Raw genomic sequence first — 52348 nt, forward strand, 5'->3', positions numbered from 1 at the left:
CCGGAGATCGCGGCCGCCCTCGACAAGCTGACCAAGGTCCTCACGACCGCCGACCTCGTCGAGTTGAACAAGCAGGTGGACGCCCAGCGCGAGAAGCCGGCCGATGCCGCGAAGGCCTATCTGAAGGCGAAGGGCCTCACGAAGTAGGAGTAGTTACGGGTTTGGTGGAGAAATGACGGGTAACTGCCCGGCCACAGATTGCCGGGCAGTTACCCCACTGGACCTCCACGCCCTGTAAATTTCAGGCCATGCCCCGTGGACGCCACCGCAATCCCGAACCCCTGCACCGGCTGCTCACGCCGACGACCGTGGCCGGAGTCTCCGTCGCCAGTGCGGCCGCGGCCTGGCTGCTCGCGGAACCCCTGCCCTTGCGCCTGCTCGTGGCCCTCTCGGCGGCGGCGGGCGTGTCCGGCGCCGTCGTCATGCGCGCCTGGGACCGTGCGGCCGGGCGCCGCGTGGCCGAACTCGCGCGCGAGCGGGTCAAGGACGAGTGGAAGACCGAGGAGCGGATAGCCGAGCTCGAGTCCGACCTCGAAGAGGCCCGGGCGCTGCGGGCCAAGCTGGACGCGAAGCTGCGGGCCAAGCGTGTCGAACTCGCCGGGCTGCGCGGCGAGCACGCGGCGCTGCTGCGGCGGTACGCGACCGCCGAGACCGAGCGGGCCAGCGCCCTGGAGGGCCGCCGGCTGCTCGCCATCGAGGCCTCGGCCGCCCCGGAGTCCCCGGCGCCGAAGGAGCTCCCGCCGGTGACCGAGGAGCGGACGTCGAGCGGTGCGCCCACCAGCGTCGGCTACGCCCGGGCCCATGCCGCCATGGCGGCCCTCGCGCGCAAGGCGGAGGCGAAGCCGGCCCAGCCGGAGACGCCGCGGTCCAAGGGCGCCGAGCCGATGGCGCTGGATACCGGGCACGCCCGTACGGGCGCGGTCCCGGCGCGCCGTCCGGCCGCGGCGGTGGCCCCGTACTCGGCCGCGCGCCGCTCGGCCTCCCGGGTCGAGGGCGGCTTCGACTTCTTCGGCACCAAGACCGCGGCCCAGGCCCGCGCGGTGATCGAATCGGTCCAGAACGAGGACCTGGCCGACGTGGTCGGCGCGGAGGCCCTCGCGGTCCACAAGGCGGAGTCGGCCCAGGCGGATCCGGCCGCCGCCGAGCAGCCGGCCAAGGAGCAGGGCTTCAAGCAGCCCACCCCCGAACAGCGGGCGGTGGGCCAGGTCATCGACCTGACGGCCCACGACGAGACGGAGCCGATCGACGTGGTTCGCCTCCGCACCGCGATCTCGTAGCCGGCCGGCAGGACGGCCCGCCGGGCCCGCGCTCCCCTTCTCAGAACAGCGGGAGTTGGCCCGGGAGGGGCGGGAGGGCGAAGCCGTCCAGGGTGGGGGCCGACGCGCCGAGCACCACGCGCGCCCGGGAGCCCGGGCAGGAGATCAGGTCGGCGCGGGCGCGGCCGGCCGGCGGGTCGTGGCGGGCGATCCGTCCGGCGGTCACGGCGCAGTCGCGTCCGCATACGGGGCAGGCCCGTCGGGGGGAGTGGGACATGCCCCCAGTCTGCACCCGCCTGCCGACATCAGCCCCGGGCGGCCAGCCACGTCTCGTGGGACGCGCAGACGCGGTCCCACAGCGCCGTCCGGTCCGCGGGGGTCAGGTCGTCGAGCCCGCGCTCGAAGAGGCCGCCCACCACCGCCCAGAACTCGCCCGGGGTGTCCAGGATCCGCTCGGTCGGCCTCTTCCCCGGTTCGGTCCGGCTCAGCACCCGGCCCCGCAGCGCGTCGACGCCGTGGGCGTCGCGCCGCAGCAGCGCGAGGGTCCGTACGAAGCCCGAGTCCGGCGTGGTCGACAGCCGGACGTGCGTGGCCTCGAAGTCGGCGGTCGTCGCCGGCGCCGAGTACATGTTGACCACGGGGAAGGGGCCCGCGTCGTAGACGTACCTCCAGCCGGGCCGGTCCCCGTCGAGCGGGTCCAGCCGGTACGTGAACTCCCCCTGCCGGTGCGTTCCCGCGCGCAGCGGCAGCGGCTCGTACGGGCCGTCGCCGAGGCCGGTGTCGACGAAGTACTCCTCGCCGTCGACCCGGACCGTCAGGGCGAGGTGGTCGCCGTTGACGTCGCGGCGCTCGCGGTCGGCCGGGCCGAGGACGCCCGCCAAGTGCCGGGTCACCGCGAAGCCGAGGCCCTCCAGGAGCAGCGCGAAGGCGCCGTTGAGGTGGAAGCAGTACCCGCCGTGCCCGGCCGCGATGCGGCGTACGGACAGCTCGGGGTCGATGCCGGGCGGCCGGCCGAGCTGGATGCCGAGGTTCTCGTACGGGATGCGCTCGACGTGGGCGCGCTGGAGCGCGAACAGCGTCTGCGCCGTGGGCCGCGGCGGCCGCGCGAAGCCGAGCCGCCGCAGATAGCCGTCGAACAGGCCAGGGGTCATGGCCGCACCCTAAGCAGGAAACGCCCGCGCAGTCGCGGGAGTTCCCGCGACTTATCACTTGTCGATGTCTCCCACGACGAAGAACAGCGAGCCCAGGATCGCCACCATGTCCGCGACCAGCTGTCCGGGCAGCAGCACCGACAGGGCCTGGATGTTGTTGTACGAGGCGGAGCGCAGCTTCAGCCGGTACGGCGTCTTCTCGCCCTTCGAGACGAGGTAGTAGCCGTTGATGCCGAGGGGGTTCTCGGTCCAGGCGTACGTGGCCCCCTCGGGTGCCTTCAGCACCTTCGGGAGGCGCTGGTTGATCGGCCCGGGCGGCAGCTCGGCCATCCGGTCCAGGCAGGCCACGGCCAGGTCGAGCGCGTTGTGCGTCTGGTCCAGCAGGCACTCGAAGCGGGCCAGGCAGTCGCCCTCGGTGCGGGTGACCACCTTCAGGACGTCCTGGAGCTCCCCGTACGCCAGGTACGGCTCGTCGCGGCGCAGGTCGAAGTCGACGCCGGAGGCGCGGGCGATCGGGCCGGAGACCCCGTACGCGTGCACCGCCTCGGCGGACAGCACGCCCACCCCGCGCGTGCGGCCGCGGAAGATCTCGTTGCCGTGGACCAGCTTGTCGTACACGTCCATGCGGGTGCGGACGTCGGCGATCGCGGCGCGCGCCCGGCCGAGCCAGCCGGCCGGGAGGTCCTCCTTGAGGCCTCCGACGCGGTTGAACATGTAGTGCATGCGGCCGCCGGAGATCTCCTCCATGACGGCCTGGAGCTCCTCGCGCTCGCGGAACGCGTGGAAGATCGGGGTGATTCCGCCCAGTTCGAGGGGGTACGACCCGAGGAACATCAGGTGGTTCAGCACCCGGTTCAGCTCGGCGAGCAGGGTCCGCATCCACACGGCCCGCTCGGGGACCTCCATGCCGAGCATCCGCTCGACGGCCATCACGACGCCGAGTTCGTTGGAGAACGCGGACAGCCAGTCGTGGCGGTTCGCGAGCATCACGATCTGCCGGTAGTCGCGCGCCTCGAAGAGTTTCTCGGCGCCGCGGTGCATATATCCGACGACCGGCTCGGCGCTGACGATCCGCTCGCCGTCCAGGACGAGGCGCAGGCGCAGCACGCCGTGCGTGGAAGGGTGCTGGGGTCCGATGTTGAGCACCATGTCGGTGCTCTCCGCCGCTCCGCCGATGCCGACCGTGGTCTCCGTCATGGGCGCATTCTCGCAGCCCTACGCTGAGCGCATGGAAACGGGGACGACGGGTGAGACGAGCCGGCCCGATTGGGTGGGGCTACCGGGCGGGCTGCTCAGGCTGCGCCGGCTGCTGCTGGTGGCATGGGCGGTGCCGCTCGCCGCGGGGACCGCGGTGCTGCTGGGGTTGACGGCCGGTCCGGCGTGGGCGGCCCTGGGGGCGGTGTGGCTGGTCGCCCTGGTCTGGGGCTGGGTGCTGCTCGGCCGCAACTGGCGGTCCTGGCGGTACGCCGAGCGCGCCGACGACCTGCTGATCACCCGCGGGGTGCTGTGGCGGGCGCAGACCGTGGTCCCGTACGGGCGCATGCAGCTGGTCGAGGTGACCTCGGGGCCGCTGGAGCGGCGCTTCGGGCTGGCCTCCGTACAGCTGCACACGGCGGCCGCGGCCACGGACGCCAAGATTCCGGGACTGGTCCCGGCCGAGGCGCAGCGGCTGCGGGACCGGCTGACGGAGCTCGGCGAGGCAAGGTCGGCGGGCCTGTGACCGCCGAACCGGCCGCCGAACCGGCCCCCGCGCCCGAAGCCGCGTCCGCATCCGGGGCCGCGTCCGCCGCTGAGCGCCGGCTGCACCTGCTCACACCGCTGCGCCGGGCGTGGGTGCCGATCGCCGCGACCGTCGGCGTCGTCGCCCAGCAGGCCGACCAGGTCGAGCGGTGGGCGAGCGGGCTCTCCGTGACCCTGCGCGCCCTCTCCCTGGCCGGCCTGGTCGTGGTGTTCGGCGTGTACGGGTTCCTGAGCTGGTGGTTCACCCACTACGCGGTCACCGACACCGAGCTGCGCATCCGCAGCGGACTGTTCTTCCGGCGCACCGCGCACATCCGCCTCGACCGCATCCAGGCGATCGACGTGACCCGGCCGCTGCTGGCCCGGGTCGCCGGCGTCGCCAAGCTGCGCCTCGACGTGATCGGCACCGAGGACAAGGACGAGCTCGCCTTCCTCGACGAGCGCGAGGCCGTCGCGCTGCGCGCCGAGCTGCTGGCCCGGGCGGCCGGCTTCGCACCCGCGGAGGCGGCCCTGCTCGGGGAGGCCCCGCAGCAGGAGCTGCTGCGCGTCCGCCCCCGGGACCTGGTGGTGTCGCTGCTGCTCACGCTCTCGGTGTGGGGGGCGCTGGCCGCCGGGCTGGGCGTGCCCGTCGCCGTGTGGTGGTTCAGCGGGAACCCCTGGGCGACGATCGGGACCATGCTGCCCGTGCTGGGCGGGCTCTGGTCGGGTACGGCAGGCCGTTTCCTCACCGAGTTCGACTGGCGGGTCGCCGAGTCCCCCGACGGGCTGCGCCTCGACCACGGGCTGCTGGACCGGGCCCACGAGACCGTGCCGCCGGGGCGGGTGCAGACCGTACGGATCGTGGAGCCGCTGCTGTGGCGGCGCCGGGACTGGGTGCGGGTGGAGCTGGCGGTGGCCGGCTCGAAGAACGGGGTCCTGGTCCCGGTGGCCTCGCGGGCCGCCGCCCAGGCGGTCGTCGCGCGGGTGCTGCCGGGTGTGGACCTGGCCGCCCTGGCCTTCGGCCGGTCCCCGAAGGCCGGGTCGCGGTGGGTGGTCCCGGTGTGGTGGCGGGGGTACGCCCTGGCCGTCTCCGCGGACGTGTTCGCCGCCCGCAAGGGGCTGCTGTGCCGCCGCACGGAGATCGTCCCGCACGCCAAGGTGCAGAGCGTCCGGCTCACCCAGGGCCCGTGGGCGCGGGTCCAAGGTCTCGCCGACGTCCATGTGGACACCGGCGCCAACGGCACGGTCACGGCCCGGCTGCGCCCGGCGGCCGAGGCCGCCGGGCTGCTGGACGCCCAGGCGGCCCGCTCCCGCACCTCCCGCGCGGATGCCCGCCCCGACCGCTGGATGACCTGACCGGCGGCCCGGAAGCGGGGCGGGGGCTAGGCGCCGCCGGCGCGGACCAGCCCCGTCTCGTACGCGAGGACGACCACCTGCACGCGGTCGCGCAGGTTCAACTTGGTCAGGATGCGGCCCACGTGCGTCTTGACCGTGGCCTCGGAGAGGACCAGGCGGGCGGCGATCTCGCCGTTCGACAGGCCCTGGGCCACCAGCAGCATGACCTCGCGCTCGCGCTCCGTCAGCCGCCCGATCTCCTTGTTCTGCGGCTCCTGCGTGCTCGTCGGCAGCATCGGCGCGAAGCGGTCCAGCAGGCGCCGGGTCGTGGACGGGGCCACCACCGCGTCACCGCTGTGCACGGAGCGGATCGCGGCCAGCAGCTCCGCCGGCGGCACGTCCTTCAGCATGAACCCGCTGGCGCCCGCCTTCAGCCCCGAGAAGGCGTACTCGTCCAGGTCGAAGGTGGTCAGGATGATCACATCGGGGTGTTCGTCCCGCTCGCAGATCCGGCGCGTGGCCTCGACCCCGTCGAGCTTCGGCATCCGGACGTCCATCAGCACCACGTCCACCTTCGTGGACCGCAGCACCTCCAGCGCCTCCAGGCCGTCGCCGGCCTCGGCGACGACCTCCATGTCCGGCTGGGCGGCGAGCACCATGCGGAAGCCCGTGCGCAGCAGTACCTGGTCGTCGACCAGCATCACTCGGATGGACATCAGTTACCTCGACCTCGTCATTTCTTCTTGAGCGGGAGAAGCGCGCTGATCCGGAAGCCGCCGCCGGGACGCGGGCCCGCGTCCAGGGTGCCTCCGACCATGCCGATCCGTTCGCGCATGCCGATCAGCCCGTGCCCGGCGCCGTCTGCGCCGCCGTCCTCGTACAGCTCGTGGGCCGCCCCCCGGCCGTCGTCCTCGACCAGCAGGCCGAGCCCGTCGTCGAAGTAGACCAGCCGGACGCTCGCCTTGGCATCGGGGCCGCCGTGCTTGCGGGTGTTCGTCAGGGCCTCCTGGACGATCCGGTAGGCGGTGAGCTCGACGCCCGTGGGCAGGCGGCGCGGCGCGCCCTCGACCTCGAAGTCCACCGTGAGCCCGGCCGCCCGTACCTGCTCGACGAGGACCTCGATCTGCTCCACGTCGGGCTGGGGCACGTAGTCCTCGGACTCCTGGGGCTCCCCGGTGCGCAGCACGCCGAGCAGCCGGCGCATCTCGGCCAGGGCCTGGCGGCCGGTGCCGGAGATGGTCTGGAGGGCCTCCTTGGCCTGCTCCGGGGCCGCGTCCATGACGTACGCGGCGCCGTCTGCCTGGACCACCATCACCGAGACGTTGTGCGCGACGACGTCGTGCAGCTCGCGGGCGATCCGGGCGCGCTCGGCGGCGACGGCCACCTTCGCCTGGGCTTCCCGCTCCTTCTCCAGGCGCTGGTTCCGCTCGACGAGCTGGGCGTAGTAGGCCCGGCGGGTGCGCAGGGAGTCCCCGAGCACCCAGGCGAGGACGAACGGCACGATGGCGAACAGGGTGAAGAAGACGTTGCTGGAGGTGTCGCCCTTGTCCACGTGGAACCGCAGGGCGTAGAGCGGGGCGGCGGTGAATCCGATGGCGAGCGCGGTACGGGACATCCGGCGCGAGATCTCGGCCGAGGCGGCGACCGTGTACAGGATGATCAGCATCCCGAAGTCGGCCGTGTTCGTGTCGGTGTGGGTGAGGAGCTTGTACACACCGGCGCCGACGGCCAGCCAGAACATCGGCAGGGTCCACCTGCGGCGCAGGGCCACGACGAGGCCCATCGCGATCACGGAAGGGACGGCGATCAGCTTCGTGGTGGCGCTGTCGGCGCCGTTGTCGGCGACTTGCAGCATCGCGATCCCGAACAGGAGGACAGCCCAGAAGCTGTCGACGCCCGTCGGGTGTCTGCGGAGGAAGTCGTAGAGGCGCTGCACGTAACCCAGAGTAGGCAAAGGAGATAGGTGCTGGAGTCAACCACAGGTGCGATCCGTGTGACAGAGGCGTACTCCCCAAGGTGGAGGCCGAGCTTAACCTTTCGGGGATGAGGACTCAGGGAGAAGCCGCGGACGCCGTTCCGGTTCCGGTTCGGTGGCGGACCGCGATGGAGGCAGCGCTGTACGGGCCGGGCGGGTTCTACGTGCGGCCGGGCGGACCGGGGCCGGCCGGCCACTTCCGTACGTCCGTGCACGCCTCGCCGCTGTACGCGGGGGCCGTGGCGCGGCTGCTCGGGTGGGTGGATTCGGAGCTCGGGCACCCGCGGGAGCTGGACCTGGTCGACGTCGGGGCCGGGCGGGGGGAGCTGGTCAGCGGAGTGCTGGGGGCGCTGCCGGCGGAGCTCGCGGGACGGGTGCGGGCGTGGGCGGTGGAGCGGGCGGAGCGGCCGGCCGCGCTCGATCCGCGGATCCGGTGGGTGCCCCGGCCGCCGGAGGGCGCGTGCGGGCTGCTGTTCGCGAACGAGTGGCTGGACAACGTGCCGCTGGACGTGGCGGAGGACGGGCACTACGTACTGGTCGACCGGGAGGGTGCGCAGACCCGCGGGCCGGCGGTGGACGGCGCGGACCGGGCATGGCTGGAGCAGTGGTGGCCGGGGCCGGGCCGGGTCGAGATCGGGCGGGGGCGGGACGAGGCGTGGGCCGCTGCCGTGCGCTCGGTGTCGCGCGGCCTGGCGGTGGCGGTGGACTACGCCCACACCCGGGACGCCCGCCCCCCGTACGGCACCCTGACGGGCTTCCGCGGGGGGCGGGAGGTCGCGCCGGTGCCGGACGGGAGCTGCGATGTGACGGCTCACGTGGCGCTGGACGCGTGCGCGGGGCCGGGGGCGGTGCTGGTTTCGCAGCGCGAGGCGCTGGGCCTTCTCGGGGTCTCGGGGGCCCGCCCCCCGCTGGCGATGGCCTCCGCGGACCCCGCCGGGTACGTCCGCGCCCTCGCCTCCGCCGGCGAGGCGGCGGAACTCACCGCCCGGGGCGGCCTGGGGGACTTCGCCTGGCTGGTCCAGCCGGTCGGCGTGCGTTCCTGGCCGGCCTGACCTGGTCCGCCGCGCGGGGCTTCCTCCCCGCGCAGCGGACCCGCGGACTACTCGGCGGCCTCGTGGTCGTGGCCGGGGCGGAGGCCGCCGCCGGCGGAGCCGCCCGTGGTCGGGGCCGAGGGGACCGGCTTCGACAGCGGCGCCAGGTCGAACGCGTAGTGGCCGACCGCGTTCGCGATCACGTCCACGTTGATGTCCAGCGCCTTCTGGTCGATGTTCGTGATGTCGTCGCCCTTGCCGTGGTAGTTCACGTCGTACGCGACCCCGGCCAGGCCCCCGAACTTCGCCGCCTGCGCCGCCGTCTTGATGCCCTCGGCGCCGGTGTCCGTACCGCCGGACGGGATGCCCGCCTCGATGAACGGGCCGTAGTCCGAACGGCCGGTGAAGTCGGAACCCTCGTGCGGGATCTTCTGCGCGTCGAGGAAGTCGGTGATGCCCTTCTCCAGCTGCGCCGAACCCTCCGGCCCCGGGCCCGAGCCGACCTTGTCGGAGTCGTCGCCGTCGTAGACGAAGTACGCCGCGTTCGGCGAGGCGATCATGTCGAAGTTCAGGTACAGCCTGATCTGCTTCTTCTGTGCGTCGCTCAGCCCGCCGACGTACGCCTCGGAGCCCAGCAGGCCGAACTCCTCCGCCGACCACCACGCGAACTTGACCTTGTTCTTGATCTTGTTCTGGCTGCTCGCGAGGCGCTGCGCGACCTGGAGGATGCCGGCCGACCCCGACCCGTTGTCGTTGATGCCCGGGCCCGCCGCGACCGAGTCAAGGTGCGCGCCGAGGAAGACCGTGTTGTCCTCGTCGCCGCCCCGCGTCTCCGCGATCACGTTGTACGTCTTGCGGTTCTCCCGGAACTCGCGGATGTCGAGGGTCACCTCCACCGGCCCGGCCGCCGCCTCGGCGGCCAGCCGCTCGCCCTCCGCCCGGGAGAGGCCGCCGGTCGGGACCTTGCCCGCGTTCGCGTCGCCCAGGGTGCCGTTGAGCGCGCCCTCGGTGTTGTTGTAGATGACCGCGCCGACCGCCCCGGCCGCCGCGGCGTTCGCCTGCTTGACCGCGAAGGTGCAGCCGCCGCGCTTGATCAGCGCGATCTTGCCGGTGAAGGCGCCCGCGGCGAAGTCGCCGGGCTCGCAGCCGTTCGTACCGTCCGCGTCCACCGGCGCGACGGCGATCTGCGCGGTCACCCCGCCCTCCGGGCCGCTCGCCGTGTACGTCATCAGCTTGATCGGGACGTCGCGCTCGCGCCCCGCGCCGTTGACCTTGAGCGTCTCGGCGATCGTCTCGACGTACACGAAGTCGAACTCGTTCTTCGAGACCTTGTAGCCGGCCGCCCGCATCACGGCCTCGACGTACTGCGCGGACTGCACGTGGCCCTTCGAACCGGCCACGCGCGTGCCCTTGTTGTAGTCGGCGATGGCCTGGAAGACCTTCAGGTGGTTGTCGGCGCCTTTGCCGGTCGAGTCCTTGACCAGTTTCCGGGCCAGTGCGTCACCCCGCGCGGCATCGCTCTGCGGGCTTCCGGCGGCCCCGGCCGGTCCGGCGAGCATCAGCGGGGAGACGAGGGCCGCGGCGGCCAGGGCGGCGGTTGCTGCGGCTATACGGCGTGAGGGCATGAAGGTCCTTCCACGACAAGTACGGGCAGACGCACGGAGGGTCGGCGCCAGTGGTGCGCGGTGGACGCACGGTATAGACGAGGAGGCCGATCTCGCCAGAGGTCGCGCCGATTCCGGGTGGCGGCCCCCGCGCATCGGTGAAGGCCCGCCACCGGCATCCGGCCGTCCCTCGGCCGTCCGTCAGCGCAGGATGCCCTCGATGAACTCCGAGCCGATCCGGGCGACGACCCCCAGGTCCAACTGGTGCTGGACGTAGCGCCCTTGGCGCCTGGTGTGCAGCAGGCCCGCCTTCTTCAGGGCCGACAGGTGCCGCGACACCTCCGGCGCCGTGATCCCGTGCACGGTCGCCAGCTCGCTCGTCGTGTACGGGGCGCGCGCCAGGCTCCGGCACAGCATCATCCGCATCGGGTGCGCCAGCGCCTCCATCCGCCGCTGGAGCAGTTCCACCGAGCCCGGCTCGGGCAGTTCGGGGGAGCGGATCGGATAGTGGACGACCGGCACCCAGCCGGGGGCGTGCAGCACCAGCAGGTGCGGCCAGCCGAAGTTCGTCGGCACGAAGACCAGCCCGGGGCCTATCTCCGGGTCCGTCGCGGTGGCCGACCCGTGGACCATCTTGTCGACGGTGATGGTGCTCGCCGCCTCGTCGACGCTCAGCGCGCTCGACACCTCGTGCAGGGTCGCCGCCAGCCCCTTGCGGCGCAGGACCTCGGTCTTGTGCCGCGCGTCGGCACTCTGCTGCGGCTCGATCCGCCGCCAGGTGTCGGCGAAGAACGCCTCGTCGCAGTCCTCCAGGAGCCGCCGCAGCCACACCCGTACGGAGGCGGTGTCGTCCAGCAGCCGCAGCGAGAAGTCCAGCTGGCGCGGTCCGCGCGCGGCGGCCGTCTCCAGCGCCTTGGCCCTGGCCTGCGCGTTCTTCAGTGGGGAGGGCCCGCCGCCCTCGTTGTAGAGCGCCAGCCAGCAGTGCTCCAGGGCGGCCATCACGAACCGCTCGTCGTCGATCCGGTCGAGTACGTCGAGCTCCTCGGCCAAGGTCGCGGCGGGCAGGCCGCCGCCGCCGGGGATCCCCGCGAAGGCCATGAAGATGTCGGAGAAGGAGCTGCGCCACATGAAGTCGCCCTCCAGCAGCCGGTCCGCGAGGCACGGATCCAGCGCGGCGGCGGTGGCGGTGGTCCAGGAGGCCAGGCCGGGGTGGTGGGCGGGCTGCGAGAGGGCGTGCAGCGCCATGCAGAGCTCGGAGAGCGGGGAGGGCGCGAAACGGATGCGCTCCGCGGGGAGCCCGGCGATGTCGATGGTGACGCTCATCGGGCCATTCTGACCTGTCCCGGGCCTGTGACCTGGACGGACACGGATCGATTGACGAGGAGCGTCAATCGTCGTGCGGGGTGGTCCGACCGGGTCCAGGGTTGAGTCATGACAGCGATCGAGCAGTACCTCATCGACACCTACCGGGCGTCCCAGCTGGGCGAGCCGATGCCCCCGCCGCCGGGCCGGGGCGACGTCGCCCTCCTGCGCTCGGCCCGTACGTACTTCCAGTTCCAGGCCGTCCTCGAAGGCCGGGAGGCCCGGCACCCCTGGTGGGCCGCGGTGCGCCGGCTGACCCACGCGCACGGAGCCCGGTGACGCGGCCGGTGACGCGGCCCGGTCAGCGGTCCCCGGGGTGGAAGTCGATCTCGTACGCGATCTCCGAGCGCCGGTCCGCGACCACGATGTCGGCGGTCTCCACCGCCCGGCCGTCCACCGCGTAGTACGTCCGCTCGATCTCGGTGATCAGCTCGCCGACGCTGATGCCGAGCAGATTGGCCTGCGTCTGGTTCGCGCGCGCCGGGCGGGGGACCTCCAGCGCCGAGGCGACCAGCACGCCGATCGAGCGCATCCGCTCGATGACCCCGGCGCCCTTGAACGGGCCCGCCTCCGGCAGCACGACCGGAGTGCCGTCCGTGACCGCCATCGGCTCCCAGGACTCGCAGATCTCCACCGGCCGGCCCTCGGCCAGGAACTCGTACGTGGTGTGCACGCACGGGTCTCCCGGTGCGACGGCGAGCCGCTGCGCGATCCGCTCGGGCGCCGGCGTACGGGCCGCGGAATGCGATTCCCACGTCAGGCCGCCACCGCCGAGCCCGGCCCGGCGGCGCCGCCGGGAGCGGACTATCCGCAGCCGCTCGCGCGGCGCGCACAGGTAGGTGCCCGAACCCGCGCGGCCCTCCAGGAGCCCCTCGATGATCAGCAGCTCCAGTGCGCGCTGCGTGACGCTCTGCCCGACCCCGTACTCCCGGGCGAACCGGGACCGCGACGGCAGCTTGGCGCCGACGGGCCACTCCTCGGCCCCGATCCGCGCCCGCAGCGAGTCGGCCACCTTCAAGTACGCCGTATCCCGGGCCATATGAGCCGTCCTGTACCTGTCGACGAGTTGGGCTCAAGCTAATTCATCAGGTCGAACCCGAGTCTTCAGAACGGCGAGGAGTGAGACGAGCACCACAGCGCCGCCTGCCCGCCGGTCGCGGACAAGCGGCGCGCGTGCGGCCTCAGTCGAAGTTCGGCGCGTTGCGCTCGTAGACCAGGCGCAGCCCGATCAGCGTCAGCCACGGCTCGTGGTCGTCGATGACCGAGGACTCGCCGAGGACCATCGGCGCCAGGCCGCCCGTGGCGATCACCCGGACGTCGTCCGGGTCGCCGTGCGGGCCGGCCAGCTCCTTGGCCATCCGCGTGACCACCCCGTCGACCTGCCCGGCGAAGCCGTAGACCACGCCCGACTGCATCGCCTCGACCGTGGACTTGCCGATGACGTTGCGCGGCCGCGCCAGCTCGATCTTGCGGAGCTGCGCGCCCCGTACGCCGAGGGCCTCCATCGAGATCTCGATGCCCGGGGAGATCACCCCGCCCACGTACTCGCCCTTCGCGGACACCGCGTCGAAGGTGGTCGCCGTACCGAAGTCGACCACGATCGCCGGGCCGCCGTAGAGCTCGACGGCGGCGACCGCGTTGATGATGCGGTCCGCGCCGACCTCCTTCGGGTTGTCCATCAGGATCGGCACGCCCGTCTTGATCCCGGGCTCGACCAGCACCGCGGGGACGTCGCCGTAGTAGCGGCGGGTCACCTCGCGCAGCTCGTGCAGCACCGACGGGACGGTCGAGCAGATCGCGATGCCGTGGATGCCGTCGCCGAGCTCGCTGCCGAGCATCGGGTGCATGCCCATCAGGCCCTGCATCAGGACGGCCATCTCGTCGGCGGTCCGGCGCGGGTCGGTGGAGATGCGCCAGTGTTCGACGATCTCGTCGCCGTCGAACAGGCCGAGCACGGTGTGGGTGTTGCCGACGTCGATGGTCAGCAGCATTACCGCTCCTCGCGCAGGTCCAGGCCGATGTCCAGGATCGGGGAGGAGTGCGTGAGCCCGCCGACCGCGAGGTAGTCGACGCCCGTCTCCGCGTACGTACGGGCGTTGGCCATCGTCAGGCGGCCCGAGGACTCCAGCACGGCGCGGCCGTGGACGAGCGCGACGGCCTCCTCGGTCTCGATCGGCGTGAAGTTGTCGAGCAGGATCAGGTCCGCGCCGGCGTCCAGGGCCTCGCGCACCTGCTGGAGGGTGTCCACCTCGACCTCGATCGGCAGGTCCGGGAACTGCTCGCGAACGGCCTTGAACGCCTCCGCGACACCGCCCGCCGCGATCACGTGGTTGTCCTTGACCAGCGCGGCGTCCGACAGCGACATGCGGTGGTTGACGCCGCCGCCGCAGCGCACCGCGTACTTCTCCAGGGAGCGCAGGCCCGGCGTGGTCTTGCGGGTGTCGCGGACCTTCGCCTTGGTGCCCTCCAGCTCGTCGGCCCAGGTGCGGGTGGCCGTCGCGATGCCCGACATCAGGCAGAGCAGGTTCAGCGCGCTGCGCTCACCGGTCAGCAGGTCCCGGGTGCGGGCCTTGACCGTCAGCAGCACCTGGCCGGGCTGCACGCGGTCGCCGTCCTCGACGTGCCGCTCGACCTCGAACTCGTCCTCGCAGACCACCGAGAGGACGGCCTCGGCGACGCGCAGGCCGGCGACCGTGCCCGCCTCGCGCGCGGTGAAGTCGGCGTGCGCGACGGCGTCCTCGGGGACGGTGGCCACGGTGGTCACGTCCACCCCGCCGTCCAGGTCCTCGGAGATCGCCATGTGGGCGATGTCCTCGACCTCGACGGGGTCCAGGCCCGCGTCCGCGAGCAGCTGGGCGAGCGCCGGGTCCAGGCCGCTCTCCTCGCCGTCGCCGCACGCGCAGTCGTCGCCGCAGCCCGCGGACTCGTCGAGGAGCGGCAGCTCCGCGTGCTCGTGGTCGTGCTCGTGCTGTTCGGGGGTGCTCACGATGACTGCTCCTGGCTCAGGGGGTGCTGTACGGACGGAAAGCCCGCGGAGTCGGTGGGGGTGACGACCAGGGCCCGCCTCTCGGTGGCGGACAGCCGGACGACGAGGTGGCGGCGCCAGGCGGCGTCGTCCCGGTCGGGGTGGTCCTCGCGCCAGTGGCAGCCGCGGGTCTCCTCGCGGCGCAGGGCGGCGGCGACCAGTACGCGGGCCACGCACAGCAGGTTCGTGGCCTCCCAGGTCTCGACGCCGGGCACGGCGGTCTTGCCGTCCGTCTCCAGCGCCGTGAGGGCCGTCGTGTAGAGGTCCTCCAGGGCGGCGGCCGCCGTGCGCAGGGACTCGGCGGAGCGGAGCACGCCCGCGCCGTCCGTCATGATGCGCTGGACCTCGTACCGCGCCTCGGCGGGCTGGAGCGGGCCGGTCGCGGGGACCGGGATGCCGGGGCCGCTGCCGGCGGGCGCGCCGCCGGCGATGTCGGCGGCGATCCGCTCGGCGAAGACGAGCCCCTCCAGCAGGGAGTTGGAGGCGAGCCGGTTCGCGCCGTGCACGCCGGTGCAGGCCACCTCGCCGCAGGCGTACAGGCCGGGGACGGTGGTACGGCCGTGCAGGTCGGTCCGTACGCCGCCGGAGGCGTAGTGCGCGGCGGGCGCGACCGGGATCGGCTCGGTGACCGGGTCGATGCCGTGGGAGCGGCAGGCGGCCAGGATGGTCGGGAAGCGCTGCTCCCACATCTGCGCGCCGAAGTGCCGCGCGTCCAGGTACATGTGCTGCGCGCCCTGCTCCTGCATGCGGCGCATGATGCCCTTGGCGACGATGTCGCGCGGGGCCAGCTCGGCCAGCTCGTGCTGCCCCTGCATGAAGCGCACCCCGTCGGCGTCGACGAGGTACGCGCCCTCGCCGCGGACCGCCTCCGACACCAGCGGCTGCTGGCCCTCGGCGTCCGGACCGAGGAACAGCACGGTCGGGTGGAACTGGACGAACTCCAGGTCGGAGACCTCGGCGCCGGCCCGCAGGGCGAGCGCGACCCCGTCGCCGGTGGACACCGACGGGTTGGTGGTGGCCGAGAAGACCTGGCCCATGCCGCCGGTCGCCAGGATCACGGCGGGCGCGTGGACGGCGCCGACGCCGTCGTGCTGGCCCTCGCCCATGACGTGCAGGGTGACGCCGGCGGTACGGCCCTGCGCGTCCTGCAGGAGGTCCAGTACGAGCGCGTTCTCGACCGTACGGATGCCCGCCCGGTGGACGGCTTCGACCAGCGCGCGGGAGATCTCCGCGCCGGTGGCGTCGCCGCCCGCGTGCGCGATCCGGCGGCGGTGGTGGCCGCCCTCGCGGGTCAGCTCTATCTCGCCGGTCTCGGCGGAGGTGTCGAAGACGGCGCCGGTGGCCATGAGCCGGCGCACGGCGTCCGGCCCCTCGGTCACGAGGAGCCGTACGGCGGCCTCGTCGCACAGCCCGGCGCCCGCGACCAGCGTGTCGTCCAGGTGCTGCTCGGGGGTGTCGCCCTCGCCGAGGGCCGCGGCGATCCCGCCCTGCGCCCAGCGGGTGGAGCCGTCGTCGAGCCGGGCCTTGGTGACCACGACCGTACGGCGGCCCGCGGCGGCGCAGCGCAGTGCGGCGGTCAGGCCGGCGACGCCGGAGCCGACGACCACGACGTCGGCGTCGAGGGCCCAGCCGGGGGCGTTGGCGTGCAGCCGTATGCCGGTACCGGCGGTGCCTGTGCCTGGGGTGCTCACGTGTGTGCTCCGAACTCCAATGGGATGTTGTCGATCAGCCGGGTCGTCCCCACCTTGGCGGCGACGGCCAGGACGGCCTGCCCGGTGAAGTCGGGGCGGACGTCGGTGAAGTCCCGCGGATCCACCAGCGCCAGGTAGTCCAGCAGCAGCGGCGGATCGTGCCGGGCGGCCTCCTCCAGCACGTGGCGGGCGGCGGCCCGTACGGCGTCCGGCAGCCCGGTGCCCGCGGCGGACACGGCGTGCGCGTCGGCGGCGGAGCGGATCTCGCCGAGCCGGGCCAGGGCGGTGGCCCGCTCGTCGCTGGTCGGGGAGGCCTCGGCGCGGGCGCGCAGCGCGGCCTGCGCGGCGAGCCGGTCCTGCCCGGCGAACAGGGCGCGGGAGAGGGCCAGGGCGGTACGGCGCTCCTGGCCGGAGAGGTACCGGTTGCGGGAGGACAGTGCGAGCCCGTCCTCCTCGCGGACGGTCGGTACGCCGACCACCTCGACGGGGAAGTTCAGGTCGGTCACCATCCGCCGGATCAGGGCCAGTTGCTGCGCGTCCTTCTGGCCGAACAGGGCCAGGTCGGGACGGGTGAGGTGGAGCAGCTTGGCGACCACGGTCAGCATGCCGTCGAAGTGGCCGGGCCGGGTGGCCCCTTCGAGGCGCTCGCCCATCGGGCCGGCGCTGACCCGCACCTGCGGGTCGCCGCCGGGGTAGACCTCGTCGACGGCCGGGGCGAACACGGCGTCGGCGCCGGCCGCTCGGGCGATCTCCAGGTCGGCGTCGAGGGTGCGGGGGTAGCGGTCGAGGTCCTCGTTCGCCCCGAACTGGAGGGGGTTCACGAAGACGGTGACCACGACCTGGCCGCTCTCCCCGGCCCGCTCACGGGCCGTACGGATCAAGGTGGCGTGGCCGTCGTGGAGGGCGCCCATGGTCATGACGACGGCGCGCGGGCCTTCGGCGGTCCGCGGGAGCTTGTGGAGCTCCTCGGCGGTGTCGATCAGCAGCAGGTCGGTCACTGGTCCCCACCCTCGGGATCGGCGAGCACGCCCAGGAGGTCCTCGGCGAGTTCGGGCTTGAGGAGGCCGTGCGCGAGGGCCCGGTCGGCGGTGGTGCGGGCCATCGCCAAGTATCCGGCGACCGAGGCGGGGGCGTGCTTGCGCAGCTCCGCGACGTGCGCGGCGACGGTACCGGCGTCGCCGCGGGCCACCGGGCCGGTCAGCGCGGCGTCACCCGAGCGCAGGGCGTTGTCGAGGGCCGCGCCGAGCAGCGGGCCGAGCATCCGGTCGGGGTGCTCGACCCCGGCCTTGTGCAGCAGCTCCATGGCCTGGGCGACCAGGGTGACCAGGTGGTTCGCGCCGAGGGCGAGGGCCGCGTGGTAGAGCGGGCGGTTCTCCTCCGCGATCCACTCGGGCTCCCCGCCCATCTCGATCACCAGGGCCTCGGCCGCGAGCCGCAGCTCCTCGGGGGCCGTGACGCCGAACGAGCAGCCGGCCAGGCGCTGCACGTCCACCTCGGTGCCGGTGAAGGTCATCGCGGGGTGCAGGGCCAGCGGGAGCGCGCCCGCGCGGCGGGCCGGGTCCAGCACGGCGGTCCCGTACCGCCCGGAGCTGTGGACGAGGAGCTGGCCGGGCCGGACCGCGCCGGTCTCCGCGAGTCCCTCGACGAGGGCCGGCAGCGCGTCGTCGGGCACGGTCAGCAGCACCAGGTCGGCCAGCTCCAGCACCTGCGCGGGCGGTACGAGCGGCACGTCGGGCAGCATCCGGGCGGCGCGCCGGCGGGAGGCGTCGGAGACGCCCGAGACGGCGACCGGCCGGTGCCCGGCCTGCTGGAGCGCGCGGGCCAGCGCGGGGCCGACCCGGCCTGCGCCGACGACCCCGACGGTGAGCCGGGCGGGGCGCGGTTGCTGGGATGAGTTCACGCGGGGAAGGCCTTCCGTTCCAGTCCGCGGGGGGTACCGGACGATACGCCGCCATGCTAGCCCCTGGGCGTGTTGGCCGGTCGGCGATGATCGGGGGCATGACGGATGACGATGATCTGACGGAGCGGCTGCTGGCGGCGGGTCGCGCGGCCGACCGGACGCTCTCGCCCGGCGCGCGGGAGGCGACGGTCGGGGAGCTGCTGGCGGGGCTGGCCGCGCCCGATCCCGAAGAGCCGGCCGACCTGTACGGGGACGGGGTGGTGGCCCGGCTGGAGCGGCGGGTGGCGGAGCTGCTGGGGACGCAGGACGCGGCGTTCTTCCCCTCCGGGACGATGGCCCAGCAGATCGCGCTGCGCTGCTGGGCGGGGCGCACCGGGAACCCGGTCGTCGCACTGCACCCCATGAGCCATCCGGAGCTGTGGGAGGGCGGTGCGCTGTCGCTGGTCTCGGGCCTGCGGACGGTGCACCCGACCACGGACCCGCGCCAGCCGACGGCGGAGGAGGTCGCGGAGCTGGCGGAGCCCTTCGGCACGCTGATGCTGGAGCTCCCGCTGCGCGGCCCGGGCTTCCTCCTCCCCACCTGGGAGGAGCTCCGGGCGCTGGTCGACGCGGCCCGCGAACGGGACGCGGTGGTCCATTTCGACGGGGCCCGGCTGTGGGAGTCGACCGTGCACTTCGGGCGGCCGCTCCAGGAGATCGCCGGGCTCGCGGACTCGGTGTACGTCTCGTTCTACAAGTCGCTCGGCGGCCTCAGCGGCGCGGCCCTGGCGGGCTCCACCTCCCTGGTCGCGGAGGCGCGGGTCTGGCGCCACCGGTACGGGGGCCAGATCTTCCGCCAGTTCCCGCAGGCCCTGTCGGCGCTGGCCGGCCTGGACGGGGAGCTCCCGCGCCTGCCGTCGTACGTGGCCGGGGCCCGCGCGGTGGCTTCGGCGCTGGCCGAGGCGCTGGCGGGCGGCCCGGTCCCGTGGTTCCGGATCAACCCGGAGACCCCGCACACGCACCAGTTCCAGGTCTGGCTGCCGTACGGGGCGGAGCGCCTGACGGAGGCGGGGGTGCGGCTGGCGGAGGACACGGGCACGCTCCTCTTCCGGCGCTGGTCGCCGTCGCCGGTCCCGGGCGTCTCGGTGACGGAGGTGACGGTCACCGCTCCGGGACTCACCTGGACCCGCGAGGACGTCCACCGGGCGGTGGAGGCCTTCACCGCACGCATCCATCCGTGACATTGCGAACAGCGACGCACCGATTTCCGGCGAAGTCGTCGGTCCGGCGCCGCCTCCCGGTTACCTTCCCTCCACGGGAAAGCAACGGAGCCGTCCCCCCGGAGGAGACACCATGACCGCTCACCCCGCCTGGCAGAAGTCCACGTACTGCGGCGAAGGAGACAACTGCGTGTACGTCTCCGCGGCCCCGGGCCACCTCGTCCGCGTGGCCGACCGGGCCGACCCGGCGCATCTGGTTCTGGCCACGACCCAGTCCGCCTGGGCCGACTTCCTTGACGCCGTCAAGGCGGACGGATAACCCTCGGCGCGCCCGGAATCATGCCGCTCAGGGGATTTTGTCCGATTAGCGCGTATCTTCGGCCCATGCCCACGCCCTACGGATCCCGCGGCGGCATGGCGTTCAGCGCCGCCGAGCTGCTCGTGCTCAGGCGAACGCTCACCCACGCCCTCCAGTCCTCCACGGCCCCCGCACCCCTGACGGCCCCCGAGGTCCAGGACTGTCTGCGCCTCGCGCAGTCGGTGGACGACGCGGTCCAAGAGGCGGGACGGCTCAGAGAGTTCCTCCTCGCCGACCTGGGCCGCTACCGCGACGCCCTGCCCGGCAGCCTCTCCGGCTACCTGGAGCTGCTCCAGGACGCCCTGGCCGCGGGGTACGAGCCCGCGCCCGACGACCTGGCCGCCCTGCGCGCCCTGCGGGCGAACCCGGTCGCGGCGGCGCTGCTGGAGCGCTGCCAGGGCATCGCGGAGCGCTCCGTACGTCGGCGGCTCTCCACGACCCCGCCCCCCCGGACCCGCCTGCTGGCGCTGTCCGGGGGCAGGGGCGCGCGGGAGTCCAGGGGGGCGAAGGACGGCAAGGAGGAGCCAGCCCAGCCCGCCCGTCCCGCGCCGGCCCCCAAGGAGCCGTCGCACCCCGAACGCCCGTCCGAGCGGCCCATCCCGACCCCCGGCGAGGTGTTCCCGCCGCGCCGCAAGCCCACCCCGCCCCCGGCGGCCGGGCTCGCTGCCGGGTAGCTACGCTGGGGGCATGGACTACGTTTCCGCGCTCGTGCCCCCCGTAGTGATGGCCGGCTTCTTCATCGCGCTCGTCGTGACGATCGTGAAGAGCCAGGGCGGCGCCAACAAGGCCAAGGAGGACGCGGCCGTCGACGCCGTGATCGCCCGCGCCGAGGCCGCCCAGCAGGCCCAGCCCGGCAAGTAGCCCGCCCGGCCTTCCCGCCCCGGAGTCTTCTCCCGCGGCGGCACTCCCGCGCACGCGGCCTTCCCCCGTAACGCAGCGTCCCGGCATTTTTGCGGCGCGTTGCGCTCCGAATAGCCGGGCAATTCCGCACATTCCGCACTATCGTGCTGTTGTGCCTCGCCCCTTGGGAGAACTCGAAGACGCGGTCATGACGCGGGTGTGGCAGTGGAACCGCCCGGTCACTGTTCGTGAAGTACTGGAAGACCTTCAGCAGGAACGGTCCATCGCGTACACCACGGTCATGACGGTTATGGACAATCTCCATCAGAAGGGCTGGGTCCGCCGGGAAGCCGAAGGCCGCGCCTATCGATATACGGCGGTCTCCACCCGCGCCGCCTACTCGGCCGCACTGATGAACGAAGCGTGGTCGACGAGCGACAACCCCGCGGCCGCCCTCGTGGCCTTCTTCGGCATGATGTCCGCGGAACAGCGCGACGCCCTGCGGGACGCCTTCCGCATCGTGGGGTACGACGACGGTTCCGCCGCGGAGCCGGCAGCCGAACCGGTGGCCGAACCGGTGGCCGAGCCCCCCGCCCGCTCCGCCCCGCAGCCCCCCGCCGAGACGCCCTCCGCACCCCCTCCCGCCGAAGGGGACTCCGCCGGGCGCGGGGCCGAGCCCGGGCGATAGCGTCCGGGCATGGGTGAGTTTTCCGCTGAACACGCAAAAACAGTGACGATCCGCCGTGCCCGCACCGGCGATGTTCCCGCGCTGCGCCGCCTCCTCGACCAGTACGTGCAGCAGCGGATCCTCCTCGACAAAGCCCCGGTCGTCCTTTACGAGGACATCCAGGAGTTCTGGGTCGCGGAACGCGACTCCGACGGCCGGGTGGTCGGCTGCGGCGCTCTCCACGTCATGTGGGAAGACCTGGCCGAAGTGCGCACACTCGCGGTCGACCGCGAGTTGAAGGGCGCCGGAGTCGGCCATCAGCTGCTGCGGCAGTTGTTGGACACCGCGCGGACCCTCGGCGTCGCCAAGGTTTTCTGCCTGACCTTCGAAGTGGACTTCTTCGCGAAGCACGGCTTCGTCGAGATCGGCGAGACCCCGGTCGAGACGGATGTCTACATCGAGCTCCTGCGTTCCTATGACGAGGGCGTCGCCGAGTTCCTCGGTCTCGAACGAGTGAAGCCGAACACCTTGGGTAACAGTCGGATGCTTCTGCACCTCTGAACGATCACGGCGGCTTTTCCCGTGCTCCGCGCACCTGTGGCCTATGTCCGAATCGCGCACGTTTCCCGCCGCCTTGCGGTCTCGAACCTCTCCCCGGGGGTTTGTGTTTTCCAGGGAAAAGCGGTTTCCTTTCCGCGTACTGCTTTTCGATGAAAGGAAATCCCGGTGGCACAGAAGGTTCAGGTCCTTCTTGTCGACGACCTCGACGGTGGCGAGGCGGACGAGACCGTGACGTTCGCTCTGGATGGCAAGACCTACGAGATCGACCTCACCACCGCCAACGCGGAGAAGCTGCGCTCCGCGCTCGCCGACTACGTCAAGGGCGCCCGCCGCACCGGCGGCCGCGCTTCGGGCGGTCGCGCCAAGACCCGCACGGCCGCGACGTCCGGCAACCCGGACACCGCCGAGATCCGTGCCTGGGCCAAGGCCCAGGGGATGAGCGTCAACGACCGCGGGCGCGTCCCGCAGGAGATCCGCGAGGCCTACGAGAACGCCAAGGGCTGACCCTCGGCCTCCCGTTCCCCCAGGGCCTGCGGTCCTGCGGGGGAAGGGGCCCTCAGGGGCGTACGCCGCCACAGGCGCGCCCGGTGGCATTCCGTCGCCGCCGCCGCGACCAGGCGTACGAGATCGGGCCCGGCACCACCGTGCCGGGGACCGGCACCCTGCCCCGGACCGGGCAGGGCCGGCAGCAGTGCCTCACACCCCTGCTCGGGGGGTCGCAGCCACACGGCGGCCCCCCGGGGACTTCCCTGGGGGTGTCCCGGCGGGACCGGGGCCGAGATCCGGCCGCCGGCGCCCAGCGCGGTGAGGTCCAGGGCGACTCCGCCCCACTCCAGCCAGTCGAGCAGCCCCTCCAGCTCGTCCGCGCTCCCCGCGGCCACCAGGAACCGCATCCTGCGCCCCGCGAGGGCCACCGGGCCCGTGGCGACCGGCCTGCGCAGCAGCCGTTCCCCGGCATCGGCCGGCAGCTCCAGCACGTCGAACCGCACCCCGGTGACCAGCCGGGCGGGCGCTCCGCCCGCGACGGGCCAGCCGAGCACCTCCCCGTACCAGGACGCGTACGCGTTCTGGTACGCATCCGCGGGTGGATCCTCGGGCGAGACGCGGGGCGGTGGAACGGTGAGGGCCATGCCCGGACCAACTCCGCAGGTGCCCGGGAGTTACGCAGCGCACAGGCCTCAATGCGGAACGTAAACATCCGTCGAGGTGGAGTCCCACATTCGGGACGCAATCGTGTTCGCCCGTAGCGGAGGGAACCGGTGCCACCGGCATGGAGTGTCAGTCCTTACGGGTAAGACATTCCTAGTGGATCGGGGCGACACGCTGATTTGGGCGGCTTCCGTTCGCCATCGGCGTACACGTGTGACGGGTATCTGCCTGGCCTGCGGGAACATCGTCTCGCACCATCGGGTTGGAGCAGTTGTCGGCTGTTGAAGCCGGTTTCCCCACTGACGTGGGGGTGATCGCGGACGGATGTCGGCAGTTGGAATGAGCTGTCCCGCCCCGCGGGACTAGCATGCGGAAGGACAGGGCGGGGACCGACCCCGAACTGCCCGACCGCTCTGAGGAGCGATAAACGATGTTCGAGAGGTTCACCGACCGCGCGCGGCGGGTTGTCGTCCTGGCTCAGGAAGAAGCCCGGATGCTCAACCACAACTACATCGGCACCGAGCACATCCTCCTGGGTCTGATCCACGAGGGTGAGGGTGTCGCCGCTAAGGCCCTGGAGAGCCTCGGGATTTCGCTCGAGGCTGTTCGCCAGCAGGTTGAGGAGATCATCGGTCAGGGGCAGCAGGCCCCGTCCGGCCACATCCCCTTCACCCCGCGGGCGAAGAAGGTCCTGGAGCTTTCGCTCCGAGAGGCCCTCCAGCTCGGCCACAACTACATCGGCACCGAGCACATCCTGCTCGGCCTCATTCGCGAGGGCGAGGGCGTCGCCGCCCAGGTCCTGGTGAAGCTGGGCGCCGATCTCAACCGAGTCCGGCAGCAGGTCATCCAGCTGCTCTCCGGCTACTCCGGCGGAGGCAAGGAGTCGGCCACGGCCGGCGGGCCGGCCGAGGGCACCCCCTCGACCTCCCTCGTCCTGGACCAGTTCGGCCGCAATCTCACGCAGGCCGCCCGCGAATCCAAGCTCGACCCGGTCATCGGGCGCGAGAAGGAGATCGAGCGGGTCATGCAGGTCCTGTCCCGCCGTACCAAGAACAACCCGGTCCTCATCGGCGAGCCCGGCGTCGGCAAGACCGCCGTCGTCGAGGGCCTGGCCCAGGCGATCGTCAAGGGCGAGGTGCCCGAGACCCTCAAGGACAAGCACCTCTACACCCTGGACCTCGGCGCCCTGGTCGCGGGCTCCCGCTACCGCGGTGACTTCGAGGAGCGCCTGAAGAAGGTGCTCAAGGAGATCCGCACCCGCGGCGACATCATCCTGTTCATCGACGAGCTCCACACCCTCGTGGGTGCGGGTGCCGCCGAGGGCGCGATCGACGCCGCCAGCATCCTCAAGCCCATGCTGGCCCGTGGTGAGCTCCAGACCATCGGTGCCACGACGCTGGACGAGTACCGCAAGCACCTCGAGAAGGACGCGGCCCTTGAGCGCCGCTTCCAGCCGATCCAGGTGGCGGAGCCTTCCCTCCCCCACACGATCGAGATCCTCAAGGGCCTGCGCGACCGCTACGAGGCCCACCACCGCGTCTCCATCACGGACGAGGCCCTGGTCCAGGCGGCGACGCTGGCCGACCGGTACATCTCGGACCGCTTCCTGCCGGACAAGGCGATCGACCTGATCGACGAGGCCGGCTCCCGGATGCGCATCCGCCGGATGACCGCGCCGCCGGACCTCCGCGAGTTCGACGAGAAGATCGCGGGCGTGCGCCGCGACAAGGAGTCGGCCATCGACTCCCAGGACTTCGAGAAGGCGGCTTCCCTCCGCGACAAGGAGAAGCAGCTGCTGGCGGCGAAGGCCAAGCGCGAGAAGGAATGGAAGGCCGGCGACATGGACGTCGTCGCCGAGGTCGACGGCGAGCTCATCGCCGAGGTCCTCGCGACCGCGACCGGCATTCCCGTCTTCAAGCTCACCGAGGAGGAGTCCTCGCGACTGCTCCGCATGGAAGACGAGCTCCACAAGCGGGTCATCGGCCAGAAGGACGCCATCAAGGCGCTCTCCCAGGCGATCCGCCGTACCCGTGCGGGTCTGAAGGACCCGAAGCGCCCGGGTGGCTCGTTCATCTTCGCCGGCCCGTCCGGTGTCGGTAAGACCGAGCTCTCCAAGACGCTCGCCGAATTCCTCTTCGGCGACGAGGACGCGCTGATCTCCCTCGACATGTCGGAGTTCAGCGAGAAGCACACGGTTTCGCGGCTCTTCGGTTCGCCCCCCGGCTACGTGGGCTACGAAGAGGGCGGCCAGCTCACCGAGAAGGTCCGCCGCAAGCCGTTCTCCGTCGTCCTCTTCGACGAGGTCGAGAAGGCCCACCCGGATATCTTCAATTCCCTTCTCCAGATCCTGGAGGACGGTCGCCTGACCGACTCCCAGGGCCGGGTCGTGGACTTCAAGAACACGGTCATCATCATGACGACCAACCTGGGTACGCGGGACATCTCGAAGGGCTTCAACCTCGGCTTCGCCGCCGTGGGCGACGTCAAGACCGGTTACGACCGGATGAAGGCGAAGGTCAACGAAGAGCTCAAGCAGCACTTCCGGCCCGAGTTCCTGAACCGCGTCGACGACACGGTCGTGTTCCACCAGCTGTCGCAGGAAGACATCATCCAGATCGTCGACCTGATGATCGCCAAGGTGGACGAGCGCCTGAAGGACCGCGACATGGGCATCGAGCTGAGCGGCGACGCGAAGCTCCTGCTCGCCAAGCGGGGCTACGACCCGATCCTGGGTGCCCGCCCGCTGCGCCGCACGATCCAGCGCGAGATCGAGGACATCCTGTCGGAGAAGATCCTCTTCGGCGAGCTGCGCCCCGGTCACATCGTGGTCGTCGGCAAGGAGGGTGACGGCGAAGACGCCAAGTTCACCTTCCGCGGCGAGGAGAAGTCGGCCCTGCCGGACCTCCCCCCGATCGAGGCCACGGGCTCCGGCCCGGACCTGTCGAAGGGCGCGTAACGCGCGAGCGGTAGCCGTACCGAGGGGCGGCCCCGGAACCGAAAGGTTCCGGGGCCGCCCCTTTTCGGCTTCCGGGGCTTCAGGCCCTCGGGTGCGCCAGAGGTCCTGCATCGGTGACAAGCCGCACAGGGCAAAACGGACCTACTAGGACGTCTCGTAGGTACGATGTCCGTTTTGCCCACATCGGAGTCTGCCCTCGGGCCAGTGGGGCGCGGTCAACCGGTTGCGTCACACCTCCCGGCCCTACGAGCCCCGGTAGTAATCGGGAGGTTTGGGGATACGGCGGGACGCGGGTTACCAAGGGTGGGCAAGCCCGGCATCCGCTCTCCAGCGTGCCGGGTGGCTTCATGCCCGAACCGTCCTTGTCCCCGGCCCGGAGGTCTCCCTTATGTCCGCGAAGCGCAGCAGCATCCGCCGTACCCGTATCGCCATCGGCGCCACCGCCCTCGGTGCGGCCCTGGCACTCGGGGCCGGGACGACCGCCGCCTTCGCCGACACGGCTCCGGAGACCACCCTGACCGGCACCGCAGCGCTGGTCGCCGCCCAGGCCAAGGCCCAGGCCGCCCAGGCCGCCGCAGCCCAGGCCGCCGCCACCAAGGCCGCCGCCACCAAGGCCGCCGCGGCCAAGGCCGCCGTCGCCTGGCAGAAGCCGGTGTCGAGCTACACGCTCTCCGCCACCTTCGGCAAGGGCGGCACCATGTGGTCCCACAAGCACTCGGGCCAGGACTTCGCCTGCCCCGTCGGCACCCCGGTCAAGGCCGCGTCCGCGGGCACCGTCGTCAAGGCCGGCCCGAACGGCGGCGGCGACGGTCCGGCGTACGGCAACGCCATCGTGATCAAGCACGCGAACAACACGTACTCGCAGTACGCGCACCTCTCGAAGATCAAGGTCCGGATCGGCCAGAAGGTCGCCAAGGGCTCGCAGATCGCGCTGTCCGGCAACACCGGAAACTCCAGCGGCCCGCACCTCCACTTCGAGATCCGGACCACCCCGAACTACGGCTCGGCCGTGAACCCGGTCGCCTTCCTGCGCAACGCCGGCGTCACCGTCTGACCCTGATCCGCGAACCGGCTCAGTACAGGAGCCAGGAGCCCGTCGGCTTGGTCTTCGCGTCGACCCGGCCCGGCTTGAGGGTGTCGATCTGGGCGGGCGACAGGACCGAGGCGTAGGTCTGCACGCTCTCCATGGCACCGTTCCACGGAGCGGTCCACTTGTCCTCGTGGCGGGAGCGGGCCAGCTCCAGCGGCCCCTGCGCCTGGAAGAGTCCGGGAACGGGGGCCTCGCCCGTCTTCTTCCCGTTGACGTAGAGGGCGATCTGCTTGCGCTCGGCGTCGTAGGTCCCGGTCAGGGTGGAGAAGGTCTTCTCCATCTTCGGGCTCTCGCCGGTGACGGTCACCGCGGTCGCCTCCGCGCCCTGGTCGCCCGTCTGGACGCGGAAGACCCAGGCCGGCTTGCCGTTCACCTGGTCCAGGCCCAGCTCGAACGCGTAGGACTTCTCGTTGCCCTGGCTGACGGCGATCTGGCGGCCCTTCGGGGCCCGGTTCCAGACGCGGGCCGAGACGGTGAAGCTCTTGGACGTGTCCACCACGCGCTTCTCGGACTCGGCGTACGAGTTCTCGTTGCCCTTCGTGCGGATCTCGAAGCGCTTCTCGATCGGGAAGACCCCGGCGTCGGGGCCCATCTTCAGGGGGGCCTTCCCGCTTCGGTCCCGGATCTGCGTCGGGTCGTCCTTGACGGTCGGGGTGTTGTCGACCGGCGCCTTGCTCTTCGACCCGCTGGGGGAGGGCGAGGCCGACTCGGACGGGGACGGGGACTGCTTGTCGTCCACCGCCTCGTTCCCGCCCTTGTCCCCGCCCAGCAACAGGAACGCTCCTCCGCCGGCGAGCAGCGCCAGTACGGTCACCGCGGCGCCGATCGTCCACAACCGCTTCTTGCGCTTCTCGGCCGCCGAGCGGTCCGCCATGGCCTCCCAGTCGGGCTGGTCCGACTGCGGCGCGAACGGGCCGGGGGCCCCGGGGAACCCGGGTCCGCCCGGGGCGCCGGGCGGCACCGGCGCGCCCATGTCCGGGAGCCCCTGGGCCCACTGCTGCGGGGCCGGGCCGAAACCGCCACCGCCGCCCTGTGCCGGGGGGCCGGGCGGGTAGCCGTAGCCGGCCGAGGGGGCCGGCGGGACCGGCGGGAACCCGTAGCCCCCGTCCCCGGGGGCGGGCTGGGGCTGCGGGTTGCTGGGGGGATTCGTACCGTCGGTCATGCAGGGGATGCTAAAACACCGGACCGCACGTCCGTGCGACCCGGTCCCGGTCCCGTCCCCGCCCGGTGCGGCGCCGGGAACCGGTCCCGGTGCGCGGCTGCCGTCGGTCCGCCGGCGGCGCTCGCCGGGCCTGCCGGCCCGGACCGCGCCAACTCCCCTACCCCGACAGCTTGATGATCGGGAAGCTCCCCGTCGCCGTCGGAGCGTGCTCCGGCAGCCACAGCACCGCCACCGCGCCCGCCGCCGCGCCCTCGCGGTCCACACCGCCCGGGGCCGCCACGTTGCGGAACGTCAGCCGGGCGCCCAGCACCCGCGCCTGCCCCTCCGCGATGGTCAGCCCCAGGCCGTGCCCGACACCCGCCCGGTCGGTCGACCCGGTCCGGAACCGGCTCGGCCCCTCGCGCAGCAGCGCCTCGGGGAAGCCCGGCCCGTAGTCCCGGACCCGAACGACCCGGCCCTCGATGTCGACCTGGACCGGGGGCTGCCCGTACCGCGCGGCATTGGCCAGCAGGTTGCCCAGGATCCGCTCCAGCCGCCGCGGGTCGGTGCTGACGACCTCGTCCGCGACCACCCGTACCGTCGCTTCCGGCATCAGCGCGGTCACCCGCCGGCTCACGAACTCGCCCAGCGCCACGTCCTGGAGCTCCGCCCGCTCGGACGCGCTGTCCAGCCGGGCCACCTCCAGTACGTCCTCCACCAGCACCCGCATCGCCTGCGCCCGGTCCCGCACCAGCTCGGTCGGCCGCCCCGGGGGCAGCAGTTCCGCCGCCGTGAGCAGGCCCGTCACCGGGGTCCGCAGCTCGTGCGCGATGTCCGCGGTGACCCGCCGCTCGGCCTCCAGCCGCTGCTGGAGCGCGTCCGCCATGGCGTCCACGGCCCGCGCGAGGTCGTCGGTCTCATCCCGTACGACCCCGCCGACCGCGTCCCGCACCCGTACGTCGGGATCCCCGTGCGCCACCCGCTGCGCCGCGGCGGCGGCCTTGCGCAGCCGGCGGGAGATCTGCCCGCCGATGAGCACGCCGAGCGCCGCCCCGGCGACGACGACGGAGACCGACCCGACGACCAGGGCCCGGTCCAGGTCGCGCACCATGTTCGCGCTCTCCGTGAACTTGCTGTGCAGCGAGAGAACCTGCCCGTTCCCGAGCGGCACCGCGGCCCACACCTCCGGCACGCCCTTGCTCGACTCCTGGATGTACGTGCCGCGCCGCCCTGACCGCGCCTTCTCGCGCAGCGCGACGGGCAGTTCGGGGTCGTTGACCTTCGCGCCCAGGGCGGGCTTGCGCCCGGCGTCGACGAAGCGGGCGATGACGTTCACGTTGGCCAGCTGGGCCTCGCGCGCGCTCTCCAGCATCGACACGCGGGCAGCACTGTGCACGACCAGGCTCAGTGCCACGGCGACGAGCGCGCCGACGGCGGAGATGGCGAGCGTGATCTTCCAGCGGATCCCCGTGCGGAGGGTGAAGCGCCTCATGCCTTGAGCTTGTATCCGAATCCTCGGACCGTTTCGATGCGGTCCTGCCCGATCTTGGTGCGCAGCCGCTGGACGTGGACGTCCACGACGCGGGTGTCGCCGCCCCAGTCGTAGTCCCAGACCCGCTCCAGCAGGCGGTCCCGCGAGAGAACGGTGCCGGGCGCGGAGGAGAATTCCAGCAGCAGCCGCATCTCGGTCGGCGTCAGCGCCACCGGGGCGCCGGCCTTGCGGACCTCCATGCCCTCGGTGTCGACCTCCAGGTCGCCGAAGAGCAGGACCCCCCGCTCATCGGAGCCGTCCTCGCCGTTCGTGCCCGGCCGGCCGTTCTGCGGGCCTCCGGCGTGGCCGAAGCGGCGCAGCACCGCGCGGATGCGGGCGACGAGGACCGAGCCGTCGAAGGGCTTGGTGACGTAGTCGTCGGCGCCGGCCTCCAGGCCGAGGACGACGTCGATGGAGTCGGCGCGCGCCGACAGCATGATCACCGGGACGGTGGACTCGTCGCGGATACGGCGGCACAGGCTCACGCCGTCCATGCCGGGCACCATCACGTCGAGGAGGGCGATGTCCGGGCGGTCGGCCCGGAAGGACTCCAGACCGGACAGGCCGTCGGGCATGGCCGTGACCACGAACCCGTCGCGTTCCAGCGCCAGGGTCGTGGCCTCACGGATGACGTCGTCGTCCTCCACGAACAGGACATGGGTCTCGGCCATGCGGAAGCCTCGCCTCGGTTCTTCGGTACGTCAGCTCTTGCGTCGGTGCTTGCTTCGGTTCTTGCGTCAGTTCTTCTGGGTGACGGCGGGAGCGGGCTGGACCCCGCCGTCGACGTTGCTGTAGTCGGTGTGCACCCGGTCCTGCTCGGCGAACTTGTCCCCGTCCCAGCGGTACGTGATCACGTCCTCGCCGGACGGGTACGCGAGCGGGTCGCTCTTGCCGTACACCGGCCTGGTGACCACCAGGTCGCCCCGGTCGATCTCCGCGTAGACGGGCGACTGCTCGTCCGAGAACACATTCTCGTACGTCCCGCCCTCCGACCTGTACACGTACGATCCCCGCCCCAGCGCATCGGCGCAGGACAGCACGTTGACCACGATGTCGACGGCCGAGTTCCCGGTGACCTTCCCGTAGCTCACGTCGATCGGGTACTCCTTGCCCGTGCAGGGCTTGAGGTCCCGCTTGACCCCGGCGCTGACCTTGGGGTCCGCCTGGAGCAGTGCGACGGGGTCGACCTTCTTGGCGGGCCTGCCCGAGGCGCCGGCCGTGGCCGGGACGTGGTCGGGCGGCGTGGCCGCCGGCGAGCTCTTGGACGCGGGGTCGGTGTGGGCGGGCCCGCCGTCGCGCAGGCCGGTCCCGCCCGCGCTGCATCCGGCCGCGAACAGCACAGTGCCGGCGAGGACGACCGTCCCCGCCGACATCAGAGCCAGCGAACTCCTGCCCCTTGGGCATTGGCCGTTCAGGCCGCGCACCGCTCACGCCCCTCGTACCGGATGATGTGGTCACCGCGGTGGTCACCGCGCTCCAACGCGCGCATGTCCAGGTCCCGGCTCTCCAATTCCTGCCGGAGGCGGGCCAGTGCGCGGTGCAGGGTGCTCTTCACAGTACCCGCAGACATCCCCAGCGCGGCGGCGGTCTCCTCGGTGCTCATCTGCTCCCAGTGTCGCAGGACGACGACGCTGCGCTGCTTGGGCGCGAGAACCTTGAGGATGTCCATCAGCAGGGCGCGGTCGGCGCGCTGGTCGGAGCCGTCCTCGACGGAGGCGTCCGGGAGCTGCTCGGTGGGGACCTCTTCGAGCTTGCGGGCACGCCACCACTCGGTACGGGTGTTGATCATGACGCGGCGCATGTAGGCGTCGGCCAGGGACTTGTCGGCGATGCCGTCCCAGCGGCCGTACGTGCGCACCAGGGCGGTCTGCAGGAGGTCCTGCGCGTCCGTGGGGTCCGGAACCAGGCGCCGGGCACTGCGCAGGAGCGCGTCCTGCCGAGTGCGTACGTACTCCTCGAATCCGAGTACCTCGCCGTGCGCCATCTCAGACCGCCTCCGTCCCGTGCAACCGCTCGTCCGTTGCCTTTCGCCTTACGGATTCGAAGGTACGGAGGGGTTGTCACGGGCCTGTGCGAGCCAGCCTTCGGTGGGCGCACGGACACCCATAGGTTGTGTAACAGTGCCGTGAGCTGGGGTTTCGCCGAGATAAACGGAATCTCTGGCTCAGCTTGTGGCGGGGCTCGCGGGGGTGCTCGCGCCGGGGCTCGCGGGGGTGGTCGCGGGGGCACTTGACCGGGTGTGCGCGGGGGCGTTCGAGGGGGTGTTCGCGGGAGCGCCCTGCGGCAGCCGGTACATCCCCGCCGCGAGCGGCTCGACCAGCCCGTCGGAGACCAGCCCGTCCAGCGCCCGGGCCCGCTGCACGGGCTCGTCCCAGACGGTGTCGAGGAGGGCCTGCGGAACCGGCCCGACCGCGTCCCGCAGCACCGCGAGGAGCTTGCCGCGCACCTGCCGGTCCGTCCCCGCGTACGTCTGCCCGCGCCGCGGCGGCCCGTCGTGGGCCGGCTTCCCGGCCAGCCGCCACGCGCACAGCCCGGCCACCGGGCAGCGGGCGCAGTCCGGTGACTTGGCGGTGCACACCAGGGCGCCGAGTTCCATCGACGCCGCCGCCCAGCGGGCCGCGGTGGCCTCGTCCTCGGGCAGCAGCGCCCGGGCCAGGCGCCGCTCGGCCGCGGTGGTGGCGTTCGGCGGGTACTCGACTCCGGTCGTGGTGCGCGCGAAGACCCGGCGCACGTTGGTGTCGAGCACGGCGTGCCGCTGCCCGTACGCGAAGGAGGCCACGGCCGCCGCCGTGTACTCGCCGATCCCGGGCAGCGCGAGCAGCTGGGCGTGCTCCCGCGGTACGTCGCCCCCGTGCCGCTCCGTTATCGCGACGGCCGCGCCGTGCAGGCGCAGGGCGCGCCGCGGGTAGCCGAGCCGCCCCCAGGCCCGTACGGCCTCGCCGGGGGCCTCGGCGGCCAGGTCGGCGGGGCGGGGCCACCGGGCGAGCCACTGCTCGTATACGGGCAGGACCCGGCTGACGGGGGTCTGCTGGAGCATGAACTCGCTGACCATGACCCCCCAGGGGCCGGCCTCGGGGCGGCGCCAGGGCAGGTCGCGGGCGTGTTCCTCGAACCAGGCGATGACCGGGGAGTGCAGCGCGTGGGACGCGTCGGGGGACGTCTCGGGGGAAGGGCTGGTGGATGCAGTCATGGCAACGGCATCCTGACACGTTTCAGGGCCGGCGCGCGGGGCCCGGGCCGGTGAACCAGACAGCGGCGCGGCCGCCGCTCGCCCGCATGGCGGTGGTGATCGTACTGATCGGACCGGTCAGGGCGAGGACCGCGAGCACCGCCAGCGCCCCGCCGAGCAGCAGGCCGGCCAGTACGTCGTGGGGGTAGTGGACGCCGACGAAGACGCGGGAGAAGGCCATCAGCACCGCGAGCGGGACGGCCGGCAGGGCGAGGCGGCGTACGGCGAGGGCCAGCGCGACGGCGGCGGCGCCGGCGATGGCGGAGTGGTTGCTGGGGAACGACCAGTCGCCGGGGGCCGGGCAGGCGACGAGCGGGGCGGCCGCCCCGGCGACCGCCCGGCAGGGCCGCTCCTCGTCCACGGCGGACTTCACGAGCTCGGAGGCGACGTACGCGACGGCGGTGGCGAGCGGCGCGGCGACGGCGAGGGCGACGGCCCGCGGGTCCGCCTGGCCGCGCGCACGCCACCACACGGTGAGGAAGAGGAGGCCGAACAGCAGCAGCCCGTACTCCGTCCAGACCTCGAACGCCGACTGCACCCAGTCGGGTGCGGAGCGGGCGGAACCGGTGATGTCGCGGTAGAGGCCGGAGGAGTCCATGCTCACCGACCGTACCCAAAGCCGATCACGTCCGGCATGGGACTCTTGGCCGATTCTCGACGGTCGGGGATCGGTCCGCAGGATGATCATCGGCAAAACAAGCCGGTTGCGCGGCATGTGGGGCGCGGATCGGGGCGCGGACTCTCGTAAAGTTCCGTCCGTGGGATCTATGCGCAATCCGGTCGGGCCGCTCCCCTCCTCCATCTACTGGCGACGGAGGGCTGTGCTGGCGTCCGTCGTCGCCCTGCTCGCGCTCCTCGCCGTATGGACCGTCAGTTCCGGTGGGGGTACGTCGAGTACGAACGGCAAGGGCGGCGACAAGGGGCCCAAGCCCGTCACGTCGATCACCCCGGGGCCGGCGGGAACGGGCCCGGCGATCAGTCAGGCACCGGGCGGGCGGGCGGAGTCGGGCGGCGGCGCGGGCAAGAACGGTGAACCGGGCGGCACTCCGGGCACGGGTTCCGCTTCGGCCGGTGGCACCGGTTCCGCCGGCAGCGGCGGTACGGGCGGCGCCGCGCCCCAGGTCCCGGCGGACTCACCCCTCCCCACCTGCGCCCCGAGCGGGCTGCAGTGGGAGGTCAAGAGCGTGAAGAACGAGTACGAGACGAACGAGAAGCCCCGCCTCGAACTGCTCGCGCGCAATGTCTCCGGCACGACCTGCAAGGTCGATCTGGGCCCGAAGCAGGCGGTCCTGACCATCCTTCAGGCGAGCACGAGCAAAGCCGTCTGGTCCTCGGCGGACTGCCCGTCGGGCGCGGGCAACGCGTTCTTCCGCGTGGCGGCGCAGGGCGAGACGAAGCAGTCGCTGGAGTGGGACCGGAAGTTCAGCGCCCCCGACCAGTGCCAGACGCCTCCGGCGGGGGCCGCGGCCCCGGACACCTACGTGGTGGAGGTCAAGTCCCCGGGCATGCCGGTGGCCCGGACCTCGTTCGTCCTGAAGCAGGACTGAGGGCTCCGGGGGCGGAGCCCCCGGACAACGGCGGTCAGACGTACCGTTCGAGGATCGAGGACTCGGCGAGCCGGGACAGCCCCTCGCGCACGCTGCGCGCACGGGCTTCGCCCACGCCGTCCACGGCCTGCAGGTCGTCCACCGACGCGGCCAGCAGCTTCTGCAGGCCCCCGAAGTGCTCGACCAGCCGCTCGATGATGGCCCCCGGCAGCCGCGGAACCTTCGCCAGCAGCCGGTACCCGCGCGGGGAGACCGCAGAGTCCAGGGTCTCGGGCGAGCCCGTGTACCCCAGCGCCCGCGCCACGATCGCCAGCTCCAGCAGTTCCGGATGCGTCAGCGCGTCGAGCGCCGGCAGCGCCTCCTCCACCGTGCGGGAGCGCTTCGCCGTCGGCTCCGGCACGTAGTCCCGGATCACCAGCTCCCGCTCCTGCTCGATACCGACCGTCAGCTCGTCCAGCTGGAGGGACAGCAGTCGTCCGTCCGTGCCCAGCTCGACCACGTATTCAGCGATTTCCGTGGCAATGCGGCGAACCATTTCCAGCCGCTGCGCGACCGCCGTCACGTCGCGCACCGTGACCAGGTCCTCGATCTCCAGCGCGGACAGAGTCCCGGCGACCTCGTCCAGGCGGAGCTTGTACCGCTCCAGCGTGGCCAGCGCCTGGTTCGCCCGCGACAGGATCGCCCCGGACTCCTCCAGGACCCGCCGCTCCCCGTCCACGTACAGCGCGATCAGCCGCATCGACTGCGAGACCGACACCACCGGGAAGCCGCACTGCTTGGACACCCGGTCCGCGGTCCGGTGCCGCGTCCCCGTCTCCTCCGTCGGGATCGAGGCGTCCGGCACCAGCTGGACGCCCGCCCGCAGGATCTTGGTGAGGTCCTTGTCCAGGATCAGCGCGCCGTCGAGCTTGCACAGCTCGCGCAGCCGGGTCGCGGTGAACTCCACGTCCAGGACGAAACCGCCCGTGCACATCGCCTCGACGGACTTGTCCATCCCGAGGACGATCAGGCCGCCGGTGTTGCCGCGGACGATCCGTTCCAGACCGTCACGCAGGGGCTGACCAGGTGCGACCGCGCTCAGCGAGGCGCGCATCATGGCCTCCTGCTTGGAGCTCGCGCCCGACTTCCCGGATGCTGCTGCCCCGTCCTTGGCTGCCACTGCACTCCTCCGGTCGCGGGTTGCGCCGCCTGCGTACGGCCGGGCGGACCAGCACAAAGTCTACCGGCGCGCGCTGTGCGCCCGCCGTGGCTTGGCCAGGTGCGCCCCCGCGGGACCCGGTACGGACCCCCTCACCAGCGGCTACTCCTTGGCCGCCGCCCGCGAACGCCCGCGCGGCAGGACCCGCAGGGCGTCGCCCATGTCCGCGACCTCGATCACCTTCATCCCGGCCGGCACCTTCCCCGGATCGCCGGGCACCAGCGCGTGCGTGAAGCCGAGCCGGTGCGCCTCGGCGAGGCGCCGCTGTACGCCCGTCACCCGCCGCACCTCGCCCGCGAGCCCGACCTCGCCGATCGCGACGAGGTTCTTCGGCAGCGGGACGTCGCTCGCCGCCGAGGCCAGCGCGAGCGCGATCGCCAGGTCGGCGGCCGGCTCGGTCAGCTTCACCCCGCCCACGGTGGCGGAGTAGATGTCGCGCTTGCCGAGCGCGGTGATCCGGCCGCGCTGCTCCAGCACGGCCAGCATCATCGAGACGCGCGAGGTCTCCAGGCCCGAGGTGGTCCGCCGGGGGGAGGGGATCTGCGAGTCCACGGTCAGCGCCTGCACCTCGGCGACCAGCGGGCGCTTGCCCTCCAGCGTCACCGTCAGGCAGGTCCCGGGGACGGCCTCCGCGCGCCGGGTCAGGAACAGCCCGCTGGGGTCGGCGAGCCCGGTGATCCCCTCGTCGTGGAGCTCGAAGCAGCCGACCTCGTCGGTGGCGCCGTACCGGTTCTTCACGCCGCGCACCAGGCGCAGCCGCGCGTGCCGGTCGCCCTCGAAGCTGAGGACCACGTCGACGAGGTGCTCCAGCAGCCGCGGGCCGGCGATCGCCCCGTCCTTGGTGACGTGCCCGACCAGCAGGGTGGCCATGCCGCGCTCCTTGGAGGCGCGGATCAGGGCCCCGGCCACCTCGCGGACCTGGGCCATGCCGCCGGGTGCGCCGTCGATCTCGGGGGAGGCGACGGTCTGGACGGAGTCCAGGATCAGCAGCGAGGGCCGTACGGCGTCGAGGTGGCCCAGTACGGCGGACAGATCGGTCTCGGCGGCGAGGAAGAGGTGGTCGTTGAGGGCGTTGATCCGGTCGGCCCGCAGCCGCACCTGGCTGGCCGACTCCTCGCCCGTGACGTAGAGGGTGCGGTGCGCGTCACTGGCCGCCTTCGCCGCGACGTCGAGCAGCAGCGTCGACTTCCCGACGCCCGGCTCCCCGGCCAGCAGCACCACGGCGCCGGGCACGAGGCCGCCGCCGAGGACCCGGTCCAGCTCGTCCACGCCCGTGCTGCGGGCGGTCGCGGTCCGGCCGTCGACCTGCGCGATCGGGAGTGCGGGCGCCGAGACCCGGCCGGCGGCGGTGGTCCGTACGGCGGGCGCGCCGCCCATCTCCTCGACGGTGCCCCACGCCTGGCACTCGGGGCAGCGCCCGAGCCATTTCGCGGTCGTCCAGCCGCACTCGGAGCAGCGGTAGGACGGCCGGTCCTTGGCGGATGAACGAGATGTACGGGCAGCCATGCGGCCCACGGTAGCCGGAGCCTGTGACAGCGCCGACCGCCCGACCGGCCGCCCGGCCGTCAGGGCCGCTGTCAGCACACGCTCTATCTGTTCACCCGTAAGGGCTAAAACAGCTGAAGGCTTCACGGCCGTCACCGGCCTGCGGCCTACCTTCGCCAGGGTGAACAGCAGCAGTCAGGAACGCCCCGCCCAGCGCACCGGCGCACACCGGGCGCACGGGCGCACTCCCCCCGCGGGCCCCCCTGAACGCCCCGAGGGCCTCGAAGGGCTCGAAGGTACCGAAGGCACGGACGGTCTCGAAGATCTCGATCGAGAACAGCCGTCCCCCCAGTCCCAACCGTCCCAGGCGCCGCCCCCCTTCCGGCACGAGCCGTACCTGGACGGCCTGTTCACCTACTGCCTCTCGGTCCTCTGCGACCACGAGGCCGCCACCGAGGTCCTCGCCGAGGTGCTCGCCGTCGCCGAGCGTCACCCCGGTCGATGTCCCGACGAGGGCGACCGGCGGGCCTGGCTCTACGCCCTCGCCCGCTGGGCCTGCCTGCGGCGGCTGGCCGAGCGCCGGCGTACCCGGCAGGGAGCGCACTCCGCACGGCGCACGCCGGAGCGCAAGGATGCCGGGCACGCGTCTGAGGCGTATCGTTCCGGCTCCCTCGACGTGAGCGCGTACCGGCGCACCGAGCTGGCCCGGCTCGCCTGGCCCGAGGCCGCCGGGACCACGCCCGCGCAGCGCGAGGCCCTCGAACTCGCCGTCCGCCACCGCCTCGGCGTCCCCGAGCTCGCCGCCGTCCTCGGCACGCCCCCCGCCAACGCCCGGGAGCTGCTGGCCGGCGCCGCCTGCGAGGTGGAGCGGACCCGCGCCGCCCTCGCCGTCGTCGAGACCGGCGGCTGCCCGTCGGTGTCCCGGCTCACCGGCGACGGCGACGGGCAGGTGCTGCTGTCCACCACCCTGCGCGCCGAGCTGGTCCGCCACGTCGACGACTGCCCGCGCTGCCGCCGTGTCGCCGAACGCGTCGACGCCGCGTCCCCCTGGCCCGGCACCGGCGGCATCGACGCCGCCCTCCCGCTGGTCCCCGCCCCGCGCGCCGCCGTCCGCGCGGCCATGGTCCGCTCCGGCGGCCGCCGCGGGCGCCGGAGCGGCCCGCGCTTCGACCGCACCGGCTTCCCCATGGACCCCCGGGACGGCGCGGCCCGCCGCGACCGGCTGCGCGCGCGGGCCGTGACCACCACCGTCGTCGCCACCGTCGTGGCCGCCCCGGTCCTGGCGCTGTGGGCGGCGTACCGCGGCGCACCGGAGACCGGCGAGCCCGTCCGCGCGGACTCCACCAGGACCTCCGCGAGCGAGTCCGAGCTCCCGGCCCTGCGGGAGGACGGCCGCCCGCCGCGCGCCTACGAGAACGCCGGCAACACCGCCCACACCACCGGCGAACCCGGCTTCGCCCCGGGCGGCCCGGACCCGGACGGCTCGGACGTCTCCGTCGAGGTGATCAGCACCGGGGCGTCCGCCGCCCCCGAGGACCGGGCGGGGAACCCCGGACGGCTCTCCGTCGCCGCCTCCTCGCACCGGGGCACCACCCTGCTCACGCTCACCGCGTCCGGCGGGGCGCCCGTGGACTGGCGGCTCTGGTCCGACGCGCCCTGGCTGCGGGCGAGCCGGTCCGCGGGGACGCTGAGCCCCGGCGAATCGTTCACGGTCAGGATCACCGTCGACACCGAGGCGCAGCCGGTGGGCGCCTGGTCCGCCCGGATCGTGGTGGAGCCGGGCGGCGCGGTGATCTCCGTCCAGGGCCGCGGACGCCCGGCGCCCACGCCCCCGCCGGAGCCCGAGGACCCGGCGCCCACGCCCACGCCGAGCCCGACGCCGACACCCACGCCCACGGAAACCCCGACGCCGACGCCGACGCCCACGCCGACCCCCACTGCGACTCCGACCCCGACGGTGAGCGCCCCGGCAGGAGGAACGGTCGGCCCGCCGTCGGACCCGGGCGGGCCGGGGCCGGCCTGAAGGCCCCGAAGGCCCGGAAGGCCCGGAAACTAGGGGGAGACAGGGTCCGCGGGGTGCGGTGCCATCGGGAGCAGCGAGGACAGCCGCGCCTCGCACAGCTTCACGAGGGCCTCGTACCCCTCCTTGCCCATCAGCTCGGTCAGCTCGGCGCGGTACGACACGTACACCGGGTCGCCGGCGCCGTGCGCGGACGTCGCCGACGTGCACCACCAGTGCAGGTCGTGCCCGCCCGGACCCCAGCCGCGCCGGTCGTACTCGCCGATCGACACCTGGAGCACGCGGGTGTCGTCGGGCCGGTCGATCCACTCGTACGTCCGGCGGATCGGCAGCTGCCAGCACACGTCCGGCTTGGTCTCCAGCGGCTCCTGGCCGCTCTTGAGGGCCAGGATGTGCAGCGAGCAGCCCGCCCCGGCGGGGAAGCCCGGCCGGTTGAGGAAGATGCAGGCGCCGTCCCAGCGGCGGGTCTGCTTCTCCCCGTCGTCGTCGTGCTGCGTCCACCCGGTCTCGCTGCCGATGTCGTGGAACTGCCACAGCTCGGGGGTCAGCCGCGCCACGTTCTCGGCGACCCGCTTCTCGTCGTCCTCGTCCGAGAAGTGCGCGCCGAGGGTGCAGCAGCCGTCGTCGGCCCGGCCGGCCTGGATGCCCTGGCAGCCGCTGCCGAAGATGCAGGTCCAGCGGGAGGTGAGCCAGGTCAGGTCGCAGCGGAAGACCTGCTCGGCGTCGGCGGGATCGGGGAACTCGACCCAGGCCCGGGGGAAGTCGAGCCCCTTCTCGTCGTCACGGGCGACCGAGGCCTCGGCCTTGGTCTTCTTGGTCGCCTTGGACTTGTTGGCCTTCTTCGTATTTGGCACAAACCCAAGCCTAAGGTCCCCTTAGGTCACCCGTACTCCAGCCGCACAGTAGCGTTTCCTCGTATGAGACTCGGTGTCCTCGATGTGGGTTCGAACACGATCCATCTGCTGGTGGTGGACGCGCACCCCGGCGCGCGCCCGCAGCCGGCGCACTCGCACAAGGTGGAACTGCGGCTGGCGGAGCTGCTCGACGAGCGCGGAGCGGTCACCCCGGAGGGCATCGAGCGTCTCGTCTCGGTGATCGGCGAGGCGGCGCAGGCCGCCGAGGACAAGGGCTGCGAGGACGTGCTCCCCTTCGCGACCAGCGCCGTGCGCGAGGCCACGAACGCGGACGAGGTCCTGGCCAGGGTGCTGGCGGAGACCGGCGTCGACCTGCCCATCCTGAGCGGTGAGGACGAGGCGCGGCTGACGTTCCTGGCCGCCCGGCGCTGGTTCGGCTGGTCCGCGGGCAAGCTGCTGGTCCTCGACATCGGCGGCGGCTCGCTGGAGATCGCGTACGGCATCGACGAGGATCCCGACGCGGCGGTCTCCCTGCCGCTGGGCGCGGGCCGCCTCACCACGGGCTGGCTGCCGGGCGACCCGCCGGACCCGGCGGACGTACGGGCCCTGCGGCGCCACGCGCGGGCCCAGATCGCCCGTACGGTCGGGGAGTTCCGCCGCTTCGGGGCGCCCGACCACGTGGTGGCGACGTCGAAGACCTTCCGGCAGCTGGCCCGCATCGCGGGCGCGGCCCGCTCGGCGGACGGCCTGTACGTCCAGCGGGACCTGACCCGCAAGTCCCTGGAGGAGTGGGTCCCGCGGCTCGCGGCGATGACCACCGCCCAGCGCTCGGCCCTCCCGGGCGTCTCGGAGGGCAGGGCGGCCCAGCTCCTGGCGGGAGCCCTGGTCGCGGAGGGCGCGATGGACCTCTTCGGTGTGGACGAACTGGAGATCTGCCCCTGGGCCCTGCGCGAGGGCGTCATCCTGCGCCGCCTGGACCACTTGCCGACCTGACCCCGCCCCGGAGCCCGCGGCGGGGCGGGGCAGGCGGTCGACAACCCCCGTCGGGCGCGCCACGCGGAAGATCGCTCCGCGCTTCGGCCGCCGTGGCGGCCCCGGGCCGCGATCGCCGCCGCGCACCAAGCAGGGGCGGCGTGGCCGCCGTCACGGTCCTCGGCGGCTGCGCCCCGTACCCTGTCTCCGTGGCAGAACCTGTTCGGATCCCGAGTGCGAAAGTCGCGCTTTCCACTGCCTCCGTCTACCCGGAGTCCACGGCCACCGCCTTCGAGATCGCCGCGCGCCTCGGGTACGACGGCGTCGAGGTGATGGTCTGGACGGATCCGGTCAGCCAGGACGTCGATGCCCTGCGCCGGCTTTCCGATCACCATCAGGTGCCGATCCTGGCCGTGCACGCCCCTTGTCTGCTGATCACGCAGAGGGTGTGGTCCACCGACCCGTGGACCAAGCTCCAGCGTGCCCGGTCCGCGGCCGAGCGGCTCGGGGCGTCCACCGTCGTCGTGCACCCGCCGTTCCGCTGGCAGCGCCAGTACTCGCGCGACTTCGTCGGCGGGATCTGGCGGATGGCCGACGAGACCGATGTGCGGTTCGCCGTGGAGAACATGTACCCGTGGCGCTACCGCGACCGCGAGATGCTGGCCTACGCCCCCGAGTGGGACGTCACCAAGGACGACTACCGGCACTTCACCGTCGACCTGTCGCACACCGCGACCGCCCGGACCGACGCCACCGAGATGATCGAGCGCATGGGGGACCGCCTCGCGCACGTGCACCTCGCCGACGGAAACGGCTCGGCCAAGGACGAGCACCTGGTACCCGGCCGCGGCACCCAGCCCTGCGCCGAGCTGCTGGAGCGGCTCGCCCGGACTTCCTTCGGCGGACACGTCGTGATCGAGGTCAACACCCGCCGCGCGATGTCCTCCGCCGAGCGCGAGGCCGACCTCGCCGAGGCACTGGCCTTCACCCGGCTCCACCTCGCGGCCACCGCCGCCCCGATCAGGACCCCCCGGCCGTGACCGAACCCGTCAAGCCGCGCCGCGGACCCGGCCGACCCCGCCAGGACGAGGCCGACGGGGGTCCCGGCACCCAGGAGCGGATCCGGCTCGCCGCCCGCGACGTGTTCGCTGAGCGCGGGTACGACAAGACGTCCGTGCGCGGCATCGCGAAGGTCGCGGGCGTGGACCCGGCGCTGGTCCACCACTACTTCGGCAGCAAGGACGACCTCTTCGCCGCCGCCATCGAGGTCACGATGGAGCCCGCCCTCGTCGTCCCCGCCATCGTGGGGGAGGGCCCCGAGGGCATCGGGGAGCGGCTGGCCCGCTATTTCCTGGGCATCTGGGAGAACCCGGTCACCCGGGCGCCCCTGCTCGCCGTCATCCGCTCCGCCCTCACCCACGAGGCCGCGGCGGCGGTGCTGCGCCGGCTGGTGCTGCGCCGGGTCCTGGAGCGGGTCGCGGCCGACCTCGACGTCCCCGACCCCACCTTCCGCGCCGAGCTCGCCGCCTCCCACATGATCGGCATCGCGCTCCTGCGGTACGTGGTCCAGGTCGAGCCCCTGGCGTCCGCCGACCCGGAGGACATCGTCACCCTGGTGGCGCCCACCCTTCAGCGCTACCTGACCGGGGAATGACCGGGGAACGGCCGAAGAACGACCGGAGAACGACCGAGGAATGAGCCGCCCGTATCGACATGCGGACGACCTGTCCGTATCGCGGGCCGGAAGCGTAGCCTCGTAACCGAGCCATATCCACAGTCGCGGCGGGCGTGCGAACGCCGCCGCACTCATGGGGAGTGAACCCGATGCCCGAGCTGAGGTCCCGCACCGTCACCCACGGCCGCAACATGGCGGGCGCACGCGCCCTAATGCGTGCGTCGGGCGTAGCGAGCGCGGACATCGGGAAGCCGATCATCGCGGTCGCCAACTCCTTCACCGAGTTCGTCCCCGGCCACACCCACCTGGCCCCCGTCGGCCGGATCGTCTCCGACGCCATCCGCGCCGCTGGCGCGATCCCGCGCGAGTTCAACACCATCGCGGTCGACGACGGCATCGCCATGGGGCACGGCGGCATGCTGTACTCCCTGCCCTCCCGCGACCTGATCGCGGACAGCGTGGAGTACATGGTCGAGGCGCACTGCGCCGACGCGCTCATCTGCATCTCCAACTGCGACAAGATCACCCCCGGCATGCTGATGGCCGCCATGCGCCTCAACATCCCGGTCGTGTTCGTGTCGGGCGGCCCGATGGAGGCCGGCCAGGCCGTCCTCGTCGACGGCACCGTCCGCAAGCTCGACCTGATCGACGCCATGGTCGACGCCTCCAACGAGAACGTCTCCGACGAGGACGTGCTGCGGATCGAGGAGAACGCCTGTCCGACCTGCGGGTCGTGCAGCGGCATGTTCACCGCCAACTCCATGAACTGCCTCGCCGAGGCCATCGGCCTCGCGCTCCCCGGCAACGGCTCCGTCCTCGCCACGCACACCGCCCGCCGCGCCCTGTACGAGGACGCCGGCCGGACGGTCGTCGAGATCACCAAGCGGTACTACGAGCAGGACGACCACTCGGTCCTGCCGCGCTCCATCGCGACCCGCCAGGCCTTCGAGAACGCCATGGCCCTCGACATCGCGATGGGCGGCTCGACGAACACGATCCTGCACCTGCTGGCCGCCGCGCAGGAGGCGGGCCTGGAGTACGACCTCACCGACATCGACGAGGTGTCGAGGCGGGTCCCGTGCCTGGCCAAGGTCGCGCCGAACGTGGCGCCCGGCGGTACGTATTACATGGAGGACATCCACCGCGCCGGCGGCATCCCCGCCATCCTCGGCGAGCTGCACCGCGGCGGACTCCTGAACAAGGACGTCACGACGGTCCACTCGGAGAACCTGGAGGACTGGCTGGCGAAGTGGGACGCGCGCAGCGGCACGGCGAGCGAGACGGCCATGGAGCTGTGGCACGCGGCCCCGGGCTGCGTGCGCTCCGCCACCGCCTTCTCGCAGTCCGAACGCTGGGACACCCTCGACCTGGACGCCGAGGGCGGCTGCATCCGGTCGGTGCAGCACGCGTACTCCAAGGACGGCGGCCTGGCGGTCCTGCGCGGCAACATCGCGGTGGACGGGTGCGTCGTGAAGACGGCGGGCGTCGACGAGTCGATCTGGACCTTCGAGGGCCCGGCGGTCGTCTGCGAATCGCAGGACGAGGCGGTCGACAAGATCCTCCGCAAGGAGATCAAGGCGGGCGACGTCGTCGTCATCCGGTACGAGGGCCCGCGCGGCGGCCCCGGCATGCAGGAGATGCTCTACCCGACGTCGTTCCTGAAGGGGCGCGGGCTCGGCAAGGTCTGCGCGCTGGTGACGGACGGCCGCTTCTCCGGAGGCACCTCGGGCCTGTCCATCGGCCACGCCTCCCCGGAGGCGGCCTCGGGCGGGGACATCGCCGTCGTCGAGGACGGCGACCGCATCCGCATCGACATCCCGAACCGCTCGATCGAGCTGCTGGTGGACGAGGCCACGCTGGCCGCCCGCCACGCGGCCCTGGGCGGCGTCTACGCCCCGAAGAACCGCGAACGCAAGGTCTCGGCGGCGCTGCGCGCCTACGCGGCGATGGCGACGAGCGCCGACAAGGGCGCGGTCCGCGACGTGAGCAAGCTGGGCGTCTGACGCCCCCCGCGCCGGATCCGCTCCGAACCCCGTCGGGAATCCCCGGCGGGGCCGGAGCCGGTCACCATCCGGCGGGGTCGGCGGCGTCGACCGCGAAGACCGAGCCGTCCGGTGCCGTTCCGTAGACCCGGCCTCCGGCCGATACCGGGGCGGGCAGGGTCGCCGTGAAACCGTCGCGGCCGTCGCCCGGTCGCGGCCGCGTCTGGCCCACCAGCCGGCCGGTCGCGGCATCCACCGCCAGCAGCCGGCCGTCCGGCGCCGTCAGGTGGATCCGGCCGTCGGCCGCCACCGGACGCGACGTCACGGCCAGGCCCGTCTCCAGCCGCCACTGCTCCCGCTCGGCGCCCACCGCGATCAGCGCACCCGAGACCCCGACCGCGTACACGACGCCGTCCGGGCCCACCGCCGCCTCCGCGTCGAACAGCGGCACCGACAGCCGGACCCGCCGTACCGCCTGTGTCGCCGTATCCACCCGGACCACCGCGCCGGTCTTGCCCTCCGTATCGACGTCCAGCAGGTACAGCCCGCCCCGCGCGGCCCCGACCGGCCGCAGCCGGCCCGCCGTCCGCAGCTGCCGGCGCACCGCCCCGTTCGCGGGGTCCACCTCCAGCAGCTGCGAACTCCCGCCGCTGCCGTCCGGCGTGGACACGTACACCGCCGCGCCGTCGCCCCACCATGCGGAACCCACCCCGCCGAGCTGCTTCGTCCACCGCACGGCCCCGCTCGCCGCGTCGAGCGCCGTCACGTTCCCGTTCGGCGGGACGAGGAACACCTGCCCGCCCGCCGCCGCCAACCGCGCGCCGTCCGGCAGTTTCCGCTGCCAGCGCTCGGCGCCCGTACCCGGATCCAGTGCCTGCAGCGTCCCGCTGCCCGGTGCGGCCGCGAGCACCAGGCCGCCCGCGTGCAGCGGCGCACCGTCCGCCGCCGTCCGGGCCGCCGGGCCGGCCGCCTTCACCGACCACACCACCGTTCCGTCGGCGGGGTCGAGCCGGGCCGCCGCCACTCCGGGTCCCGCGCAGTACAGGGCCGCCGCCTCCCCCGGGGAGCAGGCCCCGGTCCGGCTGCCCGTCCTCGGCTCGCCCAGCGCGACCGCCCACGGCACGAAGGGCTTCGCCGGCGCCGGATCCGACTTCGCGGCGATCTGCCCCGGCGGTCCGGCCCCGGCCCCGTAGTGCAGGTACCCGCCCACGGCCCCGCCCGTCAGCAGCAGCCCGACCGCCGCCGCCACCACCGCCCGCGCCCCGCGCCGCCCCCGGCCGCCGTCACCGGCGTGATCGGCGGGAGCGGACCGACCGGCTTCGACGCCGATCCGCTCCCGCCGGTGGGTGGCTTCGGCGGCCGACCCCGCCTCGACCGGCCGCCGCGGCTGCGGAACGAACACCTGCGTGTCCTCGGAGGTCGGGTACGCCACCGCCCGCATCTCCGCGATCAGCTGCTCCGCGGTGGGCCGGTCCGCCGGCTCCTTCGCCAGGCACCGCGCCACGAGCGGCACGAGCTGCTCCGGCAGCCCGGTCAGATCGGGCTCGGCGTGCACGACCTGGTACGCCACCAGGTAGTGGCTGTCGGAGTCGAACGGCCCGTGCCCCGTCGCCGCGTGGACGAGCACGGCGCCCAGCGCGAAGACGTCCGCGGCCGAGCCCACCTCCCGCGGCCGCTGGAACTGCTCCGGCGCCATGTACGGCGGCGTCCCGATCAGCTTTCCCGTCTCGGTCCGCAGATCGCTGTCCGCCGGCCGCGAGATGCCGAAGTCGATGACCCGCACCCCGTCCGGGGCCATCAGGACGTTGCTGGGCTTGAGGTCCCGGTGGACGACCCCCGCCCGGTGGATGTCCCGCAGCGCCTCCGCCAGCCCGGCGGCGAGCCGGGCCAGCTCGACGGGGTCCAGCACCCGCTCCCGTACGCGCTCGGCCAGCGTCGGGGCGTCGATGAACAGCGTGGCCATCCAGGGCCGTTCGGCATCCGGATCGGCGTCCACGACGGGCGCGGTGAAGGCCCCGCTCACCCGCCGCGCGGCGGCGACCTCCTGCCGGAAGCGGGCCCGGAACTCCGGATCGACCGCGTGCTCGGCATGCACGATCTTGACGGCGAGTTTCAGCCCCGAACCGGAGGTGGCCAGATGGACGACGCCCATCCCGCCGGAACCGAGCACCGATTCCAGCCGGTACTGCCCGGCGTATTCCGGAAAGCCCACGTAGTCCGCGCGCAGCGAATGCACCGCTCAACCACCCCCGCCGGAGCCTAGTCGATGGGCCGTACGAATCTCCAAGGGTCCTGCTACCCTGCGCGAGTTGCGCACCGCAACACCTGTGGGGGGAGATTTCGCATGTCCGTGGAGAACGATTCCAGCCAAGTCCAGAGCCTCGCCGCCGACTCGGGATTCCAGACGTTCGCGGTCGCTCCGGGGTACCGCGTGAACGTCCGCAGCGGCCCGGGGACGAACTACTCGGTCATCGACACCCTGCCGTACGGCGCGAGCGTCACGATCCGCTGCCAGTGCGACGGCACGACCGTCTCGGGCCCGTACGGCACGACGGACATCTGGGACTGCATCGGCAACGGCCGCTTCGTCTCCGACGCGTACGTCAAGACCGGCAGCGACGGCTACGTCGCGAACCGCTGCAGCTAGCTCCCGGGGCTCCCGGGGCTCCCGGGGCTCCCGGGGAGCCCCAGGCCGTCCGCCGTCCGTCTGCCACGTGAGACGACCCCGGCCAGGTCGGCGCGGCGGGGGATAATCGCCGGTGTGAGCGACGACGACCAGCGAGACCAGACCCCCGCCGAACCGGCCGCGCAGGCCCCCGCCGCCCCCGCCGGGCCCGAGCCCGAGCCGATCCCGTTCTTCGGCACCACCTGGGTGAACCACGACGGCGGCTACGCCCTGCGCCGCGCCGCCCTCGCCGCCGGCTCGCTCGTGACCGCCGTCGCCGCGGCCGTGCTGCTCCGCCTCTCCTACGAGGGGCTGGAGATCGGCAACGTCGGCCCGTTCCTCAGCATCTCCGTCGTCGTCCTCTTCGCGATCGCCAGCGCCATCGCCTTCGCCAAGACCTGGGACGCCTTCAGCCGCCGTCCCGCCCCGTCCTCCGACGAGGCCGCCCTCAAGGGCCTGAAGATGATCGGCTTCATCGGCTCCCTCATCGCGTACTTCCTGCGCTGCTTCTTCGAAGCCCCCGGTGAGAAGCTGCGCCGCGCCGAGTACGAGCGCGCCGTCTCCGAGTTCGCCCGCCGCCGCAGCACCCGTACGGGCAACCCGGCCGCGCGCCGCCCCAAGCGGAAGAAGTAACCCCGCCCGGTCCCGGCCTGTTGACGCCCCGGCACAGCCAGGAGCATTATTCATCACATGATGAATAACCCGGAGGCGCCGCCCAGCGAGTCCGCCCCACCCGCCGTCCACGCCCGCGGGCTCACCGTCCGCCGCGGCACCGGCCGCAATCCCCGCACCGTCCTCGACTCCCTCGCCTTCGACGTCCCCCGCGGCCGCATCACCGGCCTCCTCGGCCCTTCCGGCTGCGGCAAATCCACCCTGATGCGCTCCGTCGTCGGCACCCAGGCCCACGTCACCGGCACCCTCGACGTACTCGGCCGCCCCGCCGGCGCCCCCGAGCTCCGCGCCCGCATCGGCTACGTCACCCAGGCGCCCTCCGTCTACGACGACCTCACCGTCCGCCAGAACCTCGACTACTTCGCCGCCGTCCTCGATCCCGGCCGCGCCGCCGCCGACCGCCGCCGCTCCACCGTCACCCGCGCCATCGCCGACGTCGACCTCACCACCCACGCCGGCGCCCTCGCCGGCAACCTCTCCGGCGGCCAGCGCAGCCGCGTCTCCCTCGCCGTCGCGCTCCTCGGCGCCCCCGAGCTCCTCGTACTCGACGAGCCCACCGTCGGCCTCGACCCCGTCCTGCGCCGCGACCTGTGGAACCTCTTCCACGACATCGCCGCCACCCGCGGCGCCACGATCCTCGTCTCCTCCCACGTCATGGACGAGGCCGAGCGCTGCCACGACCTGCTCCTCATGCGCGAGGGCCGCATCCTCGCCCAGGACACCCCCGACGCACTGCGCACCCGTACGCAATCCGCCACCGTCGAGGAGGGCTTCCTGCGCCTCGTCGACGCGGCCAACGCCGAAGCGAAGTCCGAGGTCACCCGATGAGCACCGCCCGCACCGCCGCCACCGCCGCCCGCGTCCTGCGCCAGCTGCGGCACGACCCGCGCTCCATCGCGCTGATGCTGCTGGTACCCGTACTGATGCTGACGCTGCTGCGCTTCGTCTTCGACGGCAGCCCGCGCACCTTCGACGGCATCGGCGCGTCCCTCCTCGGGATCTTCCCGCTCATCACCATGTTCCTGGTGACCTCGATCGCCACCCTGCGCGAGCGCACCTCCGGCACCCTCGAACGGCTCCTCGCCATGCCGCTGGGCAAGGGCGACCTCATCGCCGGCTACGCCCTCGCCTTCGGCGCCGTCGCCGTCGTCCAGTCCCTCCTCGCGACCGGCCTCGCCCTCTGGCTCCTCGGCCTCGACGTCGTGGGCTCGGCCTGGCTGCTCCTGCTCGTCGCCCTGCTCGACGCGCTCCTCGGCACCGCCCTCGGCCTGTTCGTCTCCGCCTTCGCCGCGTCCGAGTTCCAGGCCGTCCAGTTCATGCCGGCCGTGATCTTCCCGCAGCTCCTGCTGTGCGGCCTGTTCGCGGCGCGCGACACGATGCAGCCCGTCCTCGAAGGCATCTCGGACGTGCTGCCCATGTCGTACGCCGTCGACGGCATGAGCCAGGTCCTGACCCACACCGACATGACCGCCGACTTCGTCCGCGACGCCGTGATCGTCGCCGGCTGCGCGCTGCTCGTCCTCGCCCTCGGCGCGGCCACCCTCCGCCGCCGTACGCCCTGACGGGGGCCCTGACCGCTCTGCGGACAGCGCCTCGTCGTTCGTCTCACGAGTGAAAGGATGAGGAGGCAAACGCATCACGCGTGAGAGAACCGTTCGGCGAGGTGAATCGGGCATGACCCAGACAGTCGCAGTCCTCGGTACCGGCAAGATCGGCGAGGCCCTGCTCAGCGGAATGATCCGCGGCGGCCGACCCGCCTCCAAGCTCCTCGTCACCGCCCGCCGCCCCGAACGCGCCGAGGAGCTCCGCGCCCGCTACGGCGTCGAGGCCGTCAGCAACGCCGAAGCCGCCAAGCGCGCCGACACCCTCATCCTCACCGTCAAGCCGCAGGACATGGGCAAGCTCCTCGAAGAGCTCGCCCCGCACATCCCCGCCGACCGCCTGGTCATCAGCGGCGCCGCCGGCATCCCCACCTCCTTCTTCGAGGAGCGGCTCGCCCCCGGCACGCCCGTCGTCCGCGTCATGACGAACACCCCCGCCCTGGTCGACGAGGCCATGTCCGTCATCTCGGCCGGCAGCCACGCCACCGCCGAACACCTCGCCCACACCGAGGAGATCTTCGGCGGAGTCGGCAAGACCCTGCGCGTCCCCGAGTCCCAGCAAGACGCCGCCACCGCCCTCTCCGGCTCCGGACCGGCGTACTTCTACTTCCTCGTCGAGGCGATGACCGACGCCGGCATCCTCCTCGGCCTGCCCCGCGCCCAGGCCCACGACCTCATCGTCCAGGCCGCCATCGGCGCCGCCGTGATGCTCCGCGACAGCGGCGAGCACCCGGTCAAGCTCCGCGAGGCCGTCACTTCCCCGGCCGGCACCACCATCAACGCGATCGTCGAGCTCGAACGGCACGGCGTACGGGCCGCCCTGATCGCAGCCCTGGAAGCGGCCCGCGACCGCAGCCGCGAACTCGCCTCCGGCAACAGCTAGGGGTTTCCGGCAGAGGGCGGCGGTAGGGGCACCCGCGCGAGCGGGGCCCCTACGACCCGGTGTCCTTCAGGGCTCCAGCAGCCCGATGGCCCGGTACGCCCGGTCCACGATCGGCCGCGCCACCGCCCGCGCCCGCCCGGCTCCGTCCCGCAGCACCTTCTCCACTGCTGCCGGATCGGCCGCCAGCTCGGCGTGCCGCTCCTGAACCGGCCGCAGCAGCTCGACCACCGCGTCGGCGACATCCCGCTTGAGCGCCCCGTACCCGCTGTACCCCTCCGCGAGGGCGGCCGGATCCCCGCCGGTGCAGGCGGCCAGCACGTCCAGCAGGTTCGCGACCCCCGGCCGCGCCTCCCGGTCGTAGACGACCCCGCCGTCCCCGCTGTCGGTCACGGCCCGCATGACCTTCTTCCGGATCACCCCGGGCTCGTCCAGCATGAACACCACCCCGGGCCCCGCCCCGCCGGACTTCCCCATCTTCGACGTCGGATCCTGAAGGTCCATGACCCGCGCGGCCACCTCCGGCAGCGTCACCTTCGGCACGGTGAACGTCTGCCCGTACCGCTGGTTGAACCGCACCGCCAGATCCCGGGCCAGCTCCACGTGCTGCCGCTGGTCCTCACCGACGGGGACCTCCTCGGTCCCGTACGCCAGGATGTCGGCGGCCATCAGCACGGGGTACGTCAGCAGCGACAGCCGTACGCCCTCCCCGGAGGCCTGCGCCTGCGCGGACTTCTCCTTGTACTGGATCATCCGGCGCATCTCCCCGTCGGTGGCGGTGCACTCCAGTACGTACGAGAGGCGGGTGTGCTCGTCCACGTGGCTCTGCATGAACAGGGTGCATTTCTCCGGGTCCAGCCCGGAGGCGAGGAACAGGGTCGCCACCTGCCTGCTGAGCCGGCGTACCCGAGCGGGATCGTGTTCGACGGTCAGTGCGTGGAGGTCCACGACGCAGAACAGCGCCTCGTCGGGCCCCTGGTCGGCGGCGACCCACTGCCGGACGGCCCCCAGGTAGTTCCCCAGCGTCAGGTGCCCGGTCGGCTTGATCCCGCTGAAGATCCTCGTCATGTCCTGTCTCCCTGTTCGTGGCTGGTGTCGGGACCGCCGCCTCGGGCGACCGAGCCACTCCCGGGAGGGGAGAAACAGAAACGGCCGCCGTAAGCGGCGGCCGTGAGCGCGTGCGTGCTCGCGTGGAAGGTCGGCCGCCGTCAGGCGGCCCACCAGCGAAGGCTGGACGTGAGCGCATGCGTAGTCATGGGGATCAGGCTAGCCCTTCTGGCGGCCCCTGTCCCGGGGTTGACACACCCATCCGGGGTCCGTAAGGTTCTTCGAGTTGTCCGACGTGAGCGCCGACTCCGGTCGGTCCCCGGGCAGCCATCCCGCACTACACATTCGAACGAACGACGCACTGTGTCGTCTTGTTTTCATGCGTATTTGCGAATGAGGAATCCGTGTCCGAGGACGCGGCCGCCGATTAGGTTCGGGGGCAAGGAATCCGCTACTGTCTCACTCGCCGCAAGGGCCCAACAGCCCAAGCGGCGGAACCCGCTGACTGGGAGTCAGGCCCGAAAGGATCTGATAGAGTCGGAATCGCCGGAAAGGGAAAGCGCGAAAGCGAAGACCCCGGAAAGCAAGCGGGACCGACTCTGATAGAGTCGGAAACGCAAGAACGAAGAGCGAAAGCCCGGAGGAAAGCCCGAGAGGGTGAGTACAAAGGAAGCGTCCGTTCCTTGAGAACTCAACAGCGTGCCAAAAATCAACGCCAGAAGTTGATACCCCGTCCACTTCGGTGGATGAGGTTCCTTTGAAAAAGACCTGTGAGGTCGCCTTCGGGTGATGCTTGCAGGCAATTACACAGCGAGGACGCAGTGGTCAGTCGGTCATATTCCGACATGATTGACCCGCTCAACGTGTGTGTGCACCGGATTACCGGTAAACATTCATGGAGAGTTTGATCCTGGCTCAGGACGAACGCTGGCGGCGTGCTTAACACATGCAAGTCGAACGATGAAGCCCTTCGGGGTGGA

Annotated in this window: 51 protein-coding genes, 1 rRNA gene and 1 pseudogene (1 of these 53 cut by a window edge); 27 read left to right on the plus strand and 26 right to left on the minus strand. The window is 72.6% G+C overall.

Annotated features, from left to right (window positions below):
- Both ACIBAD_RS17930 and ACIBAD_RS17935 read left to right on the plus strand, forming a co-directional pair.
- Window positions 1–147, plus strand: the 3' end of a protein-coding gene (locus tag ACIBAD_RS17930; protein WP_134072461.1) for an ABC transporter substrate-binding protein. 846 nt of this gene lie to the left of the window's left edge; 147 of the gene's 993 nt are visible here — the last part of the coding sequence; its start codon lies beyond the left edge, outside the window; it ends in the stop codon at window positions 145–147.
- Between the two features lie 101 nt (window positions 148–248).
- Window positions 249–1277 (plus strand): hypothetical protein, encoded by a 1029-nt coding sequence (locus ACIBAD_RS17935; RefSeq protein WP_398907650.1) that lies wholly within the window; start codon window positions 249–251, stop codon window positions 1275–1277.
- Between the two features lie 40 nt (window positions 1278–1317).
- Here ACIBAD_RS17935 and ACIBAD_RS17940 read toward each other — a convergent pair whose 3' ends face one another.
- The 3 genes from ACIBAD_RS17940 to ACIBAD_RS17950 are packed head-to-tail and all read right to left on the minus strand — an operon-like array spanning window position 1318 to window position 3604.
- Complete coding sequence (locus ACIBAD_RS17940) at window positions 1318–1533, minus strand: hypothetical protein (protein ID WP_134072457.1); 216 nt, start codon at window positions 1531–1533, stop codon at window positions 1318–1320.
- Between the two features lie 28 nt (window positions 1534–1561).
- Complete coding sequence (locus ACIBAD_RS17945) at window positions 1562–2407, minus strand: arylamine N-acetyltransferase (RefSeq protein WP_134072455.1); 846 nt, start codon at window positions 2405–2407, stop codon at window positions 1562–1564.
- A gap of 54 nt (window positions 2408–2461) precedes the next feature.
- Window positions 2462–3604: an NADH-quinone oxidoreductase subunit D gene (locus ACIBAD_RS17950; RefSeq protein ID WP_053691355.1), complete on the minus strand. Its 1143-nt coding sequence runs from the start codon at window positions 3602–3604 to the stop codon at window positions 2462–2464.
- A gap of 31 nt (window positions 3605–3635) precedes the next feature.
- Between ACIBAD_RS17950 and ACIBAD_RS17955 the strand changes: the two genes are divergently transcribed.
- Together ACIBAD_RS17955 and ACIBAD_RS17960 are read left to right on the plus strand one after the other, a co-directional pair.
- Window positions 3636–4127 (plus strand): PH domain-containing protein, encoded by a 492-nt coding sequence (locus ACIBAD_RS17955; protein WP_398907651.1) that lies wholly within the window; start codon window positions 3636–3638, stop codon window positions 4125–4127.
- Window positions 4124–5482 (plus strand): PH domain-containing protein, encoded by a 1359-nt coding sequence (locus tag ACIBAD_RS17960; RefSeq protein WP_134072451.1) that lies wholly within the window; start codon window positions 4124–4126, stop codon window positions 5480–5482. The genes ACIBAD_RS17955 and ACIBAD_RS17960 overlap by 4 nt, the downstream gene beginning before the upstream one ends.
- Before the next feature lie 26 nt (window positions 5483–5508).
- On the opposite strand, the gene ACIBAD_RS17965 is transcribed toward ACIBAD_RS17960, so the two are convergent.
- Both ACIBAD_RS17965 and ACIBAD_RS17970 read right to left on the minus strand, forming a co-directional pair.
- On the minus strand, window positions 5509–6177 hold the full coding sequence (locus ACIBAD_RS17965; RefSeq protein WP_134072449.1) for a response regulator transcription factor: 669 nt from the start codon (window positions 6175–6177) through the stop codon (window positions 5509–5511).
- A gap of 17 nt (window positions 6178–6194) precedes the next feature.
- Complete coding sequence (locus ACIBAD_RS17970) at window positions 6195–7397, minus strand: sensor histidine kinase (RefSeq protein ID WP_134072447.1); 1203 nt, start codon at window positions 7395–7397, stop codon at window positions 6195–6197.
- Between the two features lie 107 nt (window positions 7398–7504).
- On the opposite strand from ACIBAD_RS17970, the gene ACIBAD_RS17975 reads away from it, so the two are divergent.
- A complete protein-coding gene (locus ACIBAD_RS17975) occupies window positions 7505–8488 on the plus strand; it encodes an SAM-dependent methyltransferase (protein WP_134072445.1) in 984 nt (327 codons plus the stop codon).
- Between the two features lie 47 nt (window positions 8489–8535).
- On the opposite strand, the gene ACIBAD_RS17980 is transcribed toward ACIBAD_RS17975, so the two are convergent.
- Both ACIBAD_RS17980 and ACIBAD_RS17985 read right to left on the minus strand, forming a co-directional pair.
- A complete protein-coding gene (locus ACIBAD_RS17980; RefSeq protein WP_398907652.1) occupies window positions 8536–10092 on the minus strand; it encodes a M28 family metallopeptidase in 1557 nt (518 codons plus the stop codon).
- 180 nt (window positions 10093–10272) lie between these two features.
- Window positions 10273–11394: a DUF5937 family protein gene (locus ACIBAD_RS17985; protein WP_134072441.1), complete on the minus strand. Its 1122-nt coding sequence runs from the start codon at window positions 11392–11394 to the stop codon at window positions 10273–10275.
- A gap of 108 nt (window positions 11395–11502) precedes the next feature.
- On the opposite strand from ACIBAD_RS17985, the gene ACIBAD_RS17990 reads away from it, so the two are divergent.
- Window positions 11503–11712: a hypothetical protein gene (locus ACIBAD_RS17990; protein ID WP_398907653.1), complete on the plus strand. Its 210-nt coding sequence runs from the start codon at window positions 11503–11505 to the stop codon at window positions 11710–11712.
- Window positions 11713–11734: 22 nt separating this feature from the next.
- On the opposite strand, the gene ACIBAD_RS17995 is transcribed toward ACIBAD_RS17990, so the two are convergent.
- From ACIBAD_RS17995 to ACIBAD_RS18020, 6 genes are all read right to left on the minus strand, one after another.
- Window positions 11735–12472: a GntR family transcriptional regulator gene (locus tag ACIBAD_RS17995; protein WP_398907654.1), complete on the minus strand. Its 738-nt coding sequence runs from the start codon at window positions 12470–12472 to the stop codon at window positions 11735–11737.
- A gap of 142 nt (window positions 12473–12614) precedes the next feature.
- Window positions 12615–13424: a type III pantothenate kinase gene (locus ACIBAD_RS18000; RefSeq protein ID WP_134072437.1), complete on the minus strand. Its 810-nt coding sequence runs from the start codon at window positions 13422–13424 to the stop codon at window positions 12615–12617.
- Window positions 13424–14419: a carboxylating nicotinate-nucleotide diphosphorylase gene (nadC, locus tag ACIBAD_RS18005; protein WP_398907655.1), complete on the minus strand. Its 996-nt coding sequence runs from the start codon at window positions 14417–14419 to the stop codon at window positions 13424–13426. The genes ACIBAD_RS18000 and nadC overlap by 1 nt, the downstream gene beginning before the upstream one ends.
- Complete coding sequence (locus tag ACIBAD_RS18010) at window positions 14416–16149, minus strand: L-aspartate oxidase (RefSeq protein ID WP_398907656.1); 1734 nt, start codon at window positions 16147–16149, stop codon at window positions 14416–14418. The genes nadC and ACIBAD_RS18010 overlap by 4 nt, the downstream gene beginning before the upstream one ends.
- The gene (gene panC, locus ACIBAD_RS18015) at window positions 16146–17138 is read right to left on the minus strand and encodes a pantoate--beta-alanine ligase (RefSeq protein ID WP_166682131.1); all 993 of its coding nucleotides are present in this window, start codon (window positions 17136–17138) and stop codon (window positions 16146–16148) included. The genes ACIBAD_RS18010 and panC overlap by 4 nt, the downstream gene beginning before the upstream one ends.
- Before the next feature lie 5 nt (window positions 17139–17143).
- Complete coding sequence (locus ACIBAD_RS18020; RefSeq protein WP_134072429.1) at window positions 17144–18049, minus strand: DUF2520 domain-containing protein; 906 nt, start codon at window positions 18047–18049, stop codon at window positions 17144–17146.
- Between the two features lie 98 nt (window positions 18050–18147).
- Here ACIBAD_RS18020 and ACIBAD_RS18025 point away from each other — a divergent pair, with 98 nt between their 5' ends.
- From ACIBAD_RS18025 to ACIBAD_RS18055, 7 genes are all read left to right on the plus strand, one after another.
- Window positions 18148–19269, plus strand: coding sequence for a beta-eliminating lyase-related protein (locus ACIBAD_RS18025; RefSeq protein ID WP_134072426.1), 1122 nt, complete (start codon window positions 18148–18150; stop codon window positions 19267–19269).
- A gap of 112 nt (window positions 19270–19381) precedes the next feature.
- Window positions 19382–19567 carry a DUF397 domain-containing protein gene (locus tag ACIBAD_RS18030; protein WP_030158488.1) on the plus strand — a complete coding sequence of 62 codons (186 nt, stop codon included), beginning with the start codon at window positions 19382–19384 and terminating at the stop codon, window positions 19565–19567.
- A 95-nt stretch (window positions 19568–19662) separates the two neighbouring features.
- Window positions 19663–20280, plus strand: coding sequence for a hypothetical protein (locus ACIBAD_RS18035; protein WP_398907675.1), 618 nt, complete (start codon window positions 19663–19665; stop codon window positions 20278–20280).
- Window positions 20281–20293: 13 nt separating this feature from the next.
- Window positions 20294–20467 carry a hypothetical protein gene (locus ACIBAD_RS18040; protein WP_398907657.1) on the plus strand — a complete coding sequence of 58 codons (174 nt, stop codon included), beginning with the start codon at window positions 20294–20296 and terminating at the stop codon, window positions 20465–20467.
- 151 nt (window positions 20468–20618) lie between these two features.
- Window positions 20619–21134 carry a BlaI/MecI/CopY family transcriptional regulator gene (locus tag ACIBAD_RS18045; protein ID WP_398907658.1) on the plus strand — a complete coding sequence of 172 codons (516 nt, stop codon included), beginning with the start codon at window positions 20619–20621 and terminating at the stop codon, window positions 21132–21134.
- A gap of 9 nt (window positions 21135–21143) precedes the next feature.
- Window positions 21144–21674, plus strand: coding sequence for an amino-acid N-acetyltransferase (locus ACIBAD_RS18050; RefSeq protein WP_134072424.1), 531 nt, complete (start codon window positions 21144–21146; stop codon window positions 21672–21674).
- A gap of 165 nt (window positions 21675–21839) precedes the next feature.
- A complete protein-coding gene (locus ACIBAD_RS18055) occupies window positions 21840–22178 on the plus strand; it encodes an Lsr2 family protein (protein WP_030867899.1) in 339 nt (112 codons plus the stop codon).
- Here ACIBAD_RS18055 and ACIBAD_RS18060 read toward each other — a convergent pair.
- Window positions 22157–22804: an SCO3374 family protein gene (locus ACIBAD_RS18060; RefSeq protein ID WP_398907659.1), complete on the minus strand. Its 648-nt coding sequence runs from the start codon at window positions 22802–22804 to the stop codon at window positions 22157–22159. The genes ACIBAD_RS18055 and ACIBAD_RS18060 overlap by 22 nt on opposite strands.
- Window positions 22805–23253: 449 nt before the next feature.
- Between ACIBAD_RS18060 and ACIBAD_RS18065 the strand changes: the two genes are divergently transcribed.
- Both ACIBAD_RS18065 and ACIBAD_RS18070 read left to right on the plus strand, forming a co-directional pair.
- Window positions 23254–25779 carry an ATP-dependent Clp protease ATP-binding subunit gene (locus ACIBAD_RS18065; RefSeq protein ID WP_030158472.1) on the plus strand — a complete coding sequence of 842 codons (2526 nt, stop codon included), beginning with the start codon at window positions 23254–23256 and terminating at the stop codon, window positions 25777–25779.
- A 388-nt stretch (window positions 25780–26167) separates the two neighbouring features.
- Window positions 26168–26833: a M23 family metallopeptidase gene (locus tag ACIBAD_RS18070; protein ID WP_398907660.1), complete on the plus strand. Its 666-nt coding sequence runs from the start codon at window positions 26168–26170 to the stop codon at window positions 26831–26833.
- Window positions 26834–26852: 19 nt separating this feature from the next.
- Here the strand turns inward: ACIBAD_RS18070 and ACIBAD_RS18075 are convergent, their stop codons facing one another.
- The 7 genes and pseudogenes from ACIBAD_RS18075 to ACIBAD_RS18105 all read right to left on the minus strand — a co-directional run bounded on the left by ACIBAD_RS18075 (window position 26853) and on the right by ACIBAD_RS18105 (window position 33368).
- The gene (locus ACIBAD_RS18075) at window positions 26853–28031 is read right to left on the minus strand and encodes a LamG-like jellyroll fold domain-containing protein (RefSeq protein WP_398907661.1); all 1179 of its coding nucleotides are present in this window, start codon (window positions 28029–28031) and stop codon (window positions 26853–26855) included.
- A gap of 157 nt (window positions 28032–28188) precedes the next feature.
- Window positions 28189–29502 carry a two-component system sensor histidine kinase CseC gene (cseC, locus tag ACIBAD_RS18080; RefSeq protein WP_134072416.1) on the minus strand — a complete coding sequence of 438 codons (1314 nt, stop codon included), beginning with the start codon at window positions 29500–29502 and terminating at the stop codon, window positions 28189–28191.
- Complete coding sequence (gene cseB / locus ACIBAD_RS18085) at window positions 29499–30212, minus strand: two-component system response regulator CseB (RefSeq protein WP_134072414.1); 714 nt, start codon at window positions 30210–30212, stop codon at window positions 29499–29501. The genes cseC and cseB overlap by 4 nt, the downstream gene beginning before the upstream one ends.
- Window positions 30213–30278: 66 nt before the next feature.
- Entirely contained in the window at window positions 30279–30914 is a 636-nt protein-coding gene (locus tag ACIBAD_RS18090) for a hypothetical protein (RefSeq protein ID WP_398907662.1), read from the minus strand.
- 38 nt (window positions 30915–30952) lie between these two features.
- Window positions 30953–31525 carry a SigE family RNA polymerase sigma factor gene (locus ACIBAD_RS18095; protein WP_398907663.1) on the minus strand — a complete coding sequence of 191 codons (573 nt, stop codon included), beginning with the start codon at window positions 31523–31525 and terminating at the stop codon, window positions 30953–30955.
- A gap of 297 nt (window positions 31526–31822) precedes the next feature.
- Window positions 31823–32731 (minus strand): annotated as a pseudogene (locus ACIBAD_RS18100) (A/G-specific adenine glycosylase); the annotation flags it as partial.
- A gap of 22 nt (window positions 32732–32753) precedes the next feature.
- Window positions 32754–33368: a phosphatase PAP2 family protein gene (locus ACIBAD_RS18105; protein ID WP_398907664.1), complete on the minus strand. Its 615-nt coding sequence runs from the start codon at window positions 33366–33368 to the stop codon at window positions 32754–32756.
- A 169-nt stretch (window positions 33369–33537) separates the two neighbouring features.
- Between ACIBAD_RS18105 and ACIBAD_RS18110 the strand changes: the two genes are divergently transcribed.
- Window positions 33538–34317, plus strand: a complete 780-nt coding sequence (locus ACIBAD_RS18110; protein ID WP_398907676.1) for a hypothetical protein — start codon at window positions 33538–33540, stop codon at window positions 34315–34317.
- A gap of 34 nt (window positions 34318–34351) precedes the next feature.
- On the opposite strand, the gene disA is transcribed toward ACIBAD_RS18110, so the two are convergent.
- The gene (disA, locus tag ACIBAD_RS18115) at window positions 34352–35476 is read right to left on the minus strand and encodes a DNA integrity scanning diadenylate cyclase DisA (RefSeq protein ID WP_053691330.1); all 1125 of its coding nucleotides are present in this window, start codon (window positions 35474–35476) and stop codon (window positions 34352–34354) included.
- 141 nt (window positions 35477–35617) lie between these two features.
- On the minus strand, window positions 35618–37021 hold the full coding sequence (gene radA / locus ACIBAD_RS18120; protein ID WP_134072406.1) for a DNA repair protein RadA: 1404 nt from the start codon (window positions 37019–37021) through the stop codon (window positions 35618–35620).
- A gap of 160 nt (window positions 37022–37181) precedes the next feature.
- Here radA and ACIBAD_RS18125 point away from each other — a divergent pair, with 160 nt between their 5' ends.
- On the plus strand, window positions 37182–39023 hold the full coding sequence (locus ACIBAD_RS18125) for a hypothetical protein (protein ID WP_398907665.1): 1842 nt from the start codon (window positions 37182–37184) through the stop codon (window positions 39021–39023).
- Window positions 39024–39052: 29 nt separating this feature from the next.
- Here the strand turns inward: ACIBAD_RS18125 and ACIBAD_RS18130 are convergent, their stop codons facing one another.
- The gene (locus ACIBAD_RS18130; RefSeq protein WP_134072404.1) at window positions 39053–39874 is read right to left on the minus strand and encodes a hypothetical protein; all 822 of its coding nucleotides are present in this window, start codon (window positions 39872–39874) and stop codon (window positions 39053–39055) included.
- 63 nt (window positions 39875–39937) lie between these two features.
- Here ACIBAD_RS18130 and ACIBAD_RS18135 point away from each other — a divergent pair, with 63 nt between their 5' ends.
- The 4 genes from ACIBAD_RS18135 (at window position 39938) to ilvD (ending at window position 44524) form a co-directional block, all read left to right on the plus strand.
- Window positions 39938–40867: a Ppx/GppA phosphatase family protein gene (locus tag ACIBAD_RS18135; RefSeq protein ID WP_134072402.1), complete on the plus strand. Its 930-nt coding sequence runs from the start codon at window positions 39938–39940 to the stop codon at window positions 40865–40867.
- Between the two features lie 188 nt (window positions 40868–41055).
- Window positions 41056–41886, plus strand: a complete 831-nt coding sequence (locus ACIBAD_RS18140) for a sugar phosphate isomerase/epimerase (protein WP_134072400.1) — start codon at window positions 41056–41058, stop codon at window positions 41884–41886.
- A complete protein-coding gene (locus ACIBAD_RS18145) occupies window positions 41883–42500 on the plus strand; it encodes a TetR family transcriptional regulator (protein WP_134072398.1) in 618 nt (205 codons plus the stop codon). The genes ACIBAD_RS18140 and ACIBAD_RS18145 overlap by 4 nt, the downstream gene beginning before the upstream one ends.
- A 170-nt stretch (window positions 42501–42670) precedes the next feature.
- A complete protein-coding gene (ilvD, locus tag ACIBAD_RS18150) occupies window positions 42671–44524 on the plus strand; it encodes a dihydroxy-acid dehydratase (protein WP_030867837.1) in 1854 nt (617 codons plus the stop codon).
- A 61-nt stretch (window positions 44525–44585) separates the two neighbouring features.
- Here ilvD and ACIBAD_RS18155 read toward each other — a convergent pair whose 3' ends face one another.
- Complete coding sequence (locus ACIBAD_RS18155) at window positions 44586–46739, minus strand: serine/threonine-protein kinase (protein WP_398907666.1); 2154 nt, start codon at window positions 46737–46739, stop codon at window positions 44586–44588.
- A 108-nt stretch (window positions 46740–46847) separates the two neighbouring features.
- Between ACIBAD_RS18155 and ACIBAD_RS18160 the strand changes: the two genes are divergently transcribed.
- From ACIBAD_RS18160 to proC, 5 genes are all read left to right on the plus strand, one after another.
- Window positions 46848–47150: an SH3 domain-containing protein gene (locus ACIBAD_RS18160; protein ID WP_134072396.1), complete on the plus strand. Its 303-nt coding sequence runs from the start codon at window positions 46848–46850 to the stop codon at window positions 47148–47150.
- A 114-nt stretch (window positions 47151–47264) separates the two neighbouring features.
- Window positions 47265–47801, plus strand: coding sequence for a hypothetical protein (locus ACIBAD_RS18165; RefSeq protein ID WP_134072394.1), 537 nt, complete (start codon window positions 47265–47267; stop codon window positions 47799–47801).
- A 57-nt stretch (window positions 47802–47858) separates the two neighbouring features.
- Window positions 47859–48668: an ABC transporter ATP-binding protein gene (locus ACIBAD_RS18170; RefSeq protein WP_398907667.1), complete on the plus strand. Its 810-nt coding sequence runs from the start codon at window positions 47859–47861 to the stop codon at window positions 48666–48668.
- On the plus strand, window positions 48665–49402 hold the full coding sequence (locus ACIBAD_RS18175; protein WP_134072390.1) for an ABC transporter permease: 738 nt from the start codon (window positions 48665–48667) through the stop codon (window positions 49400–49402). Before ACIBAD_RS18170 ends, ACIBAD_RS18175 begins: the two co-directional genes overlap by 4 nt.
- A 112-nt stretch (window positions 49403–49514) precedes the next feature.
- Window positions 49515–50324 (plus strand): pyrroline-5-carboxylate reductase, encoded by an 810-nt coding sequence (gene proC, locus ACIBAD_RS18180; protein ID WP_134072388.1) that lies wholly within the window; start codon window positions 49515–49517, stop codon window positions 50322–50324.
- Window positions 50325–50390: 66 nt separating this feature from the next.
- Here the strand turns inward: proC and trpS are convergent, their stop codons facing one another.
- The gene (trpS, locus tag ACIBAD_RS18185) at window positions 50391–51389 is read right to left on the minus strand and encodes a tryptophan--tRNA ligase (protein WP_134072386.1); all 999 of its coding nucleotides are present in this window, start codon (window positions 51387–51389) and stop codon (window positions 50391–50393) included.
- An 871-nt stretch (window positions 51390–52260) separates the two neighbouring features.
- On the opposite strand from trpS, the gene ACIBAD_RS18190 reads away from it, so the two are divergent.
- A 16S ribosomal RNA gene (locus ACIBAD_RS18190) occupies window positions 52261–52348 on the plus strand; the annotation flags it as partial.

It is taken from the genome of Streptomyces sp. NPDC051109, from assembly GCF_044455885.1.
GTDB lineage: Bacteria > Actinomycetota > Actinomycetes > Streptomycetales > Streptomycetaceae > Streptomyces.

Bases quoted from the DNA above. Each gene is read 5' to 3' on its own strand.
- ACIBAD_RS17950 (WP_053691355.1), bottom strand. From the start codon at position 3,604: ATGACGGAGACCACGGTCGGCATCGGCGGAGCGGCGGAGAGCACCGAC.
- ACIBAD_RS18040 (WP_398907657.1), top strand. From the start codon at position 20,294: ATGGACTACGTTTCCGCGCTCGTGCCCCCCGTAGTGATGGCCGGCTTC.
- ACIBAD_RS17945 (WP_134072455.1), bottom strand. From the start codon at position 2,407: ATGACCCCTGGCCTGTTCGACGGCTATCTGCGGCGGCTCGGCTTCGCG.
- ACIBAD_RS17990 (WP_398907653.1), top strand. From the start codon at position 11,503: ATGACAGCGATCGAGCAGTACCTCATCGACACCTACCGGGCGTCCCAG.
- ACIBAD_RS18000 (WP_134072437.1), bottom strand. From the start codon at position 13,424: ATGCTGCTGACCATCGACGTCGGCAACACCCACACCGTGCTCGGCCTG.
- ACIBAD_RS18090 (WP_398907662.1), bottom strand. From the start codon at position 30,914: ATGTCGGCGGGGACGGTCGTCCTCGCCGGCACTGTGCTGTTCGCGGCC.
- ACIBAD_RS18050 (WP_134072424.1), top strand. From the start codon at position 21,144: ATGGGTGAGTTTTCCGCTGAACACGCAAAAACAGTGACGATCCGCCGT.
- ACIBAD_RS17935 (WP_398907650.1), top strand. From the start codon at position 249: ATGCCCCGTGGACGCCACCGCAATCCCGAACCCCTGCACCGGCTGCTC.
- ACIBAD_RS18070 (WP_398907660.1), top strand. From the start codon at position 26,168: ATGTCCGCGAAGCGCAGCAGCATCCGCCGTACCCGTATCGCCATCGGC.
- ACIBAD_RS17955 (WP_398907651.1), top strand. From the start codon at position 3,636: ATGGAAACGGGGACGACGGGTGAGACGAGCCGGCCCGATTGGGTGGGG.
- ACIBAD_RS18135 (WP_134072402.1), top strand. From the start codon at position 39,938: ATGAGACTCGGTGTCCTCGATGTGGGTTCGAACACGATCCATCTGCTG.
- ACIBAD_RS17965 (WP_134072449.1), bottom strand. From the start codon at position 6,177: ATGTCCATCCGAGTGATGCTGGTCGACGACCAGGTACTGCTGCGCACG.
- ACIBAD_RS18095 (WP_398907663.1), bottom strand. From the start codon at position 31,525: ATGGCGCACGGCGAGGTACTCGGATTCGAGGAGTACGTACGCACTCGG.
- ilvD (WP_030867837.1), top strand. From the start codon at position 42,671: ATGCCCGAGCTGAGGTCCCGCACCGTCACCCACGGCCGCAACATGGCG.
- ACIBAD_RS17940 (WP_134072457.1), bottom strand. From the start codon at position 1,533: ATGTCCCACTCCCCCCGACGGGCCTGCCCCGTATGCGGACGCGACTGC.
- cseC (WP_134072416.1), bottom strand. From the start codon at position 29,502: ATGAGGCGCTTCACCCTCCGCACGGGGATCCGCTGGAAGATCACGCTC.
- ACIBAD_RS17995 (WP_398907654.1), bottom strand. From the start codon at position 12,472: ATGGCCCGGGATACGGCGTACTTGAAGGTGGCCGACTCGCTGCGGGCG.
- ACIBAD_RS18110 (WP_398907676.1), top strand. From the start codon at position 33,538: ATGCGCAATCCGGTCGGGCCGCTCCCCTCCTCCATCTACTGGCGACGG.
- ACIBAD_RS18170 (WP_398907667.1), top strand. From the start codon at position 47,859: ATGATGAATAACCCGGAGGCGCCGCCCAGCGAGTCCGCCCCACCCGCC.
- ACIBAD_RS17975 (WP_134072445.1), top strand. From the start codon at position 7,505: ATGAGGACTCAGGGAGAAGCCGCGGACGCCGTTCCGGTTCCGGTTCGG.
- ACIBAD_RS18075 (WP_398907661.1), bottom strand. From the start codon at position 28,031: ATGACCGACGGTACGAATCCCCCCAGCAACCCGCAGCCCCAGCCCGCC.
- ACIBAD_RS18065 (WP_030158472.1), top strand. From the start codon at position 23,254: ATGTTCGAGAGGTTCACCGACCGCGCGCGGCGGGTTGTCGTCCTGGCT.
- ACIBAD_RS18105 (WP_398907664.1), bottom strand. From the start codon at position 33,368: ATGGACTCCTCCGGCCTCTACCGCGACATCACCGGTTCCGCCCGCTCC.
- ACIBAD_RS18060 (WP_398907659.1), bottom strand. From the start codon at position 22,804: ATGGCCCTCACCGTTCCACCGCCCCGCGTCTCGCCCGAGGATCCACCC.
- ACIBAD_RS18030 (WP_030158488.1), top strand. From the start codon at position 19,382: ATGACCGCTCACCCCGCCTGGCAGAAGTCCACGTACTGCGGCGAAGGA.
- trpS (WP_134072386.1), bottom strand. From the start codon at position 51,389: ATGACGAGGATCTTCAGCGGGATCAAGCCGACCGGGCACCTGACGCTG.
- ACIBAD_RS18160 (WP_134072396.1), top strand. From the start codon at position 46,848: ATGTCCGTGGAGAACGATTCCAGCCAAGTCCAGAGCCTCGCCGCCGAC.
- ACIBAD_RS17985 (WP_134072441.1), bottom strand. From the start codon at position 11,394: ATGAGCGTCACCATCGACATCGCCGGGCTCCCCGCGGAGCGCATCCGT.
- ACIBAD_RS18175 (WP_134072390.1), top strand. From the start codon at position 48,665: ATGAGCACCGCCCGCACCGCCGCCACCGCCGCCCGCGTCCTGCGCCAG.
- radA (WP_134072406.1), bottom strand. From the start codon at position 37,021: ATGGCTGCCCGTACATCTCGTTCATCCGCCAAGGACCGGCCGTCCTAC.
- ACIBAD_RS18035 (WP_398907675.1), top strand. From the start codon at position 19,663: ATGGCGTTCAGCGCCGCCGAGCTGCTCGTGCTCAGGCGAACGCTCACC.
- ACIBAD_RS17980 (WP_398907652.1), bottom strand. From the start codon at position 10,092: ATGCCCTCACGCCGTATAGCCGCAGCAACCGCCGCCCTGGCCGCCGCG.
- ACIBAD_RS18025 (WP_134072426.1), top strand. From the start codon at position 18,148: ATGACGGATGACGATGATCTGACGGAGCGGCTGCTGGCGGCGGGTCGC.
- cseB (WP_134072414.1), bottom strand. From the start codon at position 30,212: ATGGCCGAGACCCATGTCCTGTTCGTGGAGGACGACGACGTCATCCGT.
- proC (WP_134072388.1), top strand. From the start codon at position 49,515: ATGACCCAGACAGTCGCAGTCCTCGGTACCGGCAAGATCGGCGAGGCC.